A 57142-nucleotide genomic window follows, 5' to 3' on the forward strand; every position below is an offset into this window, starting at 1 on the left:
CAATGTCCTTTTGTGGATCGAATGGAGATTTGCCAAGGTGCGGATTGAGCGCCAGCGGACTCACCGCCGCAAAGCCCAGGGTGTAGCCGTCTGGCGCTGCCTTGGCGACCGCATCCACGCCCAGGCTGCCGCTCGCACCGGCCTTGTTCTCGATGACCACGGGGGTGCCCAGCTGCACCGCGAGTTTGTCGGCCAGCGCACGGGCCACCGTGTCGCTCACGCCGCCGGCGGGATAAGCAACCACAAGGCGGATGGGTTTGGCCGTGGGCCAGGCCTGCGCCGTGGCCAGGGTGGCAGCGCCTATCAGCAACGCGCCGGTTATCGTTTTTTTCATGGGTTTCCTTGCGTATACAAGCCGTAGATACAAACGGCAGACGGCCGCGATACCAGTACCGATCCGCGCTATCCGCGCGGATGGTGCTGCGCATGCAGCGACTTGAGGCGTTCCCGCGCCACATGGGTGTAGATGGTGGTCGTGGAAATATCGGCGTGGCCCAGCAGCAGCTGCACCACACGCAGATCGGCACCATGGTTCAGCAAGTGTGTGGCAAACGCGTGCCGCAGCGTATGGGGCGACAGTGGCACGGTGATGCCCGCCACCTGCGCCCATTTTTTCACGATGACCCAGAACATGACACGCGTCATGCCGCTGCCGCGCTGGGTGACGAACAAGTCGTCCGTCTGCTGCCCGCCCAGGATGGCGCTGCGGCCCTCGTGCAGATAGCGGTCGAGCCACTGGCGGGCCACTTCGCCAAACGGCACAAGCCGCTCCTTGCTGCCTTTGCCCATCACCCGCAGCACACCTTCGTTCAGGCCCAGCTGGAACGTCTTGAGCGTCACCAGCTCCGTCACGCGCAGCCCGCTGGCGTACATCAGCTCCAGCATGGTGCGGTCGCGCAGGCCCAGCGGGTTGCCAACGTCTGGCGCATTCAGCAGGGCCTCCACCTGCGCCTGCGACAAGGTCTTGGGCACACGCAGGGGCTGGCGCGCTGCCTGCAGCCGTACCGTGGGGTCGGCCGCGATGCGCCGCTCCCGCAGCGCCCAGTGAAAATAGCGCCGCAGCACCGTGAGGCGCCGGTTGGCCGAGGTGGCGCGGGTCTGCGCGTGGCGAGCCGCAAAGTAGCCCTGCAGGTGGTGCTCTGCCGTGCCATCCAAAACCAGCGGCGACTCCTGTTCTGCCAGCCACTGCGCATACAGCGTGAGGTCGCGCCGGTAGGCTGCCAACGTGTTGCGCGAAAGGCCGTCCTCCAGCCACAGGGCGTCCACAAAGTTATCGATCGCGTTCAGGCTGGCGGTGAGCATCCAAAAACAATAGCACGTAAAACACATGAAAAAAGCCGCCCGTGGCAACGGGCGGCTTTGTGCAGGAAGGAATGCGGTGCTGGTTATTCCAGCGTCAGCTTCTGCTTGACCACCACATCCTTGTACACGGCGAACTCTGCCTTGATCTGCTCGGCAAACTGCTCAGGCGTGTTGCCCAGCACGATGGAGCCGGTGTCTTCGATGCGTTTTTTCACGGCCGGGTCTTCCAGTGCCTTGCGCACGGCAGCGTTGACCTTGTCCACCACGTCCTTGGGCAGGCCCTTGGGGCCCACGATGCCGTAGTACGCCATGCGGTTCACGGGCTCCAGGCCCATTTCCTTGAAGGTGGGCACATTGGGCAAGGCGGCAACGCGTTGAGGCGCCGCCACCACGATGGGCACCAGGCGGTTTTCCTTGATGAAAGGCAGCGCCGAGGGCAGGTTGTCAAAAATCATGGGCACCTGGCCCGCCACCGTGTCGTTCAGGGCGGGGCCCGCACCGCGGTAGGGAATGTGCGTGACGAAGGTGCCCGAGAGGTTCTTGTACAGCTCCATCTGCAGGTGGCCAATGCCGCCCGTGCCGGACGAAGAGTACGAATACTTGCCGGGCGACTTCTTGAGCTCGGCCACGAACGCCTTGTAGTCCTTGGCCGGGAAGCCCGGGTGCACCGCAATGATGTTGGGCGTGGCCGCAATGTTGATGATGGGCGTGAAGTCCGTCAGCGGGTTGTAGGGCGTCTTGGGGTTGATGGCGGGGTTGGCCGCCGTGGTGGACACGGTGGCCACGCCCAGCGTGTAGCCGTCCGGCGCCGAACGTGCCGTTTCCGACGCACCCACGATGCCACCGCCACCGGCCTTGTTTTCCACGATCACGGATTGGCCCAGGGCTTTGCCCAGCGGGTCGGCAATCACGCGCGCAATGATGTCGGTGGTGCCACCGGGCGCAAACGGCACCTGCAGCTTGATCACCTTGTTGGGGTAGCCCTGGGCGGCTGCGGACCCTGCGGCGGTAGCCAGTACGGTCAGCGCGAGCCATTGACGACGATGCATGGAGTTCTCCTTCGTGCGGGGTAACAAACAGCGCTGATGGTATGCGCAACCAGCCCCATGGAGCCCTGCGGATTCCACATAAGGGCTAACCCGAAGAACTTGCCCCGCATCAAGTATTCTCGGTGCGTGAACTACGCCCAGCTCCTGATCCCGGACTTCTCCCTCATCCTTTGCGGCTACCTGATCTGCCGGTACACCGCCCTCAACCGCTCGGTGTGGCAGCCCGTGGAGAGCCTGGTGTACTACCTGCTGTTCCCCGTGCTGCTGTTCCAGTCCATCGTCAAGAGCCCGGTGGACATCGGCGCCGCGTCGGGCCTGATCGCTGCGGGTTTGACCATGGGTGTCACGGGCATTGCACTGGCCTACAGCCTGCCGCACTGGCCGTGGCTGGGCAAACACATCGACGCACGCGACCACGCTGCCAGTGCGCAGGTGGCATTCCGTTTCAACTCCTTCATTGGCCTGGCCATCGCCGAGCGCCTGGCGGGCTCAGAGGGCCTGCTCATGATTGCCGTGCTGATCGGCGTGTGCGTGCCGCTGTTCAACGTGGCGGCCGTGTGGCCGATGGCGCGGCACGGCCAGCACAGCTTTGCGCGCGAGCTGGCGCGCAACCCGCTCATCGTCGCCACGGTGTCGGGCCTGGTGGCCAACCTGCTGGGCTTTCAGATTCCGGAGTGGGCCAGCCCCACGGTCAGCCGCATCAGTGCCGCATCGCTGGCGCTGGGGCTGATGGCGGCGGGCGCGGGCCTGCAGTTTGGATTGCTCTCGCGCGGCAAGGGGCTGAGCGTGGCGGTGTTGTCCATCCGGCACCTGGTGCAGCCGCTGCTGGCTTTTGCGATGGCCCGGCTGTTTGGGCTCAACGCCGTGCAGACCACCATGCTGCTGGCGTTCTCGGCCCTGCCCACCGCCTCCACCTGCTATGTGCTGGCGGCGCGCATGGGCTACAACGGCCCCTATGTGGCCGGGCTGGTGACGCTGTCCACCCTGCTGGGCATGGTCAGCCTGCCCTTTGCCCTGGGATTTCTGCGATGACCGATTCACGCATGGCCCTGCGTTCCGACTCCTTGGCTCTGGCACGGCGCCGCACCCTGATGGCGGGCCTGGCCGCAGTGGCGCTGGTGCCACTGGCGGGCTGCGGGCGCAAGGCCCCGCGCTCCCAGGCCGTGCCCACCGGTGCCACGGTGCTGGCGCTGGGTGATTCGTTGACCTCCGGCGTGGGCGCATCGGCCGACACCGCCTACCCTGCCGTGCTGGCGCGCCTGACGGGCTGGAAGGTGGTCAACGCAGGTGTGTCGGGCGACACCTCGGCCCAGGCGCTCGAACGCCTGCCAGCCCTGCTGCAAACGCACCAGCCTGCGCTGGTGATCGTGGGCATCGGCGGCAACGACTTCCTGCGCCGTCAGAGCGCCAGCGCCACCCGCGCCAACATCCAGCGCATCTGCACGGAAGCCCGCGCCACTGGCGCCCAGGTGCTGCTGGTGGCCGTGCCCGAGCTGTCGCTTTTGGCAGCCTCCACCGGCCGGCTGAGCGACCACGCGCTGTACGAAGAGGTGGCGAGCGAGCTGAAAATCCCCCTGCACAGCAAAGGCTGGTCCGGCGTGCTGGGCGACGCGCGCCTGCGGTCCGACCAGATCCATGCCAATGCGGCCGGCTACGAGCGATTTGCGCAAGGGATGGTGGAAACGCTCAGGGACACCGGGCTGCTGGCACGGTAAAGCCCCATAAACCCACAGCCCGAATACTCATTTTTTGATAGCTACTAGCGCTTACCCATCAAGCGCTAGCATCCATTTTTATTCAATATTCAGCGCCCAGGCCACATGTTCGCGCACCAGCGCGCTGGTGTCCTCGGCGCGGGACTGCAGCGCCGCACGCACCGCTTCATCCCCGGTGGCACGCAGCGCATTGCCCAGCGCCACGGCCACGTTGCGCAGCCAGCGCTCGTGGCCAATGCGGCGGATGGGGCCACCCTCGGTCATGCGCAAAAACGTGGCCTCGTCCCATGCGAACAGGTGCGCCAGCTGCTGGCCTGCCAGGCCCTTGCGCTCGTCAAAGTCGGGCAACCGGCTGACCTGTGCGAACTTGTTCCAGGGGCAGATGAGCTGGCAGTCGTCGCAGCCGTAGATGCGGTTGCCCATCAGCGGGCGCAGTTCCAGGGGGATGGGCCCGGCATGTTCGATGGTGAGGTACGAGATGCAGCGCCGCGCATCGAGCCGGTGAGGCGCAATGATGGCCTGCGTCGGGCACACGTCGATGCAGGCGCTGCAACTGCCGCAGTGGGCCGTGACCGGTTCGCTCGCGGGCAGAGCCATGTCCACATAAATTTCGCCCAGAAAGAACATCGACCCCGCCTCGCGGTTGAGCACCAGCGTGTGTTTGCCCCGCCAGCCCTGGCCGCTGCGCGCGGCCAGCTCGGCTTCGAGCACGGGGGCCGAGTCGGTAAATACGCGGTGGCCGAAGGGGCCGATCGCCTCGGCGATGCGGTCGCTGAGTTTTTGCAGGCGTGCGCGCAGCACCTTGTGATAGTCCCGCCCCCTGGCATAGACCGAGACGACGCCTTCATCCGGGCGCGCCAGACGCCCCCATTCAAATGCCTGCCATGCCCCCGGCGCCTGCCCGCCGGTGTTTCCGGGCAAATAATCCATGCGCGCCGTGATCACGCTCACGGTGCCGGGCACCAGTTCGGCCGGGCGGGCACGCCTCATGCCATGCGATGCCATGTAATGCATGTCACCATGGAAGCCCTGCGCCAGCCAGGCCGCGAGACCGGGCTCTGCTGCAGACAAGTCCACCCCCGCCACGCCGATTTGGGAAAATCCCAGTTCGCGGGCCCACTCCTGCATTTGAGGAACGAGTTGACTGTTGCACCACATACCGGCCAGATTGTAGGAAGCGCCGCTGCCGCTCCGGCAGAACCACCCCGTCAGATCACCTGGCACAGCGAGGATGACACCAGTGCCTTTGCACGCCAGCTTGCAGCGCAGCCGCAGTTGGCCAACGCCTACCTGACCCTGCACGGCGACCTAGGCGCGGGCAAGACCACGCTGGTGCGCCACCTGCTGCGCGCCCTGGGCGTTGGGGGCCGCATCAAGAGCCCTACGTATGCGGTGGTGGAGCCCCACGAGGCACCGGGCCTGGCCATCTGGCACTTTGACTTCTACCGCTTTGACGACCCACGCGAGTGGGAGGACGCGGGTTTCAGGGACATTTTTGCCAACCCCGGCCTCAAGGTGGCAGAATGGCCGGAAAAGGCTGCAGGGCTTACGCCACTTGCGGACCTTGCTATCCACATTGAAGCAATGGATGACACCGAAAGGAAGGTCACGCTGCACGCCCACACCGCCATCGGGCGCAGCCTGCTGCAAGCACTCTGAGACGCCGTGAACGAACCCACCCTGCCCGCCCGCCCCGCCGCTGCCCCCCTTCCGTCACGCCGCGCTGTGCTGCAGGCGGGCAGCCTGGTTCTGTTGCTGGGCACGCAGCAGATTGCGCGCGGCGCCACCATCCTGGCCGTGCGCGTGTGGCCCGCCCCCGAATATTCGCGCGTGACCATCGAATCCGACGGTGCGCTGGTGGCCAAGCAGTTCTTCGTGACCACGCCGCCCCGGCTGGCGGTGGACATCGAGGGCATTGACTTGAGCCCCGAGCTGCGCGAGCTGGTGGCCAAGGTCAAGCCGGACGACCCGAACATCGCCGGCATCCGCGTGGGCCAGAACGCGCCCGGCGTGGTGCGGTTGGTGGTCGACCTGAAACAGGCCGCCATGCCCCAGGTGTTCACGCTGCCACCCGTGGCCGCCTACCAGCACCGGCTGGTGTTTGACCTGTACCCGGCCGCGCCGGTGGACCCGCTGGAGGCGCTGATTGCCGAGCGCCTGCGGGAGGCCCCCGCCAAGGCCGCACCGGCGCCCAACCCACCCCTGACCACCGCTGCAGCCGCTGCGCGCGCACCCGCCCCACCGGAGCACGACCCACTGGGCGATCTGATTGCACAACGCAGCCAGCGCCCCGGCCCACCCGAGCCGCCGCCCATGGTGGCTACTGCACCGCCCCCCGCCGAACCCGCGCGCCCCGGCATTCGAGCCACCTCCACACAGACCGACCGCCTCATCATCGTGGCGCTCGACCCCGGCCACGGTGGCGAAGACCCGGGCGCCATCGGCCCCGCAGGCACGCGCGAAAAAGACGTGGTGCTGCGCGTGGCACACCTGCTGCGCGACCGCATCAACGCCACCACCGTGGGCGGCAACCCCATGCGCGCCTACCTGACGCGCGACGGCGACTACTTTGTGCCCCTGGGCACCCGCGTGCAAAAAGCGCGGCGCGTGCAGGCCGACCTGTTCGTGAGCATCCACGCCGATGCATTCACCACCCCTGAGGCCCGGGGTGCCAGCGTGTTCGCGCTAAGCCAGGGCGGCGCTTCCAGCACAGCCGCCCGCTGGCTGGCCAACAAGGAGAACCAGGCCGACCTGGTGGGCGGGATCAATGTGCAGTCCAAAGACCAGCACGTGCAGCGCGCGCTGCTGGACATGAGCACCACCGCCCAGATCAACGACAGCCTGAAGCTGGGCACCGTGCTGCTGGGCGAGATCGGCAACGTGGGCAAACTGCACAAGCCCCGCGTGGAACAAGCAGGCTTTGCCGTGCTGAAGGCGCCCGACATTCCCAGCGTGCTGGTCGAAACCGCCTTCATCAGCAACCCCGAAGAAGAAAAGCGCCTGCGCAGCAGCGCCTACCAGGAACAGCTGGCCGATGCGTTGATGCGCGGCATCACACGCTACTTTGCCAAGAACCCGCCGCTGGCGCGCAGCCGGTCGGTGTAGTCGCCCCTGTTCACCACCCTGCGACAGGGGTACATTGGCAGGCACATCACTTCCTTTTTTGCTCCACCGCGCTGCGCGCAACCCGGGCCAGCAGCCACCGTGCCAGGGCCGCCCCGCCGCACTGGCGGCGTCCCCCTTCCGCATCGCGCAGCGATGCTAGTGAAGGGGGAAGGCGCGTAGCCCCGCAGGGGGTTGTTTCATCTCACGAAGGAGAAATACCATGGCACTGCCCCACGCCCAATCCGGCCAGATCGTCAGCGTGCGCCCCCTGGGCCACCGCCTGCCAGAAGCCATCACCACCGCCATCCTCAAAGCGGGCCAGCTCGAAGTCATGCGTGTCGTGCTCCCCGTGGGCAAATCCATGAAGGAGCACCAGACCCCCGGCGAGGCCACGGTGCAGTGCATCGAGGGCGTGGTCGAGTTCGCCAGCGAGGATGGCATCCAGCAGCTGCACCCCGGCGACTTCGTGCACCTGGCGCCGCGCGCGCTGCATTCGCTCAAGGCGGTGGAGCACGCATCCCTGCTGGTCACCCTGTGCCTGCAGGCGGGCGGGCAGCGCTGAAAAAGGCGCCCCCGATCAGTTCCCCAGCCGGAACACGCTCACGATCTCGGCCAGCCGCGCGGCCTGGTGCTTGAGGCTGTCGGCCGCTGCGGCACTTTCCTCCACCAGCGCAGCGTTCTGCTGGGTGACCTGATCGAGCTGCGTCACGGCCTCGCCCACCTGGCTGATGCCAATGGTCTGCTCGCCCGTGGCGCTCGAGATTTCGCCAATCAGGTCACTCACACGTTTGACCTGCGTGACGATGTCTTCCATGCTGCGCCCGGCGTCGCCCACCAGCTGGGTGCCGTTTTCCACCTTGTGCACGCTGTCGCTGATCAGTGCCTTGATCTCCCGGGCCGCAGAGGCAGAGCGCTGGGCCAGGCTGCGCACTTCACTCGCCACCACGGCAAAACCCCGGCCCTGCTCGCCCGCGCGGGCGGCTTCCACCGCAGCATTGAGCGCCAGGATATTCGTCTGGAACGCAATGCCGTCGATCACCGCGATGATGTCGGTGATCTTGCGCGACGCGGCCGAGATGTCCTGCATCGTGGCCACCACCTGGCCCACCACCTCACCGCCCTTCACGGCCGCAGCCGAAGCGGTGCCCGCCAGCACGGCGGCGCGCTGGGCGGTGTCGGAGTTGTTCTTCACGGTGCTGGTGATCTCTTCCATCGAGGCGGCGGTCTGCTCCAGGTTGCTGGCCTGCTCCTCGGTGCGCTGGCTCAGGTCGGCATTGCCCGAGGCGATCTCGCTGGAGCCAGTAGCGATGGAGTCGCTGCTGTGGCGCACATCACCCACGATGCGTACCAGCGAGGTCTGCATGGCCTCCATCGCCCGCATCATCTCGGCCACCTCGCCGCGCCCGCTGGCATGGATGGGCTGCGACAGATCGCCCCCGCCAATGCGCTGCGCCACCGCACTGACCTCGCCCAGCGAGCGGCGGATGCGCTGCACCACCACCCACGACAACACCACCAGCAGCACCAGCCCCGCCATGCCCGCCGCCAGCACCGCCATGCGGTAGGACTGGATGAGCGCAGCCGCCTCGGACGCCTGTTCGCCCGAACGCTGCACCTGGTAGCTCACCATCTTGTCGGCCACGGCGTTGTACTGGTTCAGCACGGGCGCAAACGTCCCCAGGGCGTAGCTCTTGGCCTGCGCCATGTCGCCCGCTTTCTTGAGTGCCAGGGACTTGTCGCGGGTTTCCAGGTAGCTCTTGCGCACGGCGGCAAGCTCCTCCTGGATGCGCAACCCTTCAGGGCTGTTCTCCAGCTCGGTGTAGCGCTTTTGCACCGTGCTGGTGTCGGCCGTGGTCGCCGCCATCATGTCCTTGAAGTAGTTCTGCAGGTCGTCCCCCTCGGTCTGCACGATGGAGAACACCCGGGTGGCGTTGACGGCAATGTTGCTGCGCCAGCGCAGGGCCAGTTGCAGCCGCTCGACCTGCTCGGTGGCCAGGCCGTTCACCGTCCTGCCCAGATGCTGCACCCGCACCAGGCTCAACGCCAGGATGAGCACGAGCGCCAGCACCGCCACCCCCACAATCAACCCGATCTGTTGCGCCACCGTCAGCTGCGCGCCCATCCGACGTGATTGCTGGTCCATGGTGTCCCCTTGTATGAGTGGTGGGTTTACACAGGAAATGATCTGCCGGTGCCCGCCCGTTGGCAACCACCCCACACGCCACGTAAACCCTGATCCATGGACACCCAGCAACGCCCCGGCGGTGGCAAGGCGCAGGGGGAAACCGTGATCCCAGAGCCCCATGTCCTACAGGCGCATGCCACGGGTGCCTACGCCAGGCCACAGGCGCCGGATGGATAGTGACACCACAGGTCGAGCCCAGACGCACCCGCTGCTGGGAGCCAAGGCCTGAATCCACTCATAAAGGACTCCTGCCATGAAAATCCGTCACATCCTTCTCGCGACCACCTGCACTGCGGCCCTTGCTCTGGGTGGTTGCGCTTCGAATCCGTCGAACGCCCAGGTTGGCACCGGTGTCGGCGCCGTGGTCGGTGGTGTGGCCGGCAACGCCATCTTTGGCGGCCCGGTGGGCACCATCGGCGGGGCAGCAGCTGGCGCCCTCATCGGCCACGAAATCGGCGAAGACCGCGATCAGCGCAGGCCTTATCGCCGTTGATCCCGCCCTCTGCGCCGGATCCCCACGGGAATTTGGCATAAAAAGAGCTGCTGGCGCCCTTATTCAACAAGCGCCAGCAGCTCTTTTTTTGATAGCAACTATGAAATGATTGCCTCAGGCCGCCTTGGCCTGCCGCCCCGCACGCCATGCGCCGAAAATAGCGATCAGGCCGGGCACAAAAATCATCGCCCAGATGATCTTGTCCAGGTTCTCCTTGACCCAGGCAAAGTTGCCAAAGAAGTAGCCCGCCGTGGCAATGCCCAGCACCCACAGCAGCGCGCCACCCACATTGAACGCCGTGAACTTGGCCCGCCCCATCTCGGCCACGCCGGCCACAAAGGGCGCAAACGTGCGGATGAACGGCATGAAACGCGCCAGGATGATGGTGATGCCACCATACCGCTCATAAAACTCGTGCGCCTGGTTGAAGGCGCGGCGGTTGAACCAGCGCGAATCCTCCCACTGGAACACCTTGGGGCCAAAGAAGCGGCCAATCGAATAGTTGCACTGGTCCCCCAGAATGGCCGCCGCAATGAGCACCGCGCAGGCCAGCGGAAAACTCATCATCCCCGCGCCGCAGAGCGCGCCCACGATGAACAGCAGCGAGTCGCCCGGCAGAAAAGGCATGACCACCACGCCGGTTTCGACGAACACGATCAGGAACAGCAGCGCGTACACCCAGGCACCGTAGGTTTGCACGAAGGCTTCGAGGTACTTGTCGACATGCAGGATGAAGTCGATCAGAAAGGTGACCAGTTCCATGGGGTAGCCGGTGGGGCACCGGACGTTAAAAAGTTGCGGGCATTATCCCCATCGGTCGATTCCCATCGCCCGATGCCCCTGCACAGCCCTCGCCCTAAAATCTGCCGGGTGAACGACACCACCCCCACCCTCGCTGCGGCACAGCCTGCCCCCCCCGCCACCCGCCGCCCCATCCGCGACCTGCCCGACGAGCTGATCAGCCAGATTGCTGCGGGCGAAGTGGTGGAGCGCCCCGCCTCGGTGGTGCGCGAGCTGGTGGACAACGCGCTCGATGCGGGCGCCACGCAGATCACCGTGCGCCTGTCGGCCGGCGGCGTGCGCCTGATCACCGTGGAAGACGATGGCGGCGGCATTCCCCACGAAGAACTTCCCGTGGCCCTGCGCCGCCACGCCACCAGCAAGATCACCAACCTCAACGACCTGGAAACCGTGGCCACCATGGGCTTTCGGGGCGAGGCGCTGGCGGCGATTGCCTCGGTGTCGGAGATGGCCCTGCTCTCGCGCCCGGCCGCACAGGCCAGCGCGTTCCTGCTGGACGCCCGCAGCGGCGAACTGCGCCCCGCCGCACGCAGCACCGGCACGACGGTGGAGGTGAAGGAACTGTTCTTCTCCACCCCGGCGCGCCGCAAGTTCCTGAAGACCGACGCCACCGAGCTGGCCCACTGCATTGAATCGGTGCGCCGCCATGCCCTGGCGCGGCCCGATGTGGGCTTTGCCATCTGGCACGAAGGCAAGCTGGTGGAGCAATGGCGCGCCACCTTTGTCCCCGGCCAAGGCGATGCCCAGGACGCATTGGCCCGCCGCCTGTCGGACGTGCTGGGCGAAGACTTCGTCACGCAATCGGTTGCCGTACAGCACCGCGTGGGCCCTGTCACCGTCACCGGCCGCGCAGGCCTGCCCGACGCCGCCCGCTCGCGCCCCGACCACCAGTATTGCTACGTCAACGGCCGCTTCGTGCGCGACAAGGTGCTCACCCACGCCGCCCGCAGCGCGTACGAAGACGTGCTGCACGGCCACAAGCAACCCATTTATGCGCTGTATGTCGAGATCGACCCGGCCCGCGTGGACGTGAACGTGCACCCCACCAAGATCGAAGTGCGCTTCAGAGACAGCCGCGAGGTGCACCAGGCCGTGCGCCACGCCGTGGAAAACGCGCTGGCCGCGCCCCGCGCCGCCGCGCTGGCAGCAGCAGGGGCTGCCGCATCAGCAGACTCAGGCTCTTCGACACAGGGCAGCATCGAAAATTTCAAGCCAAATCAGCCCCTGGCGCACAACTGGCAAGCGCAAGCAGCTATCAAATTTGAAGAACGTGGCCACCATGTGGCCGACCTGCAGGCCCTGTGGGGGCCCCGGAAAGACAACGCAGCCACCGCGCCTTCTGGCCCCGCTGCACCCTTCGTGAGCTGGGGCACTGCGGCCAACACCGCTGAGGCAGACGCCATGCCGCAGCCCTTTGCGCCCGCCTCATCTATCCCCACTGCCGCAGCAGACGCTGTGGCCTGGCCCAGCAACAATACCGGACATGAAGCCGCCTGGCCCCAGGGCCAGGGCGGAAACGACACCGCCTGGCCGCTGGGCAAGGCCGTGGCCCAGTTACACGGTGTGTACATCCTGGCTGAAAACGCCCAAGGCATGGTCATCGTGGACATGCACGCCGCGCACGAACGCATCGTCTACGAGCGCCTGAAATCCCAGGTGGACAGCGGCGCCCGCATTGCGAGCCAGCCCCTGCTGATCCCCGCCACCTTTGCCGCCACCCCGCAGGAAGTGGCTACCGCCGAAGAGTCGGCCGAGGTGCTGGCCACGCTGGGCCTGGAGGTCGTGCCTTTCTCCCCCAAAACCCTGGCCGTGCGCGCCGTGCCCACCACGCTGGCCCAGGGCGACCCCGTGGAATTGGCCCGCAGCGTGCTGGCCGAACTGGCCGCACACGACGCCACCACGGTGGTGCAACGCGCCCGCAATGAAATCCTGGGCACCATGGCCTGCCACGGCGCCGTGCGCGCCAACCGCAAGCTCACCATCGACGAGATGAACGCCCTTCTGCGGCAAATGGAAACCACGGACCGGTCGGACCAGTGCAACCACGGAAGGCCGACGTGGCGGCAGCTGTCGATGAAGGAGCTGGATGGGTTGTTTTTGCGGGGGCGGTAAAAGGTCGGCCAGCCTCGTTGCAAGCCGCATGAACCAGAATGCGGGACGTCTCCGGGTCAACACGCCAACACATTTTTGGGATAGTGATTTGCCGACGATGAATTCCCAAAACATGTCAGCACGAAGCTAATGAAATCCCCTCAGGCAGTATTTGACGAGCTGTGCATATTTCTTTTTGAAAAAGTGCACGCTTTAAATTTTTCAAAAAAAGGACGAACGAAATTTTTTCGTAAATGTGCGATTGGCACGGCCTGTGTGAATATTAAAAAGAGCGTTACAACAACAAAAGACAAGATTACATTCACCGTTGAATTGAATATTTTCATTGATGCGCTTGACTGGATAAACAGAAATCCTGAAAATTATTGGCAAAAAAACCAACCGGACGTTCAATTTCGGTTTTATAAATTCTCCCCAAATGGTTCATGGACAGATGACTGGTGGGAAATTTCAAATGAAATTGATGGAAAGTCTTTTGCAGACCAAATTTCGACTGATTTTCTTGAAAACTTTGAAAAATACGTCAACATATACGAATCTGCGGATGCCACATTGAATCTTTGGCTATTGCATGCCAAATCCAAAAAAACCAGCATAATGAGAAAAATCGAGTACGCTGGACTTTTGTATGGATTTGACAAAAAGGCAGAAGGGGAGAAATTTTTAGAAAATATCCTCCCAAACATCAAAGACCATCAAGACAGACGCTTATTGATTAGATATATTGATAAGTTCTCCAAGAAATTCTATTGATTTTCAAATTGAACTCCAATTTAAAATCACACAGCGAATCAAATAGGTTATTTATATATATGACGTCAACCATTTGATCGAAATGCAACTCCGTCCGTCCAAGCGGACAACCCACACCCGCTTGGCAAATCCCTGCCTGCGGCTTGACGTGTGCCACGGAAGACGGAAAGCCTGCTACAAAGTTGGGCACCATGGCTTGCCACGGCGCCGTGCGCGCCAACCGCAAGCTCACCATCGACGAGATGAATGCCCTTCTGCGGCAAATGGAAACCACGGACCGGTCGGACCAGTGCAACCACGGAAGGCCAACGTGGCGGCAGCTGTCGATGAAGGAGCTGGACGCGTTGTTTTTGCGCGGCCGTTAACGGGTGCCCGGCCACCACCGGTTGAGCCCATCCCAGCCTTTGGCTGGCGTTAAGCTCCAAAGACGCAGACACGGGCAGAATCGGCCGCCCCACACCTCTGGCTGGCCCTTTCATGTTTGCACTCAACGCCCAATCCATCGCGCAGACCACACCCACGGGCGAGGCCATTGCGCAGGCCGTCGTGTCCTTCTGGGCGCTCGGGCCCGTAAAACACTGCGTGCTGATGCGGCGTGGCTTCAACCAGGTGTACGAGCTGCACTTTGACAATGGCCGCCACACCATCGCGCGCCTGAGCGCCGAGAGGCCGCGTGGCGAGCCCAACATCGCGTACGAAACCGCCCTGCTCCTGCACCTGCAAGCCCGGGGCATTCCAGTGGCAGCGCCGTTGGCTGCAGGAGATGGAACATTCAGCCTGGTACTCAGCTTGCCCGAGGGGCCGCGCGCCCTGATGCTGTTTGACTTTCTGCCGGGCGATCCTCCCGGCGAATCGCTGGTGGACATCGAAGCCACCGGCCGGGGGCTGGCGCAGTTGCACACCGCAGCACAGGACTACGCGGGCCCGGCAAGCCGCTACGTGCTGGATCTGCCCGAACTGCTGGACGCATCGTTGGAGCGGATGCTGCAAGCGCCCACGGTGGACGGGCCGCTGGCACGCGAGTTTTCTGCACTGGCCCGTGATCTGCACGAACGCTTTGCCACACTGCACGGCCTGACCCACGTGCGTTGCCATGGCGACTGCCACGGCAGCAACAACTTCATGTCCGACGGGCCGCATGGCACAGGCGAAGGTCGCCGTGTGGCCGCGTTCTTTGACTTTGACGACACCGGCCCGGGCCTGCTGGCCTACGAGTTGAGCGTGTACCTGTGGGTGCTGCTGCCGCGCAGCCTGGAAACCCCCACATCGGCCGCCACGCAGGAGCGCTGGCGCCGCTATCTGGCCGGCTACACCAGCGTGCGCACAGTGCCAGAGGTGGACCTGGCGGCCATAGCACCCTGCCTTGCGGTGCGGCAGTTCTGGGTGATGGGCGAATACGCGGGGCGCATTCCTGTGTGGGGTACGCAGGCGATGCCCACCCACTGGCTGCGCAAACAGGTCCCACTCATGCGGGCCTGGATGGACATGCCCCTGGCCGACGGAAACATCGGGGGAGTACCGGCAGCGGCCTGATCCCACGGGCTGCGAGGAAGTGCTGCGCGCGCATGGTCGCCGGACGGCACGTTGGCCCGGCTACCCTGCAACGCGCCTTCATTCATTGGGTGGCCACGGCGTCGATACGGTCAAGCCGCACCAGGATCCGGCCAAACTGCTGGTTGCGCAATTCCACCCATTGGCCGGGCTCCAGGCGCGTGACAGCGCCGCCCACCGACTGGCCGCCCACATACAGGGTGACGCTGTGCCGCTGCTGCTGGGCGTCGGCCAGCAGCTTCTCAATGCCCTGCAGGACATCGGCCGCCAAGGCAGAACTGGCAAAGACCAGCGCAGCCACTGTGACGGCCAGGGAGCGCAACGTAGTGCGGAAGATCGGAGTTGTGGACATAGCGGTGCCATTCATCAATCAAAGGGTGGAAAGAAGCAAACCCACGGAAGGCGCAGGACAGCGATGCCCCCGCACCGGCCACATTGTGGCCCGATCCGGCGCGAAGGCGCCATACGCGGCACGGGGCCAAGCCATGGCCCCGAGGAAACAAAAAAAGCCTGCAGGTGCAGGCTTTTTTGGATCGGATGCGCGTGGGCCCACACCTCAGGTCGCTCAGTTGTCGCGCGCTGCCTTGGCGGTATCGGGGAAGTCGCTGAACACGCCGTCCACGCCCAGTTGGTAAAACAGCTTGTATTCGGCCTTGGGGTCGCCCTTGAAGTCCGAGGCCAGGCGTTTGGCCTCGCTGCGGAAAGTGTAGGGGTGCACCAGCAGGCCTGCGGCGTGGGCGTTCTTCACCACGTCGGTGGCGGGCATCATCACGCGGTCGCGCTCGTCGATCTTGCCGTCGCCATTGAGGTCGTCGGCCTTGCCGTCCTTGTTGGCATCCACCTGCTTGGAGGGGATGAGGTAGGGCTTCCAGGGGCCAATGCCGTCGGCATAGGTCTTGACTTCCTTGAGGCCCACTGGCGTCAGCAGGCTGGCAAAGGTGCGCGTGTCGCCGGCCACGGCAAAGTCGTACGGTTTGTCGTAGGGTGCGGTCAGGTCCATGCTGCCGTCGGGGTTCACATCGTTCGCGTCCACCAGTTGCACCAGGCGGATCTGCGTCTTGGTGCGCAGGTACTTGAGGTTGGACACCTCGAACGACTGCACGATCACCGGCGAGGTCTTGGAGGTGTAGCCGTACTTGGCCAGGACGGCCAGCAGGCGGTCTTCCAGTGGCAGGCCCAGTTTTGAATGGAAGGTGGGGTGCTTGGTCTCCGGGTACACGCCCACGCTGCGGCCGGCCTTGGTGCCTTCGCTCTTGGCGAGGTCCAGCACTTCTTCCAGAGTGGGGATCTGGTACTTGCCGTTGTGCGACTGGTCGCGGTCGGCCAGGGGCTGCACGGCTCGCAGGGTCTTGATTTCGGCCAGGGTGAAGTCAGAGACAAACCAGCCCTCCTCTTCCACGCCGTCCACCATTTTCTTGGTCTTGCGGCTCGCAAATTCGGCGCGCGTGGACACGTCGGTGGTACCGGTGATGTTGGGCTCGTGGCGGGCAATCAGCACGCCGTCCTTGGTGGCCACCAGGTCGGGCTCGATGAAATCGGCGCCCATGTCGATGGCCCGCTTGTAGCCCTCCAGGGTGTGGTCGGGCAGGTAACCGGCAGCACCACGGTGGCCAATCACCAGCGGCTTGTCGCCATTCAAAGTGGGATAGGGGTTGTCATCGTTGCCTCCACAAGCTGCCAGCGTGGCCAGCAAGGCCAGCGCACCCAACTTCGCACCAGAAATGTGCATGCTCTTCTCCTCGTTGTGTTTAGAACCGCCGAACTGTGGGCTCGGCCTGTGACAAGGCCGTGACGCCCCCATTACGAACCGGTGACAGCCCTGTGCCGCCACCATCCGCACCAGAAAGTGGCAACTGTCTCGCCACATTCCCCACCATTGTGCAGAGGCATACGCATAAACGTATAACTTTTGAACATAATTCGATGTTGCAGCGCGCCATGGCGTGCCACCGCCCTTGATCTTCTGAAAGTCTTTTGAAACATGAAACACGCGTCCGCAGGCAGCTTCCTTTCGCACGTCGCCCTTCGCAACCCGGGACAGCCCGAGTTTCTGCAAGCTGTCACCGAGGTGATGGAAAGCCTGTGGCCCTTCATCGAAGAACACCCCCGCTATGCCGAACACGGCCTGCTGGAGCGCCTGGTGGAGCCCGAGCGCATCGTGATGTTCCGCGTCTCTTGGGTGGACGACCATGGCAGCGTGCAGGTCAACCGGGGCTACCGCATCCAGCACAGCATGGCCATTGGACCCTATAAGGGCGGCATCCGGTTCCATCCATCGGTCAACCTGTCGGTGCTGAAGTTCCTGGCATTCGAGCAGACCTTCAAGAACGCCCTGACCACGCTGCCCATGGGCGGCGGCAAGGGCGGCTCCGACTTCGACCCCAAGGGCAAGAGTCCTGGCGAGGTCATGCGCTTTTGCCAGGCCTTTGTGTCCGAGCTGTTCCGCCATGTGGGTGCCAACACGGACGTGCCCGCAGGCGACATTGGCGTGGGGGGCCGCGAGGTGGGGTTCATGGCCGGCATGATGAAAAAGCTCAGTAACCGGGCAGACTGCGTGTTCACCGGCAAGGGGCTGTCGTTTGGCGGCTCGCTGATCCGGCCTGAAGCCACCGGCTATGGCACGGTGTACTTTGCGCAAGAGATGCTCAAGTCCACCGGCCGGTCACTGGATGGCCTGCGCGTATCGGTCTCCGGCTCGGGCAATGTGGCGCAATACGCCGTGGAAAAGGCTTTGCAGCTGGGCGCCAAGGTGGTCACGGTGTCGGATTCGAGCGGCACCATCGTGGACGAGGACGGATTCACCCCCGCCAAGCTGGCCGAGCTGATGGAGGTGAAGAACCACCTGTACGGCCGCGTGAGCGACTACGCGGCGCGGACCGGGGCCCAATTTGAAGCCGGTGTGCGCCCCTGGCATGTGCCGGTGGACGTGGCCCTGCCCTGTGCCACCCAGAACGAGCTGGACGCAAACAACGCTGCGGTGCTGATCAAGAACGGGGTGGTCTGCGTGGCCGAGGGCGCCAACATGCCTTCCACCATCGAGGCGGCCAAGGCATTTGAGGCTGCGGGCGTGCTGTACGCGCCGGGCAAGGCAAGCAACGCAGGCGGTGTGGCCACCTCGGGCCTGGAGATGAGCCAGAACGCCGCCCGCCTGTCCTGGCCGCGCGAAGAGGTGGATGCGCGCCTGCTGCAGATCATGCAGGGCATCCACGCTGCCTGCCTGCGCTATGGCAAGCGCAGCGACGGCACGGTGAGCTATGTGGACGGCGCCAACATCGCAGGTTTTGTGAAGGTGGCCGACGCCATGCTGGCGCAAGGCGTGGTGTAACCCCGGTCCCGAAGGCAAGGCGCCCGAAGATGGGACAAGAAGGCGCGTTACCCGCCATTTCGTCCCATTTGCACGCAATGGGCACAAACCCTGCTTCGCCGGTCAGAACTTTCTGACGCGAAGCCGAGTCTGTCTCCATCATGAAGCGCACCCCCCTCCTGGTTTCCCTGACCTTGGCCATCGCCGTGACGGCGGGTTGCGCCACCCTCGACGCCAAGCAGCGCGAGTGGATCTTCCAGCCCAGCGACCGCAGCTGGGGTGGCGCGCAGTCCACCGCAGACATGCAGGATGTCTGGATCGACTTCCAGTCCGATGCCAGCGGCAAGGCCGAGCGCTTGCATGGCCTGTGGCTGGCCCATGAACGTGCCGATGCGCCCGTGCTGCTGTACCTCCATGGCGCGCGCTGGAACGTGGCGGGCTCGTCCGGCCGCATCCGGCGCATGCAGGAGCTGGGCTTTTCGGTGCTGGCCATCGACTACCGGGGTTTTGGCCAGAGCAGCGCCGCGCTGCCGTCCGAGGCGACCGCCGGAGAAGACGCCCGCGCAGCGTGGGACTGGCTGGGCCAGCAGCAACCGGGCAAGCCCCGCTACATCTTCGGCCACTCGCTGGGGGGTGCCATTGCCATCGACCTGGCCCGCCAGGTGCCCGACGAACAGGGCACCATGGTGGAAGGAACGTTCACCAGCATCCCCGAGGTGGTCAGCACCTTCAAGTGGGGCTGGTTGCCGGTGTCGGGCCTGATCACGCAGCGGTTCGAATCCGTCCGCAAGGTGGCCGAGATCGGCTCGCCCCTGCTGGTGGTGCATGGCAGCCAGGACAGCCTGATCCAGCCCGCCCTGGGTCGCAAGCTGTTCGAGGCGGCGCAGGAGCCCAAGCAATTCATCCTGGTCGAAGGGGGCTCGCACCACAACACCAATTCGGTGGGCCAGGGCCTCTACCGCGAGGCGATGGCCTCGCTGTTCAAGCTGAAGTAGGCCCTGCCGCCGCCCGGCGGCACGCACCACTGGCGGCGTGCGAAGCCCGCGGCCCGCCGCGTTGATGTGGCGCAAATGCGCACCACTGCGCACAGGTCCCGCTGGCACCGGCCTGCATGCCCCATCTGGTACCCTCAGACAGATATGTCTGCCTCCTCCGCCACCGCCGTGCCTGCGGCTGCTTCCGCCTCCATCCAGCCTGGCATGGCCATCCTGGTGCTGGCCATGCTGCTTTCCATCCAGCCTGTCACCACCGACCTGTACCTGCCCGCATTGCCCGCCCTCACGCGCAGCCTGGGCGCGCAGATGGCAGCGGCACAGCTCACGCTCAGCGGGCTGCTGCTGGCGTTTGGCTGCTCGCAAATGGTGTGGGGGCCGCTGTCGGACCGCTTTGGCCGCCGCCCCATCCTGCTGGCCGGGCTTGGCATCTACACCGTGGCCTCGCTGGGCAGCGCGTTTGCGCCCACCATGGCGCTGCTCATCGTGTGGCGCATTGCCCAGGGCGCCGCCATGGGCGCGGTGGTGATGTGCGCCCGGGCCATCGTGCGCGACCTGTACACCCCGCTCGATGGCGCACGCGCCATGTCCAAGGCGCTCACCGGCCTCGGCGTCGTGGCGTGCATCTGCGCGCCATTGGGCGGCTTGCTGAGTGAATGGCTGGGCTGGCGGGCGGCGCTGATGGCGCTCACGGTGTATGCCGTGGCCACGCTGGCGCTGGTGGCGCTGCGACTGCCCGAAACCCTGGCCCACCGCAACCCGCAAGCCCTGCAGCCCCGCGCACTGGTCGGCACCTGGATGCAGGTTTTGCGCAGCCCCACCTTCTGGGCGTTCTCGCTCCAGACCACAGCCACCTATGGCGGCCTGTTCACCTTTCTGGCCGCGTCGTCGTTTGTCTTCATCGACGTGCTGGGCCTCACGCGCACGCAGTTCGGGTGGACCATGGCATCGGCCTGCGTGGCGTATCTCGCGGGCACCTTCCTGTGCCGGCGCCTGCTGGCACGCCAGGGCCTGCTGCGCACGGTGGCCATTGCTGGCGCGCTGAGCGCAAGCGGCGGCACGCTGATGGCCGCCGTGGCCTTCATGGGCTGGCACCAGCCCTGGGCGCTGCTGCTGCCGTTCTACCTGTTCATGCTGGGCCACGGCATCCACCAGCCCTGCGGGCAAAGCGGGGCGGTGGGGCCGTTTCCCAAGGCAGCCGGCGTGGCCTCCGCACTCAACGGCTTCATGATGATGCTGGCCGCGTTCGGAATCGGTGGCTGGCTGGGCATGCGCCTGGATGGCACGGTGTGGCCGCTGGTCAACGGCATCTGGTTCTGGTCGGTGGTGCTCGCCCTCATCTCATGGACACTGGTGCAGAAGTTCGGAGCGCCGCGTGAGCATGCCTGAGCCCTTGTTGCACAACACCCTGCCCGCCGTCGCCCTGGCAGGCCCCACGGCCTCGGGCAAGACGGCCGGGGCCCTCGCGCTGGCCGCCGTACTGGGCAAGCAGGGCACGCCGGTGGAGATCATCAGCGTGGACTCGGCCCTGGTGTACCGGGGCATGGACATCGGCACCGCCAAGCCCACACCGGACGAGCTGGCCGCCGTGCCGCACCACCTCATCGACATCCGCGATCCCTTGCAGGCCTACAGCGCGGCGGAGTTCGTTCAGGACGCCACGCGGCTCATCGCCGAGATTCGCGCGCGCGGCGCGCTGCCGCTGCTGGTGGGCGGCACCATGCTGTACTTCAAGGCGCTGTTTGACGGCATCGACGACATGCCCGCCGCAGACCCTGCCGTGCGTGCGCGGCTGGAAGCCCAGGCGGCCGAGCAGGGCTGGCCCGCATTACACGCTGAGCTGGCCCGTGTAGACCCTGTGACGGCCGCCCGGCTGGCACCGGCCGACAGCCAGCGCATCCAGCGCGCGCTGGAGGTTTGGCAGGTATCGGGTCAACCGCTGTCGAGCTTTCAAACTATCAAAAAGATAGCTACTAGCGCTGATGAAATAAGCGCTAGAGCCCTATTTTCCTTGGAGCCCGACGATCGGGCCTGGCTGCACGGTCGCATTGCCCAGCGTTTTGACGCCATGCTGGCCGGCGGCTTCATCGACGAAGTGCGGGCCCTGCGCGCACGCGGCGACCTGCACCCGGACCTGCCCTCCATGCGCTGCGTGGGCTACCGCCAGGCATGGGAAGAGCTGGACTTCCAGGCCACGCGCGCACCGGGCACACCGCTCAACATGGGCCTGCTGCGCGAGCGCGGCATTGCCGCCACACGCCAGCTCGCCAAGCGCCAGATCACCTGGCTGCGCAGCATGCACGGGCGCCACGCCATCGCCTGCGACCAGCCCCACGCGGTGGCCCAGCTCGTGCAGGCCGTGCTGCAGCGGCTGGAGCAGCGGCCGGATTCGCAAGAGCCAATCACCCCATGACGCTGCTGCGTGCCGAACAGCTGGGCAAACACTACGGCGAAACACCGGTGTTTTCCAACGTGCAGTTCACCGTGGAAGCAGGTGAATTCGTGGCCATCGTGGGCGACTCGGGCGTGGGCAAGTCCACCCTGCTCAACTGCCTGGCCGGGCTGGACACCTGGGACACCGGCCGCATCACGCACGGCACCACCGACCTGGGCCAGTTGGGCGACACAGAGCGCGCCCTGTGGCGCCGTGCCCATGTGGGTTTTGTCTTTCAGGCCTTCCATGTGCTGCCGCACCTGGACGTGGCGCAGAACGTGGCCCTGCCGCTGATGCTGCTGGGCCAGAACGACCCGGCGCGCGTGCAGCAGATGCTGGACGCCGTGGACATGGGCGCACTGGGCGCGCGGCTGCCCCAGCAGCTCAGCGGCGGGCAGCTGCAGCGCGTGGCCATCGCCCGTGCGCTGGTCCACCGCCCTGCCCTGCTGCTGGCGGACGAGCCCACCGGCAACCTCGACCCCACCACCGCAGCCCGCGTGATGGACCTGCTGCTGGCGCAAACACGCGGGCATGGGGCATCGCTGGTGCTGGTCACGCATTCCGACGCGGCGGCAGCCCGGGCCGACCGGGTACTGCGGCTGCGCAGCGACGGCATCAGTGCGGGCGGCTGACCCGCAACACCCGCATCACGGTTCGAGGCGTGGCGCGCGGAAGTGCCCGTTCTGGTGCAGCACCACGGCACGCACCTCGCCGCTGGAATAACGCTCAAACTCCAGCTCCGCCCGCACCGCGTCGTACGCAAACCGGTCGCGCTGCCCAGGCAGCGGGTAGACGGTGTAGCGCGGTTGAGAGCCCAGGCGCACCTGCAGGCGGCCACTCGTGGCCTGCACATCCATCACAGTGCCGCCGCGCAGGCGATAGCGGCCCAGGTACGGGGCCAGCACCTCGTCGGACTGTGGCGGCGCGAGGCCCAGCACGGGCTCCTTTACACGCAGGGCCGTCAAGCGCGCGCCAAAGCGCGTGTAGCGCAGCACCGCGGGCCGCCCTTCCTTGTCGCGCTCAAAGCGCAGCTGCCGGCCCGATGTGGGCTGCGTGAAGGCGTCGGTCCCCAGCACCTGCAGCGGCTCGAACACACCGCCAGTCGGCCGAAGCTGAAGTTGACCATCCACCAGGGCCAGGCTCAGGGCCACCGCAGGCGACGCGCGGTAAACCCCCTCGTACGGTGCCAATGCAGCTGCATCGGTGGCGGGCTGGCCGGGCGGCACGGGGTAGCGCTGCGCCAGCAGCGGGGTCATCACATCCTGCTGCGCGGCCTGGGCGTTGGCCACGAGGGCAATCACCGCTGCGCCCCGGTCGGGTGCCAGCAGCCATACGCTGCGAAAGCCCCCCGTGCCGCCGCCATGCAGCCAAGTGCGCAGTCCATCGCGCTCGCGCAGCATGATGGCGTAGCCGATCTGGCCGCCGTCGTGGTCCGCCAGCGGCGTGAACAGGCGCTCGGCCGCGGGGCCCAGAGGCCCTTGCGCGCCGGCCAGCAGCGCGCGGCTGAACACCAGCATGTCGGCCGCCGTGGAGCGCAGGGCGCCCGCACCGGAGAACGCATCGAACTCCCACACCGACACCGGCATCTCGCCCTCATGCGGCACAGCCAGGCGCGGCGCCTTGTCGCCCAGCGACTGCACCGTGTCGTGCATGCCCAGCGGGCCGGTGATGCGCTCTTGCACCAGCTCAGCCCAGGGCTTGCCATGGCGCTGGGCCAGCAGCTCGCCCAGCACCGCAAAGCCGAGGTTGCTGTATGCGCCGGCACACGGCGGCGACTGGGCGAGACGCGCATCGGCCAGCGCCTGCCACAGCCGGGCGCGGTCGTACCGCAAGTACGGGTTTGCGGCGTCCGAACCGCGGCGGAAGTCCGCCGGCAAGCGTGGCAGGCACGAGGTGTGCGTGACGAGCTGGCGCAGGGTGATGGCAGCCACCGGGGCGGGCAAGACGGGCGCCAGCGCGGGCGAGCCATTGAGCAACCCGCCCAACGTGTCGTCCAGCGCCATGTCGCCACGCTCCACGGCCTGCGCCAGCAGCAGACCGGTGAACACCTTGCTGATGGAGCCCACTTCAAACAACGCCTGGGCAGGTGCCTGTGCCACGCGGTTGTAGGCTGTACCGAAACGTGCCTGGCCACCGTGCCACACACCCACCTCGGCCGCGCCACGCAACTTCCCCAGCGCTGCGGCCGCCATGGCGTCGGCCGGGCCCGACCAGTCGAAGCTGCGTGGCAACACTGGTGCGGCGGGCGCTGTGGCTGTGCCGGCGGGCTGCGGCGCCTGCGCACCGGCATGCCCCGCCAACGCGGCCGACACCAACCCGGCAGCCAACGCATGCCACGCCACCCTGTGCGCCCAGACAAAGGATTCCACAATGCACACCATGCCATCGCCCTTTTGAACGGCACCGCAACGCGGGTACCAGGGCGGCATGGTCGCACGCGCTGGCTATGGGCCAGCTTAAGAAGGGCTGTGAGGAAGGGCTGCTGCGGCGACGAACATCACCCCCTGTATCTGCGAGGTAGAGTCAAAAAAAGGGCCGCAGCGGCAAACGCTGCAGCCCAATGCCGCCGGGGCGGCCTCGCATGTCAGACAATCAGTAGCGTCAGAACGAATGCCCCAGGCCTGCGTAGATGGCGCGCTGCGAGGCGCCTGCCCCCGGCCCGTTGACCGTCACATCCGCAGCGTAGTTGGCAGATCCGCTGTTGCTCACCCCGCCCAGCGACGCATACACAAAGGTCCGCTTGGACAGGTAGTAGTCTGCACCCACCATGAGCAGCGTGGCCTTGCCGTTGCCCCGGTTGGCGCTGACGTGGTAGCCCGCTCCGATCAGCGTGAGCAGCGGCGTGACCTGGTAGCGCACACCCACCCATCCGTGGCGCAGCTTGGTCGGCGTGCCGGCCGCGGCGTCGGGGGCCGAGACGCTGTCGATCGCTGCAAAGAGCTTGGCGTTGCCCACGGTGTAGGTGCCGCCCACCATGGTTTCGTTGGAGAAGCTATAGACGTCGCTGTGGCGGCCATTGCCGTCGCGCCGGCTGGTGTGGATGGCGCGCAGTTCCAAGTCGCCCGCCACGTAGGCCGCAGACAGCCCCTCGCTGCGCAACTGCTTGGCCGATGCAGGCTGCTCGCCCAGGGCCACCTGGGCATTGAGCGTGAAGCCGCCCCAGTTCGGCGTGGTGTACTCGAACACATTGTTCGCGCCCTGCCAGCTGCGCCCGCGCACCAGAGTGGCGCTGCTCATGAACTGCTGGCCCGTGGGGTCCAGAAACCAGACATCGTTGCTGTTGAGCAGGTTCTTGCCCAACTGGAACGTGCCCCAGCCCGGGCTCGACAGGCCCACGAAGCTGCGGCGGTTGAAGAAGGCATCGCCCGTGGCGCCCTTGGGGGCGCTGAAGCCGCCCTCCAGCCGGAACACGGCCTTCAGGCCATCACCCAGGTCTTCGGTGCCCTTAAAGCCGAGCATGCTGGTGCCCCACTGGTTGTCCGCCGCCCGCGTGAGCGATCCGGTGCTGCCTGTGGCGGGGTTGGCGATCTTGTCCACATGCTCCACCCCGGCCACTACCCGGCCGTAGAGGGTGACGCTGGACTGCGCCTGTGCCAGCTGAGGCCATGCGCCCGCAGCCACCAGCGTGGCCGCGACCGCTAGTCCAGTGAAACCGAGAAATCGACGGTACGTGAGTGCCTGGCTGCCCCGCAGGCTAGGCGGCGGGCGCAGCCGGGTGGGTTACCCGGCGAGCACGGCAACGACGCATGCGGGGCAGCCAGGCCCTCACCCTTAGGGCCGGTGCCCCACGGCGTGCCGGGCGGCGTTGCAGTCCTTGCCAAGGCGGCCAGCCTTGGCTGCGGCCTGCGCCTTGCCCTGCACGCCGTGGGGCACCGGCGTACCGCCGATTTCTCGGTTTCACTGGACTAGGTTCTTGTTCAATGTGCTGTTCATGGTGGTGTGTCTCCATTCGTTGGTGAGTTCTTCGTGATGCGTTCAGAGGTGGCTGTCTGCCCCGCAAACCGTGCGCCCAGGCTGGCGCCCCACCCGTGCGCTGGGGCCCGGCGCACGGGGTGTTTTTGACGTTCGGTAGAAGCGGCTAGCCCTGCGCCGCCAGATCAAAGATGCGCGTCGCCGGCATCCACTTGCGGCCCGCGGGCGTCCATGGCGTGGGCGCCTGGAAGCGCCACATCAGTGCTTCCCAGGCTTGCAGACGGGCATCGAGGGCCTCGGCCTGCGCCATGCGGTCGCCGTCAAAGCGCGCGTCGTCCGTCTCCATGAACATGCACAGCCGCGTGCCCAGGCGAAAGATCTCCATGCCCGTCACCCCGTGCTCGCGCAGGTGCTCCCGCACCTCGGGCCAGATGGCGCGGTGGTGCGCCTCGTATTGCGCAATCAGGGCGGGGTCGTCCTGGAGGTCGAGCATCAGGCAGTGGCGCATGGGGCTTCCTGGGGTTGAAGGTAGGAGTGCAGGGGTCAGGGCAATGCGCGGTCGAGGTGCGTATAGCCCCCGTCCGGGTGCAGCCACTGCCCGGTGGTGTGGGACGAGCGGTCCGACAGCAAAAAGACCACTAGGTCCGCGATCTCCTGGTCCCGCGTCATGCGGTGCCCGAGCGGTATGCGCGCGGTGATGCGCTGCAGTGCGGTGGCGGGGTCGGGCAGCGTCTGCAGCCAGCGCTCATACAGCGGCGTCATCACTTCGGCCGGCAGCACCGCGTTGACGCGCACGCCGTGCGGCGCCAGCGCTGCAGCCCACTCCCGCGTGAGCCCCAGCTGCGCCGCCTTGGCAGCCACGTAGCCGCTGGTGCCGCCCTGGCCCGTGAGCGCGGTCTTGGAGGAGATGTTGACGATGGCGCCCTGGCGCTGCTGGAGCGACTCCACGCACAGGTGAGCCATCAGGTAGCAGTGCACCAGGTTGTCCTCCAGCGACCGGCGGAATGCGGCGGTGCCGGCCGCGAGGTCCACCCCATCGTTCACACCGGCGTTGTTCACCAGCCCATCGATGCCGCCGAACCGGCGCAGCGTCTGCGCCACCGCGTCCGTGCAGGCTGCTTCGTCGCCCAGCTCCAGGGCAAAGAACGCAAAGGTGGGGCACAGCGCACGCAGCGTGGCGGCAAAGTCGTCGCCCAATGGGTGGCGGCCCAGGATCACGGGCACCGCCCCTTCGCGCGCCAGCTGCAGGCTGATGGCGCCGCCGATGCCGGCACCGCCGCCGGTCACGATGACCACCTTGTCTTTGAGATGCAGGTCCATACGGTGCTCCTGGCGTGGGTGCGGGTCAGCCGCGGTGCTCGTAGCGGGCCAGCGACTCGGGCTTCATCTCGATGGAGTAGCCCGGCCGCTGCGGCGGCATGTAGGCTGCGCCGCGGATCACGCACGGGTCCACGAAATGCTCGTGCAGGTGGTCCACATACTCGATCACGCGGCCCTCCTTGGTGCCCGCGATGCACAGGTAGTCGATCATCGACAAGTGCTGCACGTACTCGCACAGGCCCACCCCGCCCGCGTGCGGGCATACCTTGAGGCCGTACTTGGCGGCCATGAGCATCACGGCCAGCACCTCGTTCACGCCGCCCAGGCGGCAGGCGTCGATCTGCACCACATCGATGGCGCCGCGCATGATGAGCTGCTTGAACATGATGCGGTTCTGGCACATCTCGCCCGTGGCCACCTGCATCGAATCCTTCACGGCCTCGCGGATGCGGCGGTGGCCCTCGATGTCGTCGGGGCTGGTAGGTTCCTCGATGAACCAGGGCTTGGCGAATGCCAGCTCCTGGAGCCAGTCGATGGCCTGGCCCACCTCCCACACCTGGTTGGCGTCGATCATGAGCTTGCGATCGGGGCCCAGCACCTCGCGGGCCACGCGCACGCGGCGGATGTCGTCCTGCAGGTCACGCCCCACCTTGAGCTTGATGTGGGTGAAACCTGCATCCACCGCCTCCTGCGCCAGTCGGCGCAGCTTGGCATCGTCGTAGCCCAGCCAGCCGGCAGACGTGGTGTAGCTGGGGTAGCCATGGGCCAGCAGGTCGGCGCGGCGCTCGGCCTGGCCCACGGCGCGCTCGCGCAGCAATGCCAGCGCCTCGTCGGGCGTGATGCAGTCGGTGATGTAGCGAAAGTCGATGAGCCGCACCAGCTCTTCGGGGCTCAGGTCGGCCACCAGTTGCCACACCGGCTTGCCCTCCGACTTGGCCCACAGGTCCCAGGCGGCGTTGACCACCGCGCCGGTGGCCAGATGGATGGCGCCCTTGTCAGGGCCGATCCAGCGCAGCTGGCTGTCGGAGGTGACATGGCGCCAGAAGCGGCCCATGTCCTCGGCGATCCACGCCAGGTCCAGCCCGACCACCAAGTGCTCCATCGCGCGGATAGCGGCGCAGCAGATCTCGTTGCCCCGGCCGATAGTGAACGTGAGGCCGTGCCCCTCCAGCCCCGGCTGGTCGGTTTCCAGTACCACATAGGCGGCCGAATAGTCCGGGTCGGGGTTCATCGCGTCGGAGCCGTCCAGGTGGGCGGACGTGGGGAAGCGCACGTCCAGGACGCGCATCGATCGAATGGTGGTCATAGCTCGGTGGTTTTGCGGGGAAAGTCGGCTCGCGTTCAGGCCTGCACGGTGCGCTGCTGCTGCTCGCCCAGGCCGCTGATCCCCAGCCGCATGGTCTGGCCCGCCACCAGGTACACCGGCGGCTTCTGGCCCAGTCCCACGCCGGGCGGGGTGCCGGTAGAAATGATGTCGCCCGGCTGCAGGCTCATGAACTGGCTCAGGTGGCTGACCAGTTGCGCCACGCCAAAGACCATGGTGCGGGTGTTCCCGTTCTGGTAGCGCCGGCCATCGACCTCCAGCCACAGGTCCAGCACCTGCGGGTCCGGCACCTCGTCGGCAGTGACCAGCCAGGGCCCGGTGGGCCCGAAGGTGTCGCAGCCCTTGCCCTTGTCCCACTGGCCGCCGCCGCGCTCGAGCTGCACTTCGCGCTCGGACACGTCGTTGACCACGCAGTAGCCGGCCACATGCCGCATGGCGTCGGCCTCGCTGATGTAGCGGCCACCTTGGCCGATGACCACGCCCAGCTCCACCTCCCAGTCGGTGCGCTGGCTGCCGCGCGGAATCTCCACCGCATCGTTGGGCCCCACGATGGCGCTCGTCCATTTGGAGAACACCACGGGTTCGGCGGGCACCGGCATGCCGGACTCTGCCGCGTGGTCCGCGTAGTTCAGGCCGATGCAGATGAACTTTCCCACGCGGCCCACGCAGGCCCCCAGGCGCAGGTCCTGCTGCGGGGTGCCCGCCACCAGCGGCAGCGAGTCCACATCGAGCTGCGCAATGCGTGCCAGCCCCTCGGGCGTGAGCACATCGCCGGCGATATCGGAGACCACGCCCGAGAGGTCGCGCACGCGGCCCTGGGCATCGAGCAGGCCGGGCTTTTCCTGGCCCTGAGGGCCGTAGCGAAGAAGTTTCACGAAAGAATTCCTTGTGGGTGGCAACGCACCGAGTTGAAAAAGCGGTCCGTCGCAGAGACCATCAGTCGTACAGAACGGCGGCGATCTTGGGATCGTTGATACTGGTCTTGTCGTACCAGAAGAAGCCGGTGTCGATCACCTTGGGCAGCTTCTCGCCCTTGAGCGCCTTGACTGCCGCCTCCACGGTCTTGTAGCCAATGCCCACGGGGTTCTGCGTGATGGAGCCGGCGATCAAGCCTTCCTTGATGGCGTCCTTCTGCTGCTTGCCCGAGTCGTAGCCGATGACGACGAGCTTGCGCTTGGTTTCGCGCACCGCATTCACCACGCCGAGCACCGAGCCTTCGTTGGCACCAAACATGCCCTTGAGTTGGGGGTAGGCCTGCAGGATGGATTTGGCGATTTCGGTGGACTTGAGGTGGTCGCCTCCGCCGTACTGCACGCTCACGATCTTGATCTTGGGATGTGCGGCCTTCATGCGCTCGACGAAGCCGTCGCGCCGGTCCACGCCGGTGCGGCTGGTCTGGTCGTGCACCACCAGTGCCACCTCGCCCGCACCGCCGATGAGTTCAGCCATCTTGTCGGCCGCCAGCGCCGCTGCCGCCTTGTTGTCGGTGGTGGCGGTGGTCACGGGGATGTCGCTGTCCACGCCGGAGTCGAAGGCCACGACCGGGATCTTGGCGGCCTGGGCCTTTTTCAGAAGCGGGATCGCGGCCTTGCTGTCCAGTGCGGCCAGTCCGATGGCCTTGGGGTTCTTGGCAAGCGCTGCGGACAGCATGTCGATCTGCTTGTCCACCATGGCTTCGGACTCCGGCCCCTCGAACGTGACGCGCACATCCAGGTCCTTGCCCGCCTGTTCGGCGCCCGATTTCACGGCCTGCCAGAACTGGTGCTGGAAGCCCTTGGACACCAGCGGTATGTAGACCTGCTGTTGCTGCTGGGCCATGGCGGCCGTGGTGCCGCCCCATGCCATGGTTAGGCCCACGGCGATGCTGAGTACGCGTTTGCTGAACATGGTTTGTCTCCTTTTAGTGGTTGTGGGAAAAGCGGAACTCGGGATGGACGGCCCTCAGCGGCTGCGGCGCCGCAGGATGTCGGTGTAGACGGCCAAAATGATGATGGCGCCCGTGACCACGGTCTGCCACTCCTGCGCCACGGACATGATGCGCAGCCCGTTGGTCAGCACGCTCATGATGAAGGCGCCGATGATGGTTCCAAGGATGGTGCCGGTGCCTCCGGCCAGCGAGGTGCCGCCGATGACCACCGCCGCGATGGCGTCCAGCTCGTAGCCCTGCCCCAGCGCGGGCTGCGCCGAATTCAGTCGCGAGGCAATCAGCAGCCCGGCAATGCCGCAGATGCCGCCGCTGACCGAATAGACGACGATCTTCCAGAAGTCGACGTTCACCCCGGACAGGCGCACAGCCTCTTCGTTGCTGCCGAGGGCAAAGGTGTAGCGGCCCAGCATGGTCTTGTTCAGAACGAAACTGGCCGCCACCGCCACGACGAAGAGGATCAGCACCGCGTTGGGAATGGGCAGCGACGGTAGCAGCTCGCCGATCAGCGAGTCCTGCGAGATGGCGCTGAAGCCTTCGGTGTCGTTGAAGTAGATGGGCTTGGTGCCCGAGATCACGAGCGACAGCCCCTTGAGCAGCATCATCATGCCCAGCGTGGCAATGAAGGGCGGGATCTTGAGCTTGGCGATCAGCACGCCCGAGATGAACCCGCACAACGCCCCCGAGAGGATGGCCGCCGCAATGCCCAGGGGCAGCGGCAACCCCAGGTAGGTCAGCACCACCCCGGCCATCACGGCGCTGAAGGTCATCAGCGTGCCCACCGACAGGTCGATGCCCGAAGTGATGATGACGAAGGTGCAGGCAATGGCAAGCACACCATTGACGGCCGTGGCCTGCAGGATGCTCACCATGTTGTCGGCCTTGAGGAAGTTGCCGGACGCGGCCGTGAAGAACGCCATCAGCGCGAGCAGGCTGGCGAAGGCCAGCAGCTTTTGCCGCGTCTCGGCGCGAAACAGCCGCTCTTTGATCGCGGCCCAGGGGCCGGCCTTCGATGCAGTGGGCGTCGTCAATGTTGGTGTGGCTTTTGGCATGGTCTTCAGTTCGTCAACGTGGTGGGCCGCCGGGTGGCGAGTTCCATGATCCGTTCCTGGGTGGCATCGGCGGCCGAAAGCTCGCCGGTGATGCGTCCCTCGCACATCACCAGCACGCGGTGCGACAGGCGCAGCACCTCGGGCAGCTCGGAAGAGATCACGACGATGGCCTTGCCCTGCTCGGCCAGGGCGTTCAGGAGCTTGTAGATCTCGGCCTTGGCGCCGACATCGATGCCGCGCGTGGGCTCATCGAAGAACAGGATGTCGCAGTCGCGCAGCAGCCATTTGGCGATGACGATCTTTTGCTGGTTGCCGCCGGAAAGCAGGCGCACCTGCTGCTGCACCGAAGGCGTCTTGATGCCCAGCTGGCGCACGTATGCTTGCGCCGTGCTGCGCAGGGCGGCCTGGTCCAGGACGATGCCGCCCCGCGCAAAGGAGCGCATGGACGACAAGGCGATGTTGGTCTCGACGTCGAGCCCGGTGGCCAGGCCAAAATGCTTGCGGTCTTCCGACAGATAGCCGATGCCCAGCGCCACCGCCTGCTGCGGCGAACGGATGGTGACGCGCTGGCCCCGCACATGGATTTCGCCAGCGTCGATGGGGTCCGCACCAAAGATGGCCCGCGCCACCTCGGTGCGCCCCGCGCCCATCAGCCCGGCAAAGCCCAGGATTTCGCCGCGCCGCAGCTCAAAGCCCACATCCACGATGGCTGCCTTGCGGCACAGCCCCCGCACCTGCAGCACAACCTCGTTGCCCGTGGTGTCGGGCACGTGCTTTTCCAGGGCTTCGAGCTGGCGGCCGACCATCATGCCGATGATGCTGTCCACGCTGGTCGACGCCATGGGCACGGTGGCGATGGTCTGGCCATCGCGCATCACCGTGACCCGGTCGGCGATCTGCTGCAGCTCGTCCATCTTGTGCGAGATGTAGACGATGCCCACGCCCTCGGCCCTGAGCTGGCGGATGATGCGAAACAGGTCGGCGACTTCTTCGTTGTTCAGCGCGGCGGTCGGCTCGTCCATGATGAGCACCCGCGACTGGAACGACAGCGCCTTGGCGATCTCGACCATCTGCTGCTTGGCCACCGTGAGCTCGCCCACCAGCGTGCGCGGGTCGAGCTGAAGGTTCAGGCGCTCGAAGATGGCACGCGCCTGGGCGTTGAGCGCGTCCTCGTCCAGCACCAGGCCCAGCCTGTGGCGCGGCTCGCGGCCGATGAAGATGTTCTGCGCGGCGCTCAGGTGGTTCATCAGGTTGAGCTCCTGGTGAACGATGCCGATGCCCAGCGCCTGGGCGGCGCGCGGGCTGCCGATGTCAGCGGGCAGCCCGCTCACCAGCACCTCGCCGTCATCGCGCGGGTAGATGCCGGACAGCACCTTCATCAGGGTGGACTTGCCCGCGCCGTTCTCGCCCATGAGGGCATGGACTTCGCCGGGCATGAGTTCGAAGCGCGCCTTGTCCAGCGCCCGCACGCCGGCAAAGGCCTTGGACAGGTTGCGGATCTCGATGAGCGGAGATGTCATGGCTGCCTGGGCCTCATGCAATGCCATAAAAGCGCTGTGCGGTGCTGCGCCACACCGCGTCCTGGTCGGCCGGCGGCAACTGGCCGATCAACACGCCGGCGGTGGCCAGCCATTGGTCATAGCTGCTGGCCAGCGTGACCACGGGCCAATCGCTGCCCCACATCAGCCGCGTCGGGCCGAATCCTTCGAGCAGCGCATCCCACACCGGCCGCACTGCGGCCACACAGGCCTCGGCCGATGTGCGCTGCTGTGGCTGCAGCTCGGTCAGCAGGCCCGAAAACTTGCAGTGCACGCGCGGCAGTGCCGCCAGCTCGGCCATGCAGCGGCGCCACAGGGGTGCCCAGTCGGCATGCCAACCCTGGGCCAGCTGCGGCTTGGCAGCGTGGTCCACCACGACCTGCAGGTCGGGCCAGGCGTGCAAGAAGCGCAGCAGCGATGGCAGGTGCTCGGGCTTGACCAGCGCATCCACGCGCAAGCCCAGCCGAATCAGTGCCTGCACGGCGTCTGCACGCGGCGCGCGCTCGATCCAATCGACGTCCGGCAGGTCCTGCAGCATGGGGCGCACGCCCTTGAACTGCGGGTGCCGCGCCAGCGCCTCCAGCGTGGCGGCCGCGTCGCTGCGGCTCAGGTCTACCCAGCCGACCACACCGCCGATGAAGTCATGCTCTGCGGCCAGGCCCAGCAAAAATTCGGTTTCGGCCACCGAGTCGGCCGCCTGAACGAGCACGGTGCGGACGGTGCCGGTGGCGTTCAGCGTGGGCTCCAGGTCGGCCGGCACAAACGCACGCAACAGCGGCGCAAGCGCGGGCTCATCGGCACGCAGCCAGGTGTAGTCACCGCGTGCTGGGTTCCAGAAGTGCTGGTGCGAGTCGATGCGCGTCATGGGCAGGGCTACCGGTGCTGAATGGCGTTGCCGCTCAGATGGTCACGCCACCGTCGACGAGCACCGCTTGCCCCGTCACGAAGCGCGACTCGTCGCTCAGCAGGTACACCACCTGGGGGGCGATGTCGTCCACCGTCGCCAGGCGGCCCAGCGGCTGGCGCGCGATGAAGTCCTTCTCGGCCTGCACCGGGTCGGCAGCGCCCGCGATGCGCTCGCGCAGGGATGGCGTGTCCACCGTGCCCGGGCACAGCGCATTGCAGCGCAGGCCCACGCGGGCGAAATCCGCCGCGATCGACTTGCTCATGCCGATGACGGCAGCCTTGCTGGCGCCATAGACGAACCGGTTCGGGAAGCCTTTGATCGACGAGGCCATCGAGGCCATGTTCACGATGGAGCCACTGGTGCCCGCGCGCTCCATCCGGGCCAGCATGCCCGGCAGGAAGGCCCGCGCCACGCGGTAGGCCCCTTTGACGTTGAGGTCCATGCTGAAGTCCCACGCTGCCTCGTCGCATTCAAGCACGCTGCCGTTGTGCACGTAGCCCGCGCAATTGAAGAGCCCGTCCAGCGCAGGCAGCTGCGCAGCCAGGGCCACCACGGCAGCGCTGTCGCGCACATCCAGCACATGGGTCGTGAGCCCGGCGCCATCCTGGGCCAGCCGCGCCAGCAAGGCTGGATTGAGGTCGGTGGCGATGACCTGAGCGCCTTCGCGGGCACAGGCCAGTGCGCTGGCGCGGCCAATGCCTTGGCCAGCGGCGGTGATCAGGATGGTTTTGCCTTGCAGTCTCATGGAGTACCTTTGGTCTGTAACTTCATATATGAACTGTTTGTTCATTAGAAAATAATGTACAAAGGCGACAACTGCCATCCAATCAGTGCTTACCCTGCCCTGGCCGATGTCCCGCGACCGGGATACCCTCTGGTAAGGTGAGGCCGCTTTTTCTGCGCGCTGACCGGCGCCAAGGGACACTCCATTCCGCCCCTCTGAATCCGTAGCGCTGCAAGCACTCCTTTTTCTCCATGACAGAACCCAACGACCGCTACCGCGCCCCCGCCCTCGACAAAGGGCTGGACATCCTCGAGCTGCTGGCAGAGCAGCCGCACGGCCTGACACGCGCCGAGATCGTGAAGGCCATGGGCCGCGGGCCGAGCGAGATCTACCGCATGCTCGAGCGCCTGGTCGCGCGGGACTACGTCACGCGGTCGCAGCAAGGCGACCGCTATGCGCTCAGCCTCAAGCTGTTTGTGCTGGGGCACCGGCACCCGCCCATCGAAAGGTTGGTGGCGCAGGCCCTGCCTGCGATGGAAGCCTTTGCCACGGCGGCCGAGCAGTCGTGCCACCTGGGCATTTACAACCGGGGCAACATCACCGTGGTGGCGCAGGTCAATGGCCCGGGCAACTGGGGGCTGTCCATCCGGCTCGGGGTGCGGGTGAGCCTGATCGATACCGGATCGGGCCATGTGGTGCTGGCGTTTCAGTCCGAGCAGCGCCGCACCGAAATGCTGGCAGAACACGACGCGCTGGAGGGTGAGGTGCCCATGCCGGAGGCCGAGCTGCAGGCCATTCTGGACCGCATCCGCACGCTGGGACACTGGCAAGGCGACAGCCAGCAGGCCTATGGCGTCACGGACATTTCGATGCCCATCCTCGGGCCCCAGGGGCATGCACTGGCCGTGCTCACCTGCCCCTTCATCCGGCGCATTGATCGCCATGTCGGCTCGGACCTGGACACCGCCCGCGAACTGCTGGCACGCGCGGCGACCGGGCTGTCACTGCGCTAGACAAGCGGTACAAGAGAGCGTTCATGGTTGGCACTTCTGACAAGGAATGCCAACTACCGGGCCGAGGCTGGCCTGGGCATCCAAGCCAAGCACCAACCCGGCAACCCAGCGGTCGGGTTGCCATGCGACGTTCATCCGCCGGATCCGCTAGGCGCCCCGCCAGCAGCCACAATGCAGGCCATGCTTGCGCTGCTTCGCACCTTCTCCTGGCAGGACCTGCGCCACCACCCCTGGCGCAGTGCTGCGGCAGTGGCGGCGGTGATGCTGGGCGTGGCGCTGGCGTTTGCGGTGCATGTGATCAACGCGTCTGCGCTGGATGAATTCTCCCAGGCCGTGCGAGCCGTCAACGGGCAACCTGACCTGGAGCTTCGGGCCATGCAGGGTAGTTTGCCTGAGGCACTGTACGGGCAGCTTGCCACCCATCCGCAGGTGGCACGCGCCAGCCCGCTGCTGGAGCTGTCGGCCGTGGCGCGGGCCCTGCGGCAGGGGTCGGGTACGGCGACCGTACCCACTCCACCCCCCACGCCACTGCGCGTGCTGGGCGTGGACGCCCTGTTGCTGCCCGCCATGGCCCCCGCGCTCATGCCACAGCCCTGGGCGGGCGCCGACCGGCTCGCCCTCTTTGCACCGGCCACGGTGTTCCTCAATACAGCAGCGCTGCAGGCTCTGGGCCTGCCCACCACGCCCCCCACCTCGGCAGAACCGTCGCCACGGTTGCTGCTGCAGGCCGGGCTGCAGCAATGGCCGGTGCGCGTTGCCGGCACGGTGGCTGCGGGGGGTGCACCGCTGGCAGTGATGGACATCGGTGCCGCACAAGACCTGTTTGGCCGCGCCGGCCAGCTCAGCCGCATTGACCTGCAGCTACAGCCCGGCACCGACCGCAGCGCGTGGGAGCAGGCCGTGCGCGCCCTGCCCGGCTGGCCGGCGCAGGTGGTGTTTGCGCAGCCGGGCGACGCGGCGCAGCGCATCAGCAACCTGTCGCGCGCCTACCGGGTCAACCTCACGGTGCTGGCGCTGGTGGCCTTGTTCACGGGCGCATTTTTGGTGTTCTCGGTGCTGGCGCTCAGCGTGGCACAGCGTGCGCCGCAGTTTGCGCTGCTGGCCGTGCTGGGCGCCACACCGCGCCAGCGCCTGGCGCTGGTGCTGGCCGAATCCGCCGTGCTGGGCGTGGTGGGCAGCGCCGCCGGCATCGCCCTGGGTACAGCCCTGGCCGCCGCTGCGCTGCGGCTGCTGGGGGGCGACCTGGGCGGCGGCTACTTTGCAGGGGTGCAACCGGTGCTGCAGTGGAGCGCGCCAGCAGCCCTGGCCTATGGCGCACTGGGCGTGCTGGCAGCACTGGTGGGTGGCTGGTGGCCCGCGCGCGCCGCGCAGACGCTGCCGCCCGCGCAAACCTTGAAAGGCCTGGGCACAGTGTCCAGCCAGGCGGGCCAAGGCTGGATTGGTATCATTTTGATAGCTATTGGCGCAATACTGACTAGCGCACCACCCGTTTTTGGCATACCACTGGCCGCCTACCTGGCCATCGGCCTGCTGCTGGTGGGTGGCATTGCCGTGCTGCCCTGGGCCATGGCCTGGCTACTGCACCGCCTGCAGCCGCTAGCCGCACGCCACGCCCTGGCGCTGCTGGCACTGGAGCGCGCTCGGCGCATGCGTGGCACGGCCGCTATCGCGGTAGGCGGGGTGGTGGCCAGCCTGAGCCTGGCCGTCGCGCTGACGGTGATGGTGTCAAGCTTTCGTGGCTCGGTCACGCAGTGGCTGGACGCTGTGCTGCCATCGCCCCTGTATGTGCGCTCGGCCCTGGGTGCGCCGGGCAGCGAGGCCGCACTGCTGCCGGCAGGCTTCGCCGAGTCAGTCGCACAGTTGCCCGGCCTCGCGCGTGTGCAAGCCCTGCGCGCCAGCCCGCTGCAGCTCGACGCCACGCGCCCCGCGCTCATGGTCATCAGCCGCCCGCTGGGCACCGACCCCGCCCGCCACCTGCCCCTGGTGGGCGAAGCCCTGCCCGTGCCCGCCGGGCGTACTGGCGTCTACGTCAGCGAGGCGGTGGTGGACCTGTATGGACTGCGCCCCGGCATGGAGTGGCCCGCACTTTCTGATGCTTTTATCCCCCTGGCGCTTGATAGAAAAGCGCAAACAGCTATCTTTTACATAGCAGGCGTGTGGCGCGACTATGCACGGCAGTCGGGCGCCGTGGCGATGGACCGCGCCGTGTGGCTGCGCCTGACGGGCGACGCCCGCACCAGCGACCTGGCGCTGTGGCCCGCAGAAGAGATCAACATCACGGCGTTGCAGGATGCGATCCGCGCAGTGGCGGCAGCCCAGGCGGGCCGTGTGCCCCCGGCCCGGGACGGCACCAGCGCGGCGGATGAGGCCCTGGTGGAATTCGTCTCGGTGGGCGCGATCCGCGAGCGCTCGCTGCGCATTTTTGACCGCAGCTTCGCCGTCACCTACTGGCTGCAGGCCGTGGCCATCGGCATCGGCCTGTTTGGTGTGGCCGCCAGCTTCAGCGCCCAGATTCTGGCGCGCCGCAAGGAGTTTGGCCTGCTCGCCCACCTGGGTCTGACGCGCCGCCAGATCCTGGCCGTGGTGGCTGGCGAGGGCGCTGCCTGGACTGGCGTGGGCGCGGCCGCAGGCTTGCTGCTGGGCCTGGCCGTATCGGTGGTCTTGGTGCACGTGGTCAACCCGCAAAGCTTTCACTGGACCATGGACCTCAGCCTGCCCACCGGGCGCCTGCTGGGCTTGTGTGTGGCCGTGGTCGCCTCGGGCACGGTGACGGCGTGGCTGGCAGGGCGGGCTGCGGCTGGGCGCGATGCGGTGATGGCGGTCAAGGAAGATTGGTGAACGGCGGGCGGTCTGTCAAGTTCCGATAGTTTGGTTAAAAATTGTTTGCAATCCCTGCAGATTTTGATAATCATCCATCACCAATCAAACCCGATCCCGGGGTTGCCAGCCATACCGGCGCACCGTGCCAACAGCCAGCAGCCCCATGTCCAGCCACCCTGATTCAAGACCAGACGCGCCGCCTCTTGGCCCCACAAAGAGGGCCGCCGCGCAACCCGAGGGAGTTCAATGAAATCGATATTTCGCCAAATGGCAGCCATGGCTGCGCTTTGCTGCGGCCTGGTAGCACCTGCCTGGGCACAATTCACCATCCCTGCTGGAAGTTCATTCGATGTGCCCGGCGGCTCTATCGACATGGGGTGCCTCCCCGTGCAGGTAGAGGGCTCCCTGAACATCATTACGGGCCAGTTCTCGACCAGCGGCAACCTCAACGTCGCTGGCACGGGCGTGTTCAACGGTGGCTCCGGTCTGCTGACCGTGGGCGGTGACCTGAGCAGTTCGGGCACTTTCAATCCCGGGTCCGGCACGGTGGCGCTCACGGACGGTTGCACCGGCAACACGAGCCAGCTGTCGGGCACGCTGGTGTTCCAGAACCTGACCCTGAGCAGCACCACGGGCCGCACCTTCGTCATTCCAGCCGGCACCAACATCACCGTGCTGGGCACCTTGACGCTGCAGGGCGCACCGGGACAAAACATCCAGCTGATCTCCTCTGGCGGCGGCACGGCAGTCATCAACCTGGGCCCGGGTGCCACGGTGAACCAGGCCTTCACATCCCTGGCGGGCAATGTGCAGATCGGCGGCGCTGCGGTGGCGACCAACATCCCCACGCTGAGCGAATACGGCCTGATGCTGCTGGCACTGCTGATGGGCATGGCGCCCTTCTGGCAGCGCCAACGCCACGTCGCAGCCGCTCCACGCAGCTGAGTTTTCAGGCCTCCACAGATCTCCACCATGAAATACCTGCCTCACTCTCTGCGCCTGATCGGAGCCCTGGGCGCCGCCTATGCCCTGCACAGCCCGGTAGCCCTGGCCGCCGACATCTCCGCCACGGTGCCGAGCGGCGGCGGGTTTGTGATCAAGAACTCCACGGGCACTCAGGAGCGTTTTCGCGTGCAGGACAGCGGCGAAGTGCTGGCCCCGGGCCTGAGCGGCGCCACGCCCAATACCAGCCTCACCTGCTTTGACAGCCCCACCGGTCGGCTTGGGCCCTGCGCCGCAGGCATTGGCTCCGGTGCGACAGGTGCTACCGGGCCCACAGGGCCCACAGGCGCGACCGGTGCCACCGGCGCAGGTGCTACTGGCGCCACGGGTGCAACGGGACCGGCGGGCGCGGTGGGAGCCACTGGCGCCGCAGGCCCCACTGGCGCCACCGGGGCCGCCAGCGCCGTGCAGGGCCCCACAGGTGCCCAAGGCCCCGCCGGCCCTACCGGCCCCACTGGTGCAGACAGCTCCGTCGCCGGGCCCACGGGCGCCCAGGGGATTCAAGGGGTTCAAGGCGCCACAGGCCCTGCGGGGGCGACGGGCGCTACCGGGGCAGCTGGTGCAGCCGGCGGCGGCCTGGGGGTTCGAGACAACAGCAGCACCAGCCTTGGCACGGTCATCGACATATCCGTGAGCAGCCAGTCCTATGTGGCCGTCATGACGTCCACCAAGCACTACGTCAAGCTACGCTTCAACGGAACGATCCAAAACGAGTCTTCCATTTATTTTGTGTCGACCGACTGCACAGGCACACCGTATGGCGGCAGCGGGGGTACTTCGAGCAACCAGCGCTTTGCGAAGACCGTGGTCTACCGATCGACAGGGCAGCTCTATACGCTGTCCAACCCCGACGCCAACGGCCTGGCCACGCCTGTTTCGCAAGCCACGCTGGGTATCGACGTGAACTCCATCGAGGACAACGTGTCAGGAACTTGCACTACATCGGCTTCCACCCAGCACATGTTCCCGCTGACCTTGGTCACGCCTGCCAGCGTGGGGCTGCCGAACAGCATTGCGGCGCCGCTTTCGTTCACCCCTTGAGTACCGCAGGCCCGGGTTGAAGCGCTTGATCCTCCCCACGGGCGTGCCCATTGAGTTGCGGGCAACAACAGACTGCCCACGTAAAACGCGCCTTGAATCAGGGGCGCTCCGCAGCACGCAGTACGAATACGACGTTTGACCCCGAAGGTCCATGGCGCCTCACCCATCACCACCTTTAACACCCACCTGCCATGACACTTAGATTCCAACCCCTTCATCTGGTTGTCACCTTGGGCGCGGCATACGCTCTGTACAGCCCAGTGGCCCTGGCCGCCGACATCTCTGCCACGGTGCCGAGCGGCGGCGGGTTTGTGATCAAGAACTCCACGGGCACCCAGGAGCGTTTTCGCGTGCAGGACAGCGGCGAAGTGCGGGCCCCGGGCCTGAGCGGTGCAACGCCCAATACCAATCTCACCTGCTTTGATGGCCCCACGGGTCGCCTGGGGCCCTGCGCGGGGGGCATCGGCACCGGAGCTACCGGCGCAACCGGACCGACAGGCCCCACGGGAGCATTAGGCCCGACTGGACCTACCGGGGTCACGGGCGCTGCAGGCACTACCGGTACGACGGGTGCTACTGGACCTACCGGCGCCACCGGTGCAACTGGAGCTACCGGGGCCGGGGCTACTGGCGCGACCGGTGCGACCGGTGCGACAGGACCTGCAGGAGCCACGGGGGCCCTAGGAGCTATGGGCCCCATCGGTGCAACCGGGGCAGACAGCGTGGTACCCGGGCCACAAGGTATCCAGGGGATTCAAGGCCCGATAGGCCCCACCGGAGCCACGGGCGCCACAGGGGCTGGAACAGTGACATTGGCCACCGTCTCCAACAGCGACAGCTGGACTTTCGGCGGCATGGGTGATCCAGCTGGAGGTGACCAGGTCACGGTCACCGCAACTTGCTCAGTAGGAAAAACAGTGGTTAGTGGGGGCTGCCGCGCAACAGCAGGGGCCAACGGCAGCTATTTTGGAGGTGGCTACCCCTCTGCGGCCGACAAATGGACCTGTGAATACTCAATTTGGGGTGCACTGTCAGCGCAAGCTTATGCAATCTGCCAGTAGGATGCGTTGGCCTCCATCGCTCTTGCGCTGTACAAGAATGGCGCATCCACGGGACTGAGTTCAGACCGAACGCAAGGGGCTGCACGCCGTCTGGGGGGATACACACCCAGCCTCCAAATCCCTCGCTGAAGACATATGCCTCGCGTCGTCCTCAACATGATCGTCAAGAACGAGGCACCGGTCATCACCCGGTGCCTCGGCTCGGTCAAGCCCTTGATAGACCACTGGGTCATCGTGGACACGGGTTCCACCGATGGCACGCAAGACATCGTCCGCGATTTCATGCAAGGCGTTCCCGGCACGCTGTTCGAGCGCCCCTGGAAGAACTTTGCGCACAACCGCAACGAAGCACTGGAACTAGCGCGCCCCTATGGCGGCTATCTGCTCTTCATTGACGCCGATGAGCAACTGCGGGTGCCGTCAGGTTTTACCTGGCCCGCGCTCTCGGCCGACGGGTACACCCTGACCTGCCACATGGACGGCTGGGAGTACCAGCGCAACAGCCTTGTGGCCACACGCATCAGCTGGCGTTGGGAGGGCGTGTTGCACGAGTACCTGACCGCCAAGCAGCACGGCCCCTGGCAAACGCTGCAGGGGCCTGTCATCCACGTATCCCATGATGGTGCCCGTGCACGCGACCTGGAAACCTACCTGCGCGACATGGCCTTGCTGGAGCAGGCCGTGCGGGACGACCCCACGAACACGCGCAACGTCTTCTACCTGGCCCAGAGCTGCCGCGATGCGGGGAAGATCGAGCCCAGCCTGCAGTGGTACCAGCGCCGGGTGGATATGGGAGGCTGGGACGAAGAGCGCTGGTATGCACTGTTCCAGATCGCCGTGCTGCACGAACGTAACCAGGCCCCTGTTGCCACCGTGCGCGAGGCCTATCTGGCCGCCTACGCAGCCCGCCCCCAGCGTGCCGAGCCCCTGTGTGAACTGGCCCGCTACCACCGTGAGCGTGCCGAACATGCGCTGGCCACCGTGTTTGCCCTGCAGGCTTCGCAGATACCTCAGCCTCCCGACATTCTTTTTGTAGACACGCAGGTGTACGCCTGGCGTGCACTGGACGAACTGGCCGTGAGCGCCTTCTATACCCCCCACCGTGACCTGGGTCGCGCCGCTCTGCAACGTCTGCTGGCCGAGCGCCACTACCCGGCAGCCCAGGCCCAGCGCATTGAGGCCAACCAGGCGTTCTACGGCCTTTGACCACCCCTGCGGCACAGGCTAGGCGGGCTGCGACAATGCTGCCCATGCAGAAACAGCCCCCCGCTTCCCCCTGGCTTCACGAGGCCATCGCCCGCATCGAAGCTGACTACCAACGCAGCGCGGACACCCACCTGATCCCGCTGCGCCTGCCCGTTTTTGCCACGCACGGCATTGACCTGTACCTCAAGGACGAATCCACCCACCCCACGGGCAGTCTCAAGCACCGGCTGGCGCGGTCACTGTTTCTGTACGCGCTGTGCAATGGCTGGGTGCACGAGGGCTCGACCATCGTCGAGTCGTCCAGCGGCTCCACCGCCGTGAGCGAGGCCTACTTTGCGCGACTGCTCGGCCTGCCCTTTGTGGCCGTGATGCCGCGCAGCACCTCGCCCGAGAAAGTGGCGCAGATCGAGTTCCACGGCGGGCGCTGCCACTTTGTGGACAGCGCGGGCGCCGTGTACGAAGCCGCCCGCACCATTGCGGCGGAGACAGGCGGCCACTACATGGACCAGTTCACCTACGCCGAGCGCGCCACCGACTGGCGCGGCAACAACAACATCGCCGAGAGCATGTTCACGCAGATGGCGCGCGAGCCGCACCCGGTGCCGCGCTGGATCGTGGTGGGCGCGGGCACGGGGGGCACCAGCGCCACGATTGGCCGCTATGTGCGCTACCAGCGGCACACCACCGAGGTGTGTGTGGCCGACCCGGCAGGTTCGGTGTTCAGCGCCTACCACCGCACGGGGGATGCCGCACTGACGGCGCCCGGCTCGCGCATTGAAGGCATCGGCCGCCCGCGTGTGGAACCGAGTTTCATCCGCACGCTGGTGGACCGCATGGTGGATGTGGCCGATGTGGAATCCATCGCCGCAATGCGTGCGCTGTCGCAGCTGCTGGGGCGGCGCGTGGGGCCATCTACGGGCACCAACTTCGTCGCCATGCTCACGCTGGCCAGCGAGATGAGAGAGCGGGGCGAGCGTGGCTCGATCCTGTCGCTGCTGTGCGATGCAGGGGAGCGGTATCTGCCCACGTATTTCGATACCGAGTGGGTGGACCGCTCTTTCGGAGATTGTTCGGCAGCCCAGCAAAAAATCGACGCCCTCATCGGCTGACACCCGCAAAGCGCCCTGTGCCACCCGTCCCGCCACCAGTCCCTGCTGCGCCATCGCCCGCGGGCACCTTTGCCACACGCCGCCAGTGGCTGGCCATGCAGGTGCCACTGGGCATGGGAGGCCTGGGCGGCATGGCACTGACGCTGCTGCCCCAGGCCGCCCGCGCCCTGCCAGCACGCACACTGACCTTTCCGCGCGACCATGGCAGCCACCCGGAGCTACGCACCGAGTGGTGGTACATCACAGGCCATGTGCAGGCGCAGGGCAGGCCGTGGGGATTTCAGCTCACGTTCTTTCGCTCGCGGGTGGATGCCACGCAAAACCTGCAGTCTGCGTTTGCGGCCAAGCAACTGCTGTTCGCACACGCGGCCATCACCAATGTGCAGGGCCAGCGCCTGCTGCATGACCAGCGCATTGCGCGCGCAGGTTTTGGCGTGGCCCAGGCCAGCGAGGCCGACACCTCCATACGGTTGCAGGACTGGACGCTCGCGCGGAGCAATACGGCGCACAGCAAGCCAGACTTTCCGGTCAGCCGGTACACCGCCCAGATTGCAGGCAGCGAATTCGGCATGGACCTCCAATTCGACAGCACCCAACCGGTGCTGCTGCAGGGCCAGCAAGGCTTGTCGCGCAAGGGGCCCGATGCTGCACAGGCCAGCTATTACTACAGCCAACCACAACTCGCCGTGACCGGCACCCTGACAGTGGAGGGCAAGCGCATGGGCGTGAGCCCCGGCAGTGGTCGCGCGTGGATGGACCATGAATGGAGCGAGGCCCTGCTGCACCCCGAAGCCCAGGGCTGGGACTGGATCGGCATGAACCTGCGCGATGGCAGTGCGCTCACGGCGTTCCGCTTGCGCCGTGCAGATGGCTCGGCCCTGTGGGCCGGGGGTTCGTTGCGAACACCGGGCCAGCCGGTGCAGGTATTTGACGCGCAGGCCGTGGTGTTCACGCCCCAACGCATCTGGGCCAGCCCGCAGAGCGGGGCACGCTACCCGGTGCAGTGGCGGGTGCAGACGCCCGCAGGCGTCTTTGAGGTGCGCGCCTTGCTGGACAACCAGGAGCTGGACAGCAGTGGATCCACCGGGGCGATCTACTGGGAGGGTCTGTCCGACTTGATGGACAGCGCAGGGCAGCCCGTAGGCCGGGGCTACCTGGAGATGACCGGATATGCAAAACCGCTGCGCCTGTAAAGGCTGCAGCGGTTATTGATTGGGGGTTGAGGCCGCCCGGTATAAGCGGCCACAACGTCAGTGTTTGGCTGGGCCATCGGCACGGCGCTGTGCCAGCCAGGCGATGATCTCACCCATGATGCCGCGGCGAAACGCCAGTACGCAGACCACGAAAATAAGGCCCGTGACCATGGTGACTGACTCACCCAGCGTCTTGAACCACTCCACACTCGTCAGGGCGGCCAGCAGGTTGCCGAACTCACCAATCTTGTTTTCGAGCAGCACCACCACGGCCGAGCCGATGAGCGGCCCCGACAGGGTGCCCAGGCCCCCTACCAGCGTCATCAGGATGACCTGGCCCGAGGCGGTCCAGTGCACGTCCGACAGCGTGGCAAAGCCCAGCACCAAGGTCTTGAGCGAACCCGCCAGCCCCGCCAACGCGGCCGACAGCACGAAGGCGAGCAGCTTGAAGCGGTGGGTGTCATAGCCCAGCGAGATGGCACGGGGTTCGTTTTCCTTGATGCCCTTGAGCACCTGGCCAAACGGTGAATGGATGGTGCGCACGATGACAAGGAATGCCAGCACCACGATGACCAGCGCCACGTAGTACATGACCAGATCGCTTTGCAGATCAATCAGGCCAAAGAGCTTGCCGCGTGGCACGCCTTGGAGGCCATCTTCACCCCCGGTGAAGGGCGCCTGCAGGCAGACAAAGAACAGCATCTGCGCCAACGCGAGCGTGATCATTGAAAAATAGATGCCTTGGCGACGGATGGCCAGCCAGCCGAACAGCAGGCCCAGCAAGGCTCCGCCGAGCGTTCCCAGCAGCAGCCCCACTTCGGGCGTGAGCCCCCAGACCTTGATGGCATGCCCGGCCACATAGGCCGCCCCCCCCAGGAAGGCAGCGTGCCCGAAAGACAGCAGGCCGGTGTAGCCCAACAGCAGGTTGAACGCCGAAGCAAACAGTGCAAAGCACATGAGCTTCATCACAAAGATGGGATAGGCGCCAAGGAATGGCGCGGCAATCAGGGCCAGCAGCAGCAGCCCATAACCGATGGAGGCAGTGTTCTTGAGATTCATGCTGGCTGCCCCTTATTTCTCTTTGCCGAACAGGCCGGCGGGGCGGATGAGGAGAACGATGACCATGATGACAAACACCACGGTGGACGATGCTTCGGGATAGAAGACCTTGGTGAAGCCTTCGATGACGCCCAGCCCCAATCCCGTCAGGATGGAGCCCATGATGGAGCCCATGCCACCAATCACCACCACGGCAAACACCACGATGATGAGGTTCTGGCCCATCAGCGGCGTGACCTGGTACACCGGTGCAGCGAGCACACCGGCAAAGGCCGCGAGCGCTGCGCCGAAGGCATAGGTCAGTGTCACCATCACCGGCACGTTGATGCCGAAGGCTTCCACCAGGCGGGGGTTCTCGGTGCCGGCGCGCAGGTAGGCGCCCAGCTTGGTTTTTTCAATCACATACCAGGTGGCAAGACACACCACCACCGAGGCCACCACCACCCAGGCCCGGTAGTTGGGCAGGATCATGAAACCAAGATTGGTGGCACCTTCCAGCAGTTCTGGCGTGTCGTAGCCCAGGCCCGATACACCGTAGATGGAACGGAACACGCCTTCAATCAGCAGCGTGAGACCCAGTGTGAGCAACAGGCCATAAAGATGATCGAGCTTGTAGATCCAGCGCAGCAACAGGCGCTCGATCAACACCCCGAACAAGCCCACCACCAGCGGAGCCAACACCAGCATCCACCAGTAGTTGATGCCGAAGTAGTTCATGGCCATCCAGGTCATCAGGGCCCCCGTCATGAACAGCGCCCCATGGGCAAAGTTGATGACGTTGAGCAGGCCGAAGATCACGGCAAGTCCGAGGCTGAGAATGGCATAGAACGAGCCATTGACCAGCCCCAGAAGGAGCTGGCTCAGCAGGCCCGGCAATGAGACACCAAAGATTTCCATGGGAGGCAGCGGCAGGTGGTGGTGAACGGGTCAGTGCAGGGGGAGAAGAAGGCATCTGGTACGCGCCGTCGGGCTGCTGCGGCAAGCCCCAGGGTGCATGAACACCGTGGGCTTGCCGGTACCTTGTCAGCGGGCTATTTCCAGAGCGCGCACTTACTCTCGGCCTTGGTGGTGAACACCGAGTCGCCGGGCAGCTTCTTGATGAGCTTGTAGTAGTCCCAGGGCTTGGTGGACTCTGCGGGCTTCTTCACTTCCATTAGGTACATGTCATGCACATAGCGGCCATCGGCGCGCAACTGGCCCGATGCAAAGAAGTCGTTCATTTTCATGCCACGCCATGTGGTCATGACCTTTTCGGCGTCCACACTCTTGGCCGCTTCCACGGCCTTGAGGTAGTTCATCGTGGCGGAGTAGTCAGCCGCCTGGATTTCGGTGGGCATGCGCTTGGTCTTTTCGAAGAAGCGCGCCGCAAACTTGCGCGTGTCGTCGTTCAGATCCCAATACCAGCTGGTGGTGAACTGCAGGCCTTCGGTATTGCGCAGGCCCAGGCTGTGCACGTCGCTGATGAAGATCAGCAGGCCCGCGAGCTTCATGCTCTTGCCAATGCCGAACTCCTTGGCGGCCTTGATGGCATTGATGGTGTCACCCCCTGCATTGGCCAGGCCCAGGATCTGTGCCTTGGAATTCTGTGCCTGCAGCAGGAAGGATGAAAAGTCGGACGCGTTGAGCGGATGGCGCACGGTGCCCACCACGGTGCCGCCCTTGGCCTTGACCACCGTGCTGGTGTCGGCTTCCAGTGCATGACCAAACGCATAGTCCGCCGTGAGGAAGTACCAGGACTTGCCGCCGGTATCCACAATGGCAGAACCTGTGCCCTTGGCCAGCGCCACGGTGTCATACGCATAGTGCACGGTGTAGGGTGTGCACTGGTCATTGGTCAGCGCCGAGCTGGCAGCACCGTTGTTGATGTACACGCGCTTCTTCTCGGCAGCCACCTTGGCCGACGCGAGGGCTGTGCCGGAGTTGGTGCCGCCAAACAGCATGGTCAGGCCCTGGGTGTCGATCCACTCGCGTGCCTTGGAGGCTGCGATGTCGGCCTTGTTCTGGTGGTCAGCCGTCAGCAACTCAATGGGCATGCCCAGCACCTTGCCGCCAAAATCGTCAATCGCCATCTGGATGGCCACCGCACCGTTCTTGCCCTCCACATCGGCGTACAGGCTGGACATGTCGGTAATGAACCCGATCTTGACCTTGTCTTGCGCATGCGCGGCCGAGGTGGCCAGGCCGGCGGCGCCCAGCATCAGTGCCAGCACTTTGAGTTTGTTCTTCATGGATTGTCTCCTGTGGGTGTGGTTGAAGAAAACGGGAAGCAAGACTTCTGGGCGCGTTCAAACGCCCAGAAGTTCGGTGAGGACAGGCATCTTTTCTTCCAGCTCCGACGCACCGAATTTCTCCACGATGCGGCCATGCTCCATGACATAGAAGCGGTCTGCCAGCGGCGCGGCAAAGCGGAAGTTCTGCTCGACCATGACCACGGTGTAGCCCTTCTCGCGCAGCATGGTGATCATGCGGGCCAGGGCCTGCACGATGACGGGCGCCAGGCCTTCGGAAATTTCGTCGAGCAACAGCAGCTTGGCGCCAGTGCGCAGAATGCGGGCCACGGCCAGCATCTGCTGCTCGCCCCCAGAAAGGCGTGTGCCCTGGCTGTTCTTGCGCTCGGCCAGGTTGGGAAACATGGCGTAGATCTCCTGCACCGACATGCCGGGCGTGCCGGTCTTCAGTGCCGGGGGCAGGAGCAGGTTTTCTTCGCAAGAAAGGCTGGAGAAGATGCCGCGCTCTTCCGGGCAGTAGCCCACACCCAAGTGCGCGATGCGGTGCGTGGGCATGTTCACCGTTTCCACGCCGTGGATCTTGACCGACCCCTTGCGTGCACCGGTCAGACCCATGATGGCGCGCATGGTGGTGGTGCGGCCGGCACCATTGCGACCGAGCAGCGTGACCACCTCGCCGGGCTGCACGACGATGTTCACGCCATGCAGCACGTGCGATTCACCGTACCAGGCTTCGAGGTTCTTGATTTCGAGGGCGGGAGCGGCAGCCATCAATGCGCTCCCTGGAGTTGACCGTCGGTGGTGCCCATGTAGGCTTCCATGACTTGCGGGTTGTTCGAGACTTCTTCGTAGGGCCCTTCGGCCAGCACGGCGCCACGCTGCAGCACGGTAATGCGGTCTGCAATGGTCGAGATGACTTTCATGTTGTGCTCCACCATCAAAATGGTGCGGCCGATAGAGACCTTCTTGATCAGTTGCGTGACGCGATCCACGTCTTCATGGCCCATGCCTTGCGTGGGCTCATCGAGCAGCATCAGCTCGGGCTCCATGGACAGCGTGGTGGCGATCTCCAGCGCGCGCTTGCGGCCGTAGGGGAGATTCACGGTCACTTCGTCGGCCAGGTCTGCAAGCCCGACCTCGGTCAGCAGCTGCATGGCACGGTCGTCCAGCTGGCGCAGGGTGCGCTCGCTGCGCCAGAAGTGAAATGAGGTGCCAAGCTTGCGCTGCAGGCCCAGGCGCACGTTCTCCATCAGCGTGAGGTGGGGGAACACCGCCGAGATCTGGAACGAGCGGATCACGCCACGGCGGGCGATCTGCGCAGGCTGCTCGCGCGTGATGTCGTGCCCGTTGAAACGAATGGTGCCCGAAGTGGGCGTGAGAAACTTGGTCAGCAGGTTGAAGCACGTGGTCTTGCCTGCGCCGTTGGGACCAATCAGCGCATGGATGGAGCCCCGGCGGACCGCCAGGTTCACATCGCTGACGGCAGTGAAGCCCTTGAACTCTTTGGTCAGGCTGTGGGTTTCAAGAATGACGTCGCTCATTGCGCCTGGGTCGCTCCGTTGGGTGCTGAGGAAAAAAGCCTTGGCCGACAAGGTCTTCGTGCGTGCGTTGGGATCGCAGTGCATCGTATGCCCCCCTACCCTGCAGTAGATACTGGGACTAATGCCTATGTATAAACGCCTACGCTCCCGATACGGCAAGGCATGCCTGCGCGCCCCAGCCGGCCATGCACAGCCACTGCATCGCCCGTCCCCCATGGCTTTGTCCGGCTGCACCTGCGCGACGCAGTCTGTGATTTGCCCGTAGACACACGCCACCGCGACGGGCAAAACACTGACTTTTTTCTGACACCCGCCCTGCCGGTTGCACCATTTGGTGCCCGCTTGCGCAGGACCTGCGAAACCACCGTCGGAAAGCACCTGCCGGACGGGGGCCGATTCCCATGCCTTGGGCCTGCACACGGGTGCACCTCTACACTGCCCCCATGGCTTCTCCCCCCACCCAACCCACGCGCGGCGCCCCCCGCTCCCTGACCGGGCTGCTACCTTTTCTGCGACCGTACCGCACGCGCATCGCCTTGTCGGTAGTGTTCCTGGTGCTCGCGGCCCTCGCCACCCTGGCGTTTCCCCTCGCCCTGCGCAACCTGGTGGATGGTGGCCTGGTGAACGCCGACAAGGGCGCGCAGACCATGGCACTGCGCAATCACTTCGAGGCGCTGTTCGCAGTGGCGGTGGCACTCGGGGTGTTCTCCGCCGCGCGTTTTTACATGGTGAGCTGGCTGGGCGAACGGGTGACCGCCGACTTGCGCAATGCTGTGTACGGCCATGTGCTGCAGCAAAGCCCACAGTTCTTTGAAACCACCCAGACCGGCGAAGTGCTGTCACGCCTGACCGCCGACACCACGCTGGTACAGACCGTGGTGGGCTCATCCCTGTCGATGGGACTGCGCAATGCCGTCATGGGCGTGGGCGCGCTGGCAGTGCTGGTGTGGACCAACCCCTACGTGATGTCGGTGGTACTGCTGGCCGTGGTGCTGGTGGTGTTGCCGACCATGTGGATTGGCCGGCGCGTGCGGCGCCTGTCGCGCGACAGCCAGGACCGGGTTGCCGATTCGAGCGCCATTGCAGCCGAGGTGCTCAACGCCGTGCCGGTGGTGCAAAGCTATACCGCCGAACCCCGCGAGACCAGCCGCTTCATGCATGCCACCGAGAACGCGTTCCTGGTCGCCGTCAAGCGCTCCCGGGCTCGCGCTCTGCTGGTGGCCTTCATCATCATCGCGAACGCTGCACTGCTGCTCTGGGGGCTGTACCGGGGCACGGAGGCGGTGCTTGCGGGCAAGATGACCGCCGGACATCTGGGGCAGACGGTGGTGTACGTGATCCTGCTGGCCGGTGCCGTGGCCGTGCTGGGCGAGGTCTATGGCGACCTGCTGCGCGCAGCAGGCGCCACGGAGCGGCTGATGGAGTTGCTGGCGAGCCGATCGCCCGTGGCGGACCCGCCCCTGCCGCAAGACCTGCCTCTGTCTGACCGGGGCCTGGAGGTGGAATTTGAAAACGTTCTGTTCCACTATCCCTCCCGCCCTGACCAACCCGCCCTGCAGGACTTTTCACTGCGCCTGGCACCGGGCGAAACCGTGGCGCTGGTGGGCGCCAGCGGTGCCGGCAAGACCACCGTGTTCCAGCTGCTGCAACGCTTCTACGACGTAGACACCGGTGCGGACGGTCGGGACCAGGGTGCCATCCGCCTCAACGGTGTGGACATCCGCCAACTGCGGCTGGAAACCCTGCGCTCGCACACGGGCACCGTGCCGCAGGACGCCGTGATCTTCTCCGCCTCGGCCATGGACAACATCCGATACGGGCGCCCTCAGGCCACGGACGAAGAAGTCATGGCGGCCACACGCGCTGCATTTGCGCACGACTTCCTCATGGCACTGCCCGAGGGCTATGGCACTTTCCTGGGAGAACGGGGCGTGCGGCTGTCCGGTGGCCAGCGCCAGCGCATTGCCATCGCCCGGGCGATGCTCAAAAACCCGCCCCTGCTGCTGCTGGACGAAGCCACGAGTGCGCTGGACGCCGAAAGCGAACGCATGGTGCAGGCGGCGCTGGACACCGCCATGCAGCGCCATACGGGACGCCGCACCACGCTGGTCATTGCCCACCGGCTGGCCACTGTGCAGAACGCGGACCGCATTGTGGTGCTGGAACATGGGCGCATCGTGGAGCAAGGCACCCACACGGCCCTGCTGGCGCGGGGCGGCGTCTACGCCCGCTTGGCGGCTCTGCAGTTCACGGTGTAGGTCCAACAAGCGGCATTGCCATCGCCAGGGGCTTCAAGGGACTCGGGTCCGCACTACATTCGGCGCAATTCAGTTGATATTAAATTGATAGCAACAACTATTTATCAGACAAGCGCCAGGCAGCAAAAAGACTGATATTTTTGGTGGCACCAAAGGCCGGACAGCTACTGGAGGGTTTCCTTGGCGGCGGCGGGCAGCGGCAAGGGCATGACGGCGATGCCCTCCTCCAGCAACTCCATCGCTTCGCCCGGAGTGGCCTGTCCTCGAATCGCGCGTTCCTGAACTTCGCCGTGGTGCATGCGCCGCGCCTCCTGCGCAAAATGCGCGCCCACATCCTCGGTATTTGCCACGATCTTGCGGGCCAGCTCCAGCCAGGCGGCTTGCAGCACAGGGGAAAGGGCCGGAGAGGTTCCGACCTGAAGGGTGCCGCCCTCGGATGAAGCTGACGGCCTGGGCTCAACCGATGCGGAAGATGGCGCGCGGGCACCCAGGTTCAAACGGGGGGCGCTCAAGCGCTTTTCAATGTGATCGTCGGCACACAGCGGACATTGCACCAAACCGCGCTGCTTCTGGCTCTGAAAGTCGTCTTCCGACGCGAACCAGCCTTCAAAGACATGGCCCAGCTGGCATTGGAGATCAAGGACCTTCATGGCAATACCAAGATGCGCAGGCCATCAACCGTGGCGGCGCAGCAGGTAACGATAGACAAAACCCGGAAAGGCCAGCGTGAGAAACAACGTCCCGGTGATCGCATAGAACTCCCAGCCTTGCGGCGCAATCTGCCCGGCCCTGCGCTCCAGCAGCAGCGCCAGGCCACCCACCAGAAAGTACAGCAGGATGAGCTCGGCAAGACGGCCCACCAGCGGCTTGCGCGGAGCCGCAGCCACAGGCCCCACCGCTAACCAGCGGTGGTTTACAAATGGCAGATTGGCAGCGATGAAGGCTGCCACAATGACCAGCCAGACGGACCCGGTAAGCGACACAGGAGCAGCAGAAAGCGGATAAGGCTCAGGTTGCCAACGCGCGCACAACAGCGTCAGCGCAGAGGGCCATCAGGCCACCGGGCAAAAGGCCCAGCACCAGAAGGAGCGCGCCATTGAGGGTCAGCACGACACGCACATCCACTGGTGCGGAGACGCTCGAAGCCGTCAGCGGTGCATCGAAGTACATGACCTTGACGACCCGCAGGTAGTAGAACGCGCCAATCAACGACATGATCACTGCGAACACCGCCATCGCGATGTAAAGGCTCTGGCCTGAGGCCACCAACGCCTGCAGCACGGCCAGCTTGGCGTAGAAACCCACCAGCGGAGGAATACCGGCCATGGAGAACAGGCACACGGCCATCACGCCAGCGTAGAGCGGGCTGCGCTGGTTGAGGCCGGCAAAGTCTGAAATCTCTTCGCTCTCGAAGCCTTCACGGGCCAGCAGCAAAATCACGCCGAAGGCCGCCAGGGTGGTGAGCACATAGGTCACCACGTAGAACATCGAGGCGCTGTAGGCATTCTCCACAGCGGTGGCATCCACATTGCCATTCACCACACCCGACATCAGGCCCAGCAGCACAAAGCCCATCTGTGAAATCGTGGAGTACGCCAGCATGCGCTTCAGATTGGTCTGCGCAATGGCCGCAAGGTTGCCCACGAGCAGCGAACCAATGGCCAGCACCGCCAGCATCTGTTGCCAGTCGATCGCCAGGGGCAGCAAGCCGTCCACCAGCAGGCGGATGGTGATGGCAAATGCTGCCAGCTTGGGCGCGCCACCGATCATGAGCGTGACCGCCGTGGGAGCGCCCTGGTACACGTCGGGGATCCACATGTGGAAAGGCACCACACCCAGCTTGAAAGCCAGGCCAGCCACCACGAAGACGAGGCCGAACACCAGCACCTGATGGCGGATCTGGCCCGAATTGACCGCCTTGAACACCTGGCCGATATCGAGCGAGCCGGTGGCGCCATAGATCATGGACAGACCGTACAGCAGGAAACCGCTGGCCATGGCGCCCAGCACGAAATACTTCATGGCCGCTTCGGTGGCCGTGGCGTTGTCGCGGCGCAGGGCCACGAGCGCGTAGCTTGACAGCGTCAGCAGCTCCAGGCCCAGATAGATCACGAGAAAGTTGTTGCCCGAGATCATGATGAACATGCCCAGCAGCGCGAACATCGAAAGCGTGAACATTTCACCACCGCGCAGCATGCCGCGATCCGCCGCATAGGGGCGCCCGTAAACCAACGTGATCATCATGGCCACGGTGGCAAAACACTTGAGCCAGTTGCCCATGGCGTCGCTGACCACCATGTTGCCAAAACCGTAGAAGGTATTGCCACTGCTGGCATACATCGCCTGCAGACCTGCCACCACGGCCAGCGTCAGCAGGGTCAGTACGTAGGTAGCAGTGCGGCGGGCGCTGTGCACGCCCAGATCGACCAGCGCAATCACGCAGGCCATGGTCAACAGCACGATTTCGGGGTAAATCGCGAGCCAGCTGATGTTGTCAATCATCTTCTTGAATCTCTTAGTTCAGCTTGGACAGCGCAACGTGCTTAAGCAGCTCCGCCACCGAGGTGTCCATCACGTCCGTGAACGGACGGGGATACAGGCCCATGGCCAGCACGGCGATGCCCAGCAGGGCGAGCACCAGGAATTCGCGGCTGTCGATGTCCGTCAGGCCCTTGACGTTGTCATTGCCCACAGGCCCCAGGTACACGCGCTTGAACATCCACAGCGTGTAGGCGGCCCCAAAGATCAGCGCGGTGGCGGCAGCCAGTCCGATCCAGAAGTTGGCCTTGACGGCGCCAAGGATCACCATCCACTCGCCCACAAAACCGGCAGTGCCCGGCAGGCCGCAATTGGCCATCGCAAACAGCAGTGCAAACGCCGTGAAGTTGGGCATGGTGTTGACCACGCCACCATAGGCAGCGATCTCGCGGGAGTGCACGCGGTCGTAGAGCACGCCGATGGAAAGGAACATCGCACCCGAGACGAAGCCGTGGGCAATCATCTGCACCAGACCGCCGGAGACGCCCAGGTCGTTGAAGATGAAGAAACCCAGGGTCACAAAGCCCATGTGCGCCACGGACGAGTACGCCACCAGCTTTTTCATGTCCTTCTGGACCATGGCCACGAGGCCCACGTAGATCACGGCGATCAGCGACAGCGCGATCATCAGCCAGGCCCATTCGCGCGAGGCGTCGGGGGCGATAGGCATCGAAAAGCGCAGGAAGCCGTAGGCGCCGAGCTTCAGCATGATGGCCGCCAGCACGGCGGAGCCGCCAGTGGGCGCCTCCACGTGCACGTCGGGCAGCCAGGTGTGCACCGGCCACATGGGCACCTTCACGGCGAAAGCCGCAAAGAAGGCAAAGAACAACAGAGTCTGCGCCGTGCGGCTCAGAGGCAACTGGTGCCACGTGGCAATGTCAAAGCTGCCACCCGACTGGTTGTACAAGAAAATCAGCGCGATCAGCATGAGCAGCGAGCCGAGCAGCGTGTACAGGAAGAACTTGAACGCCGCGTAGATCTTGTTGGGACCGCCCCAGATACCGATGATCAGGTACATCGGAATCAGCGTGGCTTCGAAGAACACGTAGAACAGCATGCCGTCCAACGCCGTGAACACGCCAACCATGAGGCCCGACAGGATCAGGAACGCCCCCATGTACTGGTTGACGCGCTCGGTGATGGACTCCCACGAAGCCACAACCACGATGACCGTGATGAACGCCGTCAGCGGCACGAACCAGAACGAGATGCCGTCCACACCCAGGTGGTAATGGACATTGAAACGCTCGATCCAGGCAGCCTTCTCGACAAACTGCATCGCCGCCGTGCCCAACTGGAAGCCGTCGTACAGGGGCAGTGTCACCAGGAAGCCAATCACAGCCCCCACCAACGCCAGCCAGCGCACCGCGCGGGCATGCTCATCCCGCCCAATGGCCAGCAGCAGCACACCGAAGGCAATCGGTGTCCAGATTGCAAGACTCAACAGACCCATTTGTTGTTTTCCTTATTTGATGAGCTGCAAGAGAGCGTCGCCCCAGACAAACCAGGTCATCAGTGCGAAGACACCCAGGATCATCACCAGCGCGTAGTGGAAGATAAAGCCCGACTGCATCCAGCGCACGATGCCGGAAACCCCTCGTACCGCCTTCCATGACCCATTCACGAGAGCGCCGTCGATGATGGCTTGGTCGCCAACCTTCCACAGGCCAACCCCCAGAGCACGTGCACCACGGGCCAGGATGTTCTCGTTGATCCAGTCGAGGTAGTACTTGTTCTCGAACAGCGTGTAGATCGGCATGCAGGTGCGCTTGATCGCAGCAGGCAAGGCCGGGTTCACCATGTACATGTAGTACGACAGGGCCACACCAGCCGCCGCCAGCCAGAATGGTGCGGTCTGAAGCCCGTGCAGGGCCATCGCCACCGGGCCGTGGAAGATCTCCGCCAGCTTGGCCATCGCAGGGTGTTTGACCGCATCGACAAAGATCACGCCCTTGAAAAAGTCGCCGAACAGCATGGGCTGGATGAACATGAAACCCACGACCACCGATGGAATGGCCAGCAGCACCAGGGGCACCGTCACCACCCATGGAGACTCGTGCGGCTCATGGTGATCGTCATGGCCGTGGCCATGGTCGTCGTGGTGCGCATCATGGTGTGCGTCGGGGTTCTGGTCGAACCGTTCCTTGCCGTGGAAGACCAGGAAGTACATGCGGAACGAGTAGAACGCCGTAATGAACACGCCTGCGAGCACGGCAAAGTGTGCAAAACCGGCTGCGGGCAGGTGGCTGAAATGCACCGCCTCGATGATGCTGTCCTTGGAGTAGAAACCCGCGAACAGGGGCGTGCCGATCAGTGCGAGCGAACCCAGCAGCGACGTGATCCAGGTGATGGGCATGTACTTGCGCACGCCACCCATCCAGCGGATGTCCTGGTTGTGGTGCATACCCATGATGACCGAACCTGCCCCCAGGAACAGCAGCGCCTTGAAGAACGCGTGGGTCATCAGGTGGAACACGGCCACCGAGTATGCCGATGCCCCCAAGGCCACGGTCATGTAGCCAAGCTGCGAGAGCGTCGAATAAGCCACCACACGCTTGATGTCGTTCTGGATGATG

At 65.3% G+C, this 57142-nt stretch carries 53 protein-coding genes (2 of these 53 cut by a window edge); 24 read left to right on the forward strand and 29 right to left on the reverse strand.

Annotated elements, in window-relative coordinates; translation table 11 throughout:
* The 3 genes from ASE39_RS00725 to ASE39_RS00735 all read right to left on the reverse strand — a co-directional run.
* On the reverse strand, positions 1-334 hold the beginning of the coding sequence (locus tag ASE39_RS00725) for a tripartite tricarboxylate transporter substrate binding protein (protein WP_057269891.1). The gene continues 632 nt to the left of window position 1, outside the view; 334 of the gene's 966 nt are visible here — the first part of the coding sequence; the start codon lies at positions 332-334; its stop codon lies off the left edge, out of view.
* Between the two features lie 68 nt (positions 335-402).
* Positions 403-1302: a site-specific tyrosine recombinase XerD gene (xerD, locus tag ASE39_RS00730; protein ID WP_057269892.1), complete on the reverse strand. Its 900-nt coding sequence runs from the start codon at positions 1300-1302 to the stop codon at positions 403-405.
* Positions 1303-1385: 83 nt separating this feature from the next.
* Positions 1386-2351, reverse strand: a complete 966-nt coding sequence (locus ASE39_RS00735) for a tripartite tricarboxylate transporter substrate binding protein BugE (RefSeq protein WP_010463991.1) — start codon at positions 2349-2351, stop codon at positions 1386-1388.
* A 126-nt stretch (positions 2352-2477) separates the two neighbouring features.
* Between ASE39_RS00735 and ASE39_RS00740 the strand changes: the two genes are divergently transcribed.
* A complete protein-coding gene (locus tag ASE39_RS00740) occupies positions 2478-3383 on the forward strand; it encodes an AEC family transporter (protein ID WP_057269893.1) in 906 nt (301 codons plus the stop codon).
* Entirely contained in the window at positions 3380-4066 is a 687-nt protein-coding gene (locus ASE39_RS00745) for a GDSL-type esterase/lipase family protein (protein WP_057269894.1), read from the forward strand. Before ASE39_RS00740 ends, ASE39_RS00745 begins: the two co-directional genes overlap by 4 nt.
* A gap of 78 nt (positions 4067-4144) precedes the next feature.
* Here ASE39_RS00745 and queG read toward each other — a convergent pair whose 3' ends face one another.
* A complete protein-coding gene (gene queG, locus ASE39_RS00750; RefSeq protein WP_057269895.1) occupies positions 4145-5194 on the reverse strand; it encodes a tRNA epoxyqueuosine(34) reductase QueG in 1050 nt (349 codons plus the stop codon).
* A 12-nt stretch (positions 5195-5206) separates the two neighbouring features.
* On the opposite strand from queG, the gene tsaE reads away from it, so the two are divergent.
* From tsaE to ASE39_RS00765, 3 genes are all read left to right on the forward strand, one after another.
* On the forward strand, positions 5207-5725 hold the full coding sequence (gene tsaE / locus ASE39_RS00755; protein WP_010463987.1) for a tRNA (adenosine(37)-N6)-threonylcarbamoyltransferase complex ATPase subunit type 1 TsaE: 519 nt from the start codon (positions 5207-5209) through the stop codon (positions 5723-5725).
* A gap of 6 nt (positions 5726-5731) precedes the next feature.
* Complete coding sequence (locus ASE39_RS00760; protein WP_082615279.1) at positions 5732-7171, forward strand: N-acetylmuramoyl-L-alanine amidase; 1440 nt, start codon at positions 5732-5734, stop codon at positions 7169-7171.
* Positions 7172-7391: 220 nt separating this feature from the next.
* The gene (locus tag ASE39_RS00765) at positions 7392-7733 is read left to right on the forward strand and encodes a cupin domain-containing protein (RefSeq protein WP_057269896.1); all 342 of its coding nucleotides are present in this window, start codon (positions 7392-7394) and stop codon (positions 7731-7733) included.
* Positions 7734-7748: 15 nt separating this feature from the next.
* Here ASE39_RS00765 and ASE39_RS00770 read toward each other — a convergent pair whose 3' ends face one another.
* A complete protein-coding gene (locus tag ASE39_RS00770) occupies positions 7749-9314 on the reverse strand; it encodes a methyl-accepting chemotaxis protein (RefSeq protein ID WP_242421334.1) in 1566 nt (521 codons plus the stop codon).
* A 96-nt stretch (positions 9315-9410) separates the two neighbouring features.
* Here ASE39_RS00770 and ASE39_RS27245 point away from each other — a divergent pair, with 96 nt between their 5' ends.
* Together ASE39_RS27245 and ASE39_RS00775 are read left to right on the forward strand one after the other, a co-directional pair.
* The gene (locus ASE39_RS27245; RefSeq protein ID WP_282434116.1) at positions 9411-9533 is read left to right on the forward strand and encodes a hypothetical protein; all 123 of its coding nucleotides are present in this window, start codon (positions 9411-9413) and stop codon (positions 9531-9533) included.
* A gap of 76 nt (positions 9534-9609) precedes the next feature.
* Positions 9610-9849 carry a glycine zipper 2TM domain-containing protein gene (locus ASE39_RS00775; RefSeq protein ID WP_010463983.1) on the forward strand — a complete coding sequence of 80 codons (240 nt, stop codon included), beginning with the start codon at positions 9610-9612 and terminating at the stop codon, positions 9847-9849.
* A 114-nt stretch (positions 9850-9963) separates the two neighbouring features.
* Here ASE39_RS00775 and ASE39_RS00780 read toward each other — a convergent pair whose 3' ends face one another.
* Complete coding sequence (locus ASE39_RS00780; protein ID WP_010463982.1) at positions 9964-10611, reverse strand: DedA family protein; 648 nt, start codon at positions 10609-10611, stop codon at positions 9964-9966.
* A 108-nt stretch (positions 10612-10719) separates the two neighbouring features.
* On the opposite strand from ASE39_RS00780, the gene mutL reads away from it, so the two are divergent.
* The 4 genes from mutL to ASE39_RS00795 all read left to right on the forward strand — a co-directional run bounded on the left by mutL (position 10720) and on the right by ASE39_RS00795 (position 15048).
* On the forward strand, positions 10720-12762 hold the full coding sequence (mutL, locus tag ASE39_RS00785) for a DNA mismatch repair endonuclease MutL (protein WP_057269897.1): 2043 nt from the start codon (positions 10720-10722) through the stop codon (positions 12760-12762).
* 129 nt (positions 12763-12891) lie between these two features.
* Positions 12892-13515: a DUF4304 domain-containing protein gene (locus ASE39_RS25555; protein ID WP_082615280.1), complete on the forward strand. Its 624-nt coding sequence runs from the start codon at positions 12892-12894 to the stop codon at positions 13513-13515.
* A 191-nt stretch (positions 13516-13706) separates the two neighbouring features.
* Positions 13707-13880 (forward strand): hypothetical protein, encoded by a 174-nt coding sequence (locus tag ASE39_RS00790; RefSeq protein ID WP_199864238.1) that lies wholly within the window; start codon positions 13707-13709, stop codon positions 13878-13880.
* 112 nt (positions 13881-13992) lie between these two features.
* A complete protein-coding gene (locus ASE39_RS00795) occupies positions 13993-15048 on the forward strand; it encodes a phosphotransferase (protein ID WP_057269899.1) in 1056 nt (351 codons plus the stop codon).
* Between the two features lie 82 nt (positions 15049-15130).
* On the opposite strand, the gene ASE39_RS00800 is transcribed toward ASE39_RS00795, so the two are convergent.
* A complete protein-coding gene (locus tag ASE39_RS00800; RefSeq protein ID WP_140426652.1) occupies positions 15131-15418 on the reverse strand; it encodes a hypothetical protein in 288 nt (95 codons plus the stop codon).
* 213 nt (positions 15419-15631) lie between these two features.
* Positions 15632-16795, reverse strand: a complete 1164-nt coding sequence (locus ASE39_RS00805) for a glycerophosphodiester phosphodiesterase (protein ID WP_057269901.1) — start codon at positions 16793-16795, stop codon at positions 15632-15634.
* Between the two features lie 252 nt (positions 16796-17047).
* Between ASE39_RS00805 and gdhA the strand changes: the two genes are divergently transcribed.
* From gdhA to ASE39_RS00830, 5 genes are all read left to right on the forward strand, one after another.
* Positions 17048-18391, forward strand: a complete 1344-nt coding sequence (gene gdhA / locus ASE39_RS00810) for an NADP-specific glutamate dehydrogenase (RefSeq protein WP_010463977.1) — start codon at positions 17048-17050, stop codon at positions 18389-18391.
* A 140-nt stretch (positions 18392-18531) separates the two neighbouring features.
* Positions 18532-19365: an alpha/beta fold hydrolase gene (locus tag ASE39_RS00815; protein ID WP_010463976.1), complete on the forward strand. Its 834-nt coding sequence runs from the start codon at positions 18532-18534 to the stop codon at positions 19363-19365.
* 144 nt (positions 19366-19509) lie between these two features.
* Positions 19510-20751, forward strand: a complete 1242-nt coding sequence (locus ASE39_RS00820; RefSeq protein WP_010463975.1) for a multidrug effflux MFS transporter — start codon at positions 19510-19512, stop codon at positions 20749-20751.
* Positions 20744-21775, forward strand: coding sequence for a tRNA (adenosine(37)-N6)-dimethylallyltransferase MiaA (miaA, locus tag ASE39_RS00825; RefSeq protein ID WP_057269902.1), 1032 nt, complete (start codon positions 20744-20746; stop codon positions 21773-21775). The genes ASE39_RS00820 and miaA overlap by 8 nt, the downstream gene beginning before the upstream one ends.
* The gene (locus ASE39_RS00830; protein ID WP_010463973.1) at positions 21772-22428 is read left to right on the forward strand and encodes an ABC transporter ATP-binding protein; all 657 of its coding nucleotides are present in this window, start codon (positions 21772-21774) and stop codon (positions 22426-22428) included. Before miaA ends, ASE39_RS00830 begins: the two co-directional genes overlap by 4 nt.
* A gap of 15 nt (positions 22429-22443) precedes the next feature.
* On the opposite strand, the gene ASE39_RS00835 is transcribed toward ASE39_RS00830, so the two are convergent.
* The 11 genes from ASE39_RS00835 to ASE39_RS00885 form a co-directional block, all read right to left on the reverse strand.
* On the reverse strand, positions 22444-24165 hold the full coding sequence (locus ASE39_RS00835) for a serine hydrolase (protein ID WP_158004229.1): 1722 nt from the start codon (positions 24163-24165) through the stop codon (positions 22444-22446).
* A gap of 232 nt (positions 24166-24397) precedes the next feature.
* Positions 24398-25417 carry a porin gene (locus ASE39_RS00840; protein ID WP_242421335.1) on the reverse strand — a complete coding sequence of 340 codons (1020 nt, stop codon included), beginning with the start codon at positions 25415-25417 and terminating at the stop codon, positions 24398-24400.
* Positions 25418-25874: 457 nt separating this feature from the next.
* On the reverse strand, positions 25875-26216 hold the full coding sequence (locus ASE39_RS00845; protein ID WP_010463970.1) for an L-rhamnose mutarotase: 342 nt from the start codon (positions 26214-26216) through the stop codon (positions 25875-25877).
* 35 nt (positions 26217-26251) lie between these two features.
* Positions 26252-27028, reverse strand: coding sequence for an SDR family oxidoreductase (locus tag ASE39_RS00850; protein ID WP_057226933.1), 777 nt, complete (start codon positions 27026-27028; stop codon positions 26252-26254).
* 25 nt (positions 27029-27053) lie between these two features.
* Entirely contained in the window at positions 27054-28334 is a 1281-nt protein-coding gene (locus ASE39_RS00855; RefSeq protein ID WP_057269905.1) for an L-fuconate dehydratase, read from the reverse strand.
* A gap of 35 nt (positions 28335-28369) precedes the next feature.
* Entirely contained in the window at positions 28370-29227 is an 858-nt protein-coding gene (locus ASE39_RS00860; RefSeq protein ID WP_057269906.1) for an ureidoglycolate lyase, read from the reverse strand.
* Positions 29228-29288: 61 nt separating this feature from the next.
* Entirely contained in the window at positions 29289-30239 is a 951-nt protein-coding gene (locus ASE39_RS00865; protein ID WP_010463966.1) for an ABC transporter substrate-binding protein, read from the reverse strand.
* Positions 30240-30293: 54 nt separating this feature from the next.
* Positions 30294-31328, reverse strand: a complete 1035-nt coding sequence (locus ASE39_RS00870; protein WP_181147570.1) for an ABC transporter permease — start codon at positions 31326-31328, stop codon at positions 30294-30296.
* A 5-nt stretch (positions 31329-31333) separates the two neighbouring features.
* Positions 31334-32848 (reverse strand): sugar ABC transporter ATP-binding protein, encoded by a 1515-nt coding sequence (locus ASE39_RS00875; RefSeq protein ID WP_057269907.1) that lies wholly within the window; start codon positions 32846-32848, stop codon positions 31334-31336.
* A 13-nt stretch (positions 32849-32861) separates the two neighbouring features.
* Positions 32862-33731 (reverse strand): amidohydrolase family protein, encoded by an 870-nt coding sequence (locus ASE39_RS00880; protein ID WP_057269908.1) that lies wholly within the window; start codon positions 33729-33731, stop codon positions 32862-32864.
* A gap of 34 nt (positions 33732-33765) precedes the next feature.
* Entirely contained in the window at positions 33766-34518 is a 753-nt protein-coding gene (locus ASE39_RS00885) for an SDR family oxidoreductase (RefSeq protein ID WP_057269909.1), read from the reverse strand.
* A 230-nt stretch (positions 34519-34748) separates the two neighbouring features.
* Here ASE39_RS00885 and ASE39_RS00890 point away from each other — a divergent pair, with 230 nt between their 5' ends.
* From ASE39_RS00890 to ASE39_RS00920, 7 genes are all read left to right on the forward strand, one after another.
* On the forward strand, positions 34749-35510 hold the full coding sequence (locus ASE39_RS00890; protein WP_057226923.1) for an IclR family transcriptional regulator: 762 nt from the start codon (positions 34749-34751) through the stop codon (positions 35508-35510).
* Between the two features lie 171 nt (positions 35511-35681).
* Positions 35682-38348: an FtsX-like permease family protein gene (locus ASE39_RS00895; protein ID WP_057269910.1), complete on the forward strand. Its 2667-nt coding sequence runs from the start codon at positions 35682-35684 to the stop codon at positions 38346-38348.
* Positions 38349-38576: 228 nt separating this feature from the next.
* The gene (locus ASE39_RS00900; RefSeq protein WP_242421336.1) at positions 38577-39275 is read left to right on the forward strand and encodes an IPTL-CTERM sorting domain-containing protein; all 699 of its coding nucleotides are present in this window, start codon (positions 38577-38579) and stop codon (positions 39273-39275) included.
* A gap of 27 nt (positions 39276-39302) precedes the next feature.
* Entirely contained in the window at positions 39303-40373 is a 1071-nt protein-coding gene (locus ASE39_RS27240; protein ID WP_057269911.1) for a hypothetical protein, read from the forward strand.
* Positions 40374-41569: 1196 nt separating this feature from the next.
* Positions 41570-42640, forward strand: a complete 1071-nt coding sequence (locus ASE39_RS00910) for a glycosyltransferase (protein WP_057269912.1) — start codon at positions 41570-41572, stop codon at positions 42638-42640.
* A 35-nt stretch (positions 42641-42675) separates the two neighbouring features.
* Complete coding sequence (locus ASE39_RS00915) at positions 42676-43749, forward strand: PLP-dependent cysteine synthase family protein (RefSeq protein ID WP_199864224.1); 1074 nt, start codon at positions 42676-42678, stop codon at positions 43747-43749.
* A gap of 113 nt (positions 43750-43862) precedes the next feature.
* Positions 43863-44942, forward strand: coding sequence for a carotenoid 1,2-hydratase (locus ASE39_RS00920; protein WP_057270286.1), 1080 nt, complete (start codon positions 43863-43865; stop codon positions 44940-44942).
* A 57-nt stretch (positions 44943-44999) separates the two neighbouring features.
* Here ASE39_RS00920 and ASE39_RS00925 read toward each other — a convergent pair whose 3' ends face one another.
* From ASE39_RS00925 to ASE39_RS00945, 5 genes are all read right to left on the reverse strand, one after another.
* Positions 45000-46001, reverse strand: coding sequence for a branched-chain amino acid ABC transporter permease (locus tag ASE39_RS00925; RefSeq protein WP_010463954.1), 1002 nt, complete (start codon positions 45999-46001; stop codon positions 45000-45002).
* A 12-nt stretch (positions 46002-46013) separates the two neighbouring features.
* Positions 46014-46898 (reverse strand): branched-chain amino acid ABC transporter permease, encoded by an 885-nt coding sequence (locus ASE39_RS00930; RefSeq protein ID WP_010463953.1) that lies wholly within the window; start codon positions 46896-46898, stop codon positions 46014-46016.
* A 134-nt stretch (positions 46899-47032) separates the two neighbouring features.
* A complete protein-coding gene (locus ASE39_RS00935; RefSeq protein WP_057269913.1) occupies positions 47033-48229 on the reverse strand; it encodes an ABC transporter substrate-binding protein in 1197 nt (398 codons plus the stop codon).
* Positions 48230-48286: 57 nt separating this feature from the next.
* Positions 48287-49000 (reverse strand): ABC transporter ATP-binding protein, encoded by a 714-nt coding sequence (locus ASE39_RS00940; protein ID WP_010463951.1) that lies wholly within the window; start codon positions 48998-49000, stop codon positions 48287-48289.
* Entirely contained in the window at positions 49000-49770 is a 771-nt protein-coding gene (locus ASE39_RS00945; RefSeq protein ID WP_057269914.1) for an ABC transporter ATP-binding protein, read from the reverse strand. The genes ASE39_RS00940 and ASE39_RS00945 overlap by 1 nt, the downstream gene beginning before the upstream one ends.
* A gap of 443 nt (positions 49771-50213) precedes the next feature.
* Between ASE39_RS00945 and ASE39_RS00950 the strand changes: the two genes are divergently transcribed.
* A complete protein-coding gene (locus tag ASE39_RS00950; protein ID WP_057270287.1) occupies positions 50214-52028 on the forward strand; it encodes an ABC transporter transmembrane domain-containing protein in 1815 nt (604 codons plus the stop codon).
* A 164-nt stretch (positions 52029-52192) separates the two neighbouring features.
* Here ASE39_RS00950 and ASE39_RS00955 read toward each other — a convergent pair whose 3' ends face one another.
* The 5 genes in view from ASE39_RS00955 to nuoL are tightly spaced (at most 25 nt apart) and all read right to left on the reverse strand, a layout consistent with a single transcriptional unit that may run on beyond the window.
* The gene (locus ASE39_RS00955; protein ID WP_057269915.1) at positions 52193-52678 is read right to left on the reverse strand and encodes a DUF1178 family protein; all 486 of its coding nucleotides are present in this window, start codon (positions 52676-52678) and stop codon (positions 52193-52195) included.
* Between the two features lie 24 nt (positions 52679-52702).
* Entirely contained in the window at positions 52703-53011 is a 309-nt protein-coding gene (locus ASE39_RS00960) for a DUF2818 family protein (protein WP_029414081.1), read from the reverse strand.
* Positions 53012-53036: 25 nt separating this feature from the next.
* Positions 53037-54530, reverse strand: a complete 1494-nt coding sequence (gene nuoN, locus ASE39_RS00965) for an NADH-quinone oxidoreductase subunit NuoN (RefSeq protein WP_010463946.1) — start codon at positions 54528-54530, stop codon at positions 53037-53039.
* Between the two features lie 13 nt (positions 54531-54543).
* The gene (locus tag ASE39_RS00970) at positions 54544-56019 is read right to left on the reverse strand and encodes an NADH-quinone oxidoreductase subunit M (protein ID WP_010463945.1); all 1476 of its coding nucleotides are present in this window, start codon (positions 56017-56019) and stop codon (positions 54544-54546) included.
* Between the two features lie 12 nt (positions 56020-56031).
* On the reverse strand, positions 56032-57142 hold the 3' portion of the coding sequence (gene nuoL, locus ASE39_RS00975; RefSeq protein ID WP_158004230.1) for an NADH-quinone oxidoreductase subunit L. The gene runs 938 nt beyond the window's last position; 1111 of the gene's 2049 nt are visible here — the last part of the coding sequence; the start codon falls outside the window, past its right edge; its stop codon occupies positions 56032-56034.

The organism is Acidovorax sp. Root267, from assembly GCF_001429215.1.
In the GTDB taxonomy this organism is placed as follows: domain Bacteria; phylum Pseudomonadota; class Gammaproteobacteria; order Burkholderiales; family Burkholderiaceae_C; genus Acidovorax; species Acidovorax radicis.

Bases quoted from the DNA above. Each gene is read 5' to 3' on its own strand.
- xerD (WP_057269892.1), bottom strand. From the start codon at position 1,302: ATGCTCACCGCCAGCCTGAACGCGATCGATAACTTTGTGGACGCCCTG.
- ASE39_RS00735 (WP_010463991.1), bottom strand. From the start codon at position 2,351: ATGCATCGTCGTCAATGGCTCGCGCTGACCGTACTGGCTACCGCCGCA.
- ASE39_RS00745 (WP_057269894.1), top strand. From the start codon at position 3,380: ATGACCGATTCACGCATGGCCCTGCGTTCCGACTCCTTGGCTCTGGCA.
- queG (WP_057269895.1), bottom strand. From the start codon at position 5,194: ATGCAGGAGTGGGCCCGCGAACTGGGATTTTCCCAAATCGGCGTGGCG.
- ASE39_RS00765 (WP_057269896.1), top strand. From the start codon at position 7,392: ATGGCACTGCCCCACGCCCAATCCGGCCAGATCGTCAGCGTGCGCCCC.
- ASE39_RS00770 (WP_242421334.1), bottom strand. From the start codon at position 9,314: ATGGACCAGCAATCACGTCGGATGGGCGCGCAGCTGACGGTGGCGCAA.
- ASE39_RS27245 (WP_282434116.1), top strand. From the start codon at position 9,411: ATGGACACCCAGCAACGCCCCGGCGGTGGCAAGGCGCAGGGGGAAACC.
- ASE39_RS00775 (WP_010463983.1), top strand. From the start codon at position 9,610: ATGAAAATCCGTCACATCCTTCTCGCGACCACCTGCACTGCGGCCCTT.
- ASE39_RS00780 (WP_010463982.1), bottom strand. From the start codon at position 10,611: ATGGAACTGGTCACCTTTCTGATCGACTTCATCCTGCATGTCGACAAG.
- ASE39_RS25555 (WP_082615280.1), top strand. From the start codon at position 12,892: ATGAAATCCCCTCAGGCAGTATTTGACGAGCTGTGCATATTTCTTTTT.
- ASE39_RS00790 (WP_199864238.1), top strand. From the start codon at position 13,707: ATGGCTTGCCACGGCGCCGTGCGCGCCAACCGCAAGCTCACCATCGAC.
- ASE39_RS00795 (WP_057269899.1), top strand. From the start codon at position 13,993: ATGTTTGCACTCAACGCCCAATCCATCGCGCAGACCACACCCACGGGC.
- ASE39_RS00800 (WP_140426652.1), bottom strand. From the start codon at position 15,418: ATGTCCACAACTCCGATCTTCCGCACTACGTTGCGCTCCCTGGCCGTC.
- ASE39_RS00805 (WP_057269901.1), bottom strand. From the start codon at position 16,795: ATGCACATTTCTGGTGCGAAGTTGGGTGCGCTGGCCTTGCTGGCCACG.
- gdhA (WP_010463977.1), top strand. From the start codon at position 17,048: ATGAAACACGCGTCCGCAGGCAGCTTCCTTTCGCACGTCGCCCTTCGC.
- ASE39_RS00815 (WP_010463976.1), top strand. From the start codon at position 18,532: ATGAAGCGCACCCCCCTCCTGGTTTCCCTGACCTTGGCCATCGCCGTG.
- ASE39_RS00820 (WP_010463975.1), top strand. From the start codon at position 19,510: ATGTCTGCCTCCTCCGCCACCGCCGTGCCTGCGGCTGCTTCCGCCTCC.
- miaA (WP_057269902.1), top strand. From the start codon at position 20,744: ATGCCTGAGCCCTTGTTGCACAACACCCTGCCCGCCGTCGCCCTGGCA.
- ASE39_RS00830 (WP_010463973.1), top strand. From the start codon at position 21,772: ATGACGCTGCTGCGTGCCGAACAGCTGGGCAAACACTACGGCGAAACA.
- ASE39_RS00845 (WP_010463970.1), bottom strand. From the start codon at position 26,216: ATGCGCCACTGCCTGATGCTCGACCTCCAGGACGACCCCGCCCTGATT.
- ASE39_RS00850 (WP_057226933.1), bottom strand. From the start codon at position 27,028: ATGGACCTGCATCTCAAAGACAAGGTGGTCATCGTGACCGGCGGCGGT.
- ASE39_RS00855 (WP_057269905.1), bottom strand. From the start codon at position 28,334: ATGACCACCATTCGATCGATGCGCGTCCTGGACGTGCGCTTCCCCACG.
- ASE39_RS00865 (WP_010463966.1), bottom strand. From the start codon at position 30,239: ATGTTCAGCAAACGCGTACTCAGCATCGCCGTGGGCCTAACCATGGCA.
- ASE39_RS00870 (WP_181147570.1), bottom strand. From the start codon at position 31,328: ATGCCAAAAGCCACACCAACATTGACGACGCCCACTGCATCGAAGGCC.
- ASE39_RS00875 (WP_057269907.1), bottom strand. From the start codon at position 32,848: ATGACATCTCCGCTCATCGAGATCCGCAACCTGTCCAAGGCCTTTGCC.
- ASE39_RS00880 (WP_057269908.1), bottom strand. From the start codon at position 33,731: ATGACGCGCATCGACTCGCACCAGCACTTCTGGAACCCAGCACGCGGT.
- ASE39_RS00885 (WP_057269909.1), bottom strand. From the start codon at position 34,518: ATGAGACTGCAAGGCAAAACCATCCTGATCACCGCCGCTGGCCAAGGC.
- ASE39_RS00890 (WP_057226923.1), top strand. From the start codon at position 34,749: ATGACAGAACCCAACGACCGCTACCGCGCCCCCGCCCTCGACAAAGGG.
- ASE39_RS00895 (WP_057269910.1), top strand. From the start codon at position 35,682: ATGCAGGCCATGCTTGCGCTGCTTCGCACCTTCTCCTGGCAGGACCTG.
- ASE39_RS00900 (WP_242421336.1), top strand. From the start codon at position 38,577: ATGAAATCGATATTTCGCCAAATGGCAGCCATGGCTGCGCTTTGCTGC.
- ASE39_RS27240 (WP_057269911.1), top strand. From the start codon at position 39,303: ATGAAATACCTGCCTCACTCTCTGCGCCTGATCGGAGCCCTGGGCGCC.
- ASE39_RS00910 (WP_057269912.1), top strand. From the start codon at position 41,570: ATGCCTCGCGTCGTCCTCAACATGATCGTCAAGAACGAGGCACCGGTC.
- ASE39_RS00915 (WP_199864224.1), top strand. From the start codon at position 42,676: ATGCTGCCCATGCAGAAACAGCCCCCCGCTTCCCCCTGGCTTCACGAG.
- ASE39_RS00920 (WP_057270286.1), top strand. From the start codon at position 43,863: ATGGGAGGCCTGGGCGGCATGGCACTGACGCTGCTGCCCCAGGCCGCC.
- ASE39_RS00925 (WP_010463954.1), bottom strand. From the start codon at position 46,001: ATGAATCTCAAGAACACTGCCTCCATCGGTTATGGGCTGCTGCTGCTG.
- ASE39_RS00930 (WP_010463953.1), bottom strand. From the start codon at position 46,898: ATGGAAATCTTTGGTGTCTCATTGCCGGGCCTGCTGAGCCAGCTCCTT.
- ASE39_RS00935 (WP_057269913.1), bottom strand. From the start codon at position 48,229: ATGAAGAACAAACTCAAAGTGCTGGCACTGATGCTGGGCGCCGCCGGC.
- ASE39_RS00940 (WP_010463951.1), bottom strand. From the start codon at position 49,000: ATGGCTGCCGCTCCCGCCCTCGAAATCAAGAACCTCGAAGCCTGGTAC.
- ASE39_RS00945 (WP_057269914.1), bottom strand. From the start codon at position 49,770: ATGAGCGACGTCATTCTTGAAACCCACAGCCTGACCAAAGAGTTCAAG.
- ASE39_RS00950 (WP_057270287.1), top strand. From the start codon at position 50,214: ATGGCTTCTCCCCCCACCCAACCCACGCGCGGCGCCCCCCGCTCCCTG.
- ASE39_RS00955 (WP_057269915.1), bottom strand. From the start codon at position 52,678: ATGAAGGTCCTTGATCTCCAATGCCAGCTGGGCCATGTCTTTGAAGGC.
- nuoN (WP_010463946.1), bottom strand. From the start codon at position 54,530: ATGATTGACAACATCAGCTGGCTCGCGATTTACCCCGAAATCGTGCTG.
- ASE39_RS00970 (WP_010463945.1), bottom strand. From the start codon at position 56,019: ATGGGTCTGTTGAGTCTTGCAATCTGGACACCGATTGCCTTCGGTGTG.